We start from the raw sequence: 54092 nt of genomic DNA, 5'->3' as shown, positions 1-54092 counted from the left end.
TCTCGGTGATCCGCACCGGCTGAGCGCCGCGCGGCCGCCAGCAGGTTCCTACAGGCGCGCCGCCAGCCGCGCCGCCTGGTCGATGGCGCGCTTGGCGTCCAGCTCCCCCGCCTCCATTGCCCCGCCGATCAGGTGGGCTTTTTTGCCCAGCGCCTGCAGTTCATCCGCCAGCGTGCGCAGCGGCAGCTGGCCTGCGCACAGCACCACCGTGTCGCACGCAATCCAGCTGGGGTTCTCGCGCTGATCCCCATAGGAGACCAGCAAACCCCAACCTTGAGTTGTCCCTTCGGTGAACGCACCGATGCGCTCGTAGTTCACGCCGCCGATCATCTTCACCTGCTTCATCTTGAGCGCGGCACGGTGGATCCAGCCCGTGGTCTTGCCCAGGCCCTCGCCCAGCTTGCCGGCCTTGCGCTGCAGCAGCGTCACCTGCCGCTCGGGCGGGCTCACCTGCGGGCCCGCAGCGCTCAGGCCGCCGCGCTCCTGCGCCGGGTCCGTCACACCCCACTCGGCCAGCCAGGCCGGCAGGTCCACCGTCGTGGAGTGGCCCTCGCTCACCAGGAACTCGGCCACATCGAAACCGATGCCGCCCGCGCCCACGATGGCCACCTTCCGGCCCACCGGCTTCCTGTGGCGCAGCACGTCGATGTAGCTCAGCACCTTGGCATGGTCCTGCCCTTCGATCTTCGGGTCGCGCGGCGTCACACCCGTGGCCACGATCACCTCATCGAAACCCTGCAGGTCGGTCGCCAGCACGGCACGGTTCAGGTGCAGCTGCACCCCCGTGGTCTCCACGCGCCGCGCCAGGTAACGCAGCATCTCGCGGAATTCCTCCTTGCCCGGCACCACCTTGGCCATATTGAGCTGGCCGCCGATCTCGCTCGCCGCATCGAACAGGTGCACCTCGTGCCCGCGCTCGGCGGCCAGGGTGGCGGCCGTCAGTCCGGCCGGGCCGGCGCCCACCACGGCGACGCGCTTGGCGCTTGCCACGGGGCGGTAGACCAGCTCGGTCTCGTGGCAGGCCCGCGGGTTCACCAGGCAGCTGGTGAGCTTGTTCTTGAAGATGTGGTCCAGGCAGGCCTGGTTGCAGGCAATGCAGGTGTTGATGTCGGCGGCCCGGCCCTGCGCCGCCTTCTTCACGAAATCGGCGTCGGCCAGCAGCGGGCGCGCCATGGACACCATGTCGGCGCTGCCCTCGGCCAGCAGCTGTTCGGCCACCTCGGGTGTGTTGATGCGGTTGGAGGTGACCAGCGGTGTGCCCAGTCCCGCGGCCGCGAACTCGGCCTTCATCTTCTTCGTCACCCAGGCAAAGGCCGCGCGCGGCACGCTGGTGGCAATGGTCGGCACGCGGGCCTCGTGCCAGCCGATGCCGGTGTTGATGATGCTCGCGCCCCCCCTGCGCCACGGCCTTGCCCAGCGTCACCACCTCGTCCCAGCTGCTGCCGCCCGGCACCAGGTCGATCATGGACAGGCGGTAGATGATGATGAAGTCCTGCCCCACGGCCTCGCGCGTGCGCGCCACGATCTCCAGCGGCAGGCGCATGCGCTGGCTGTAGTCGCCGCCCCACTGGTCGTCGCGGTGGTTGGTGTGTCTGGCCAGAAACTGGTTGATGAAATACCCTTCGCTGCCCATGATCTCCACGCCGTCGTAGCCCGCCTCGCGCGCTTTCACGGCGCAGTTCACGAAAGCGCGGATCTGCCGCTCCACCCCGCGCGCCGACAGCTCGAAAGGTTTGAAGGGCGAGATCGGCGACTTGATGGCCGAGGGCGCCACCGCCAACGGGTGGTAGGCGTAGCGCCCGGTGTGCAGGATCTGCAGCGCGATCTTGCCGCCGGCTTCGTGCACCGCACGGGTCACCACCTGGTGGCGCCGCGCCGCGCCCGAAGTGGAGAGCGTGCCGGCAAACGGCTTGGCCCAGCCCGCGATATTCGGCGCAAAACCACCCGTGACCATCAGGCCGACGTCGCCCTCGGCGCGCTCGCGGAAATACGCTGCCAGCTTGCTGAGGTCGCGCCCGTCTTCCAGGCCGGTGTGCATGGAGCCCATGAGCACGCGGTTCTTGAGCTGCGTATGCCCCAGGTCCAGCGGGGCCAGCAGATGGGGATACAGGGTCTGGCCGGGAAGCGTGGCGCTGGCAGGTGTGGGCATGGCGGCTTTTCGTGAGGGTGACGGTGTGGGTTTGATCATAGGCTGCCGGAGCCCGCAGGCCAGATGGGCTAACATTACGGTTTTATCGTTCGTCAGAAGGAGCCCCAGATGGGCAATAAGATCGTTACCGAAGCAGACCGCAAGGCCACTCCCCGTCCGACACCGCTCAATGGCGTGACCCTGCCCACCGGCGGCCGCGGCCAGAAGGTCAGCCTGGAGCGTGGTGTTTCCACCCGCAGCAAGAAGAACCCGGGCAAGCGTCCCTCGAAGGGCGGCTGATCCCGCGCTGGCTTGGGCCGGCGTCAGCCCCGAACAAAGGCCCTCATCGAGGGCCTTTTGTTTTGCCCGGGTGACAATGCACCGGTGTCCCACCCCGCCCGCCGCATGACCCTCCTGCAAGCCCTCACCGCCGGCCTGCTGGGGCTGGCCCTGGTCCTGCCCGCCGGGGGCGCAACCCTCACGGTCGGCTCCAAGCGTTTCACCGAGGCCTACATCCTGGCCGAGATCGTCAGCCAGACGGCCCGGGCGACCGGCGAAGCCGAGGTGACGCACCGGCAGGGCCTGGGCAACACGGCCATCCTGCTCAGCGCCCTGCAGGCCGGCAGCATCGACCTCTACCCTGAATACACCGGCACCATTGCGCGCGAAATCCTGCGGCTGGACCATGTGCCACCCCTGCCCGCGCTCAATGCGCGGCTCGCCAAGCTCGGCCTGCAAGCCTCGGTGCCGCTGGGTTTCAACAACAGCTACGCCCTGGTCATGCGCACCTCACAGGCCAGCGCGCTCAGAATCAGCCGCCTGTCCGACCTGAAAGACCATGCCGCGCTGCGCCTGGGCCTGTCGCAGGAATTCATAGGCCGGGCCGACGGCTGGCCGGGCCTGCAGTCGGCCTATGCGCTGCCGCAGGGCCGCCCGCGTGGCCTGGACCACGGCCTGGCCTATGAAGCCCTGGCCCAGGGCCAGGTCGACGCCATCGACATCTACACCACCGACGCCAAGATCGGCCCCTACCAGCTGCAGGTGCTGGTGGACGATGCGGCCTACTTCCCGCGTTACGACGCCGTGCTGCTGCACCGGGCCGGCCTGCCCGCGCGCCTGCCGCGCAGCTGGGCGGCCCTGGCCCGGCTGGAAGGCCGCATCGACGAAGCGGCCATGCGCCAGATGAACGCCGGCGCGGAGCTGCAGGGCCAGAGCTTCGAGCGCGTGGCGCAGGCCTTTCTGGCGGGCGAGCTGGCCGTGCCGGCCAAGACAGCTGACCAGCGCCCCGCGGCCCCGGGCTGGCTGGCCAAACTCTTCGCCCCCGATCTGCTGCGCCTGACGCTGGAACACCTGGCCCTGGTCTTCCTCTCGCTGGGCGCAAGCATCGTGGTGGGCATCCCGCTGGGCCTGCTGGCGGCGCGTCACGCACTGGCGCGAGCCCTCATCATCAACAGCACCAATGTGCTGCAGACCATCCCCTCGCTGGCCCTGCTCGCCATCCTCATCCCGCTCACGGGCAGCATCGGCCTGCTGCCGGCCTTCATCGCCCTCACCGTGTACGCCCTGCTGCCTATCGTGCGCAACACCCACGCCGGGCTCAGCCAGGTCCCCGTCGGCATGAAACAGGCGGCCTTGGCCCTGGGCCTGAGCCCGGGCGCCACCTTGCGCCTGATCGAACTGCCGCTGGCGCGCACCACCATCCTGGCGGGCATCAAGACCTCGGCCGTCATCAATGTCGGCACCGCCACCATCGCGGCCTTCATCGGCGCCGGCGGTTTCGGCGAACGCATCGTCACCGGCCTGGCCTTGAACGACAACGCCACCCTGCTGGCCGGCGCCATCCCCGTGGCGCTGCTGGCCCTGCTGATTGAAGCGGCCTTCACGCTGGCCGAGCGCGGCTTCTTCCCGGAAACCTGGCGCAGGAACCGCTAAACCAGCGTCGCCCCAACAACAAAGGCCCTCATCGAGGGCCTTGGTTGTTGATCGTGCAGACGTGTCAGCAGCCGGCCGTGCATTTACCGCTGCTGTCGAACTCCATCAGCTTGCCGCTGAGCGGAATGTGCACCGGCACCTTGCTGGCCTTCATGAAACGGTCGGTCTTGCTACCCGGCACCACCTGGCCGCCCTTGGTGGCGACCTCGTTCACGTGCGAGGCGATCACGGCCGCGGGCTGGACCAGGTCGTTGATCACGTAGGCCGCTTCCGCCGGGCCGGTGGAGAAACCATCGCCGATGTTCATCACGGCCAGGCGGGCCTTGTAATACCCGCGCACCACCTTGTCCTGCGCCGCCGTGATGCCCGTATCACCCGAGAGGTAGACCACCAGGCCGTTGCTGAAGGTCAGCACGTAGCCGGTGGCCTCGCCCACATAACCGGCAATGCCCGCGTCCTTCATGTGCTTGCCCAGGTCGCCGCCGATGTAGTCCGGGTCCAGGCCGTTGCTGTGCACGGCCGGCACCGTGGCGATCTTCACGCCGCCGAGGGTCACGCTGCCGCCGAAACGCGCCAGGATGGAATCGGCCGGGTTGCCGCCATTGGCCTTGAGCTTGCCAGCGAAGAAAGGCGGCATCTCGCTGCCCGTCACGATCTTGGCCTTCTTGGCCAGCGCGATGTTCACCGTGCTCGAATTCGGCAGCGCCGAGACCGACACGTCGGGTTTGTCACAGCTGCCCGAGTTGGGCGCCTTGTTGTGCGCATTGCCCACGTGGTCGCCGTGCATGTGGCTGACCAGGATGATGTCGATCCTGCCCAGGCGCGGGTCGGTGGCACCGGCCACCGTGCGGCCCACGTCGTAGAGGATGCGTGTGCCATTGGGGTCTTCGAAGATCATCGCGCGGTCCTGCGGGCACAACTCGCCGTCGTGGCCGCCCAGCGCTGTCACCTTCAGGTTCTGGGCCAGGGCTGGTTGCGCCAGCAGGCTGATGGCGGCCAGGCATCCTGCCGCGGCCATCCGGATCATCGGTTTCTTGCTCATGCGTCTGCTCCTCGTTTTTGGTTTGAAACTCACACCACAAGCCTGCACCCGGACCCGGCGATCGACGCCAATGCCTCCTGAGGCTCGTTGGGGGCCAGCAGGAAAGACCCGCGTCGCCCGCTTGCGTTGTACACCTTATGGCGCCGGCCTGCAGCGCGTCACGCGCAAGCCCCGGCCCGGCGCTTTATGGATGGGCAGACCTTTCCTGGAGCAGTTCGATCTGCAGCCGGACCTGATGCAGCAGTTCATTCACCTCGTGCGCCAGATCGTAGAGCTCGCCATGCGATTTGTTGGCCAGCCGTCGCCCGGTCTCCTGGGCGAGATGGATCAGTTCGGCCAGCTCGATGACAGCCTCTTGCCGGTCCTGTTCGTCCGCGTCGTTCGATCCCATAAGCAGGCCCTCCGCTGATGCGGTCCTCGCGCCGCGCCAGAGATGTCAAACCTGGGGCGCAAGTACGTTCTGCATCCTAGGCGCTTTGTCGTGTGTCTGCCAGCGCACATGCGATGGGGATGCCAACAAAAGGGGCACCTCCCGGGTGCCCCTTTTGTTCAGCGCCACGGGCGCCAGCCGCAAGGCCCGGGCCTCGCAACCCCCAGGCAGGGTTTCAGTACGCGCCGGCCCGCTGCGGCCCCCGGCGCAACACCAGCATGCCGAACAGCGAGGCCGTGAGGTACATGCTGACCGAGTAGATCGCCGCCGGCAGCGCCAGCTGGAAATTGCCCAGCACCGACAGCGCCACGAAGATGGCCAGCGTGGAGTTGTGGATGCCGATCTCGAAACTCACCGCCGTGGCCATGGGCTTGTCCAGCCCGGCCCATCGCGAGAGGTAATAACCCGAGAGCAGGCTCAGCAGGTTGAAGGCCAGCACCACCGGCCCCAGGCTGCTGAAGGATTGCGTCAGCGCCGTCCACTCCTTGGCTATCGCAATGACGGCAAAGGCCGCCAGCACCAGGGCGCTGAAAGCCTTCATGGGCTGCTCCATGCGCGCGGCAAAAGCCGGGCGCCGGCGGCTCACCGCCATGCCGATCAGCACCGGCACCAGGATCACTCCCACCACCTCGAACACCTTGCCGAACTGCAGCGGCACCACCTGGCCCGTCTGCGCAAAGGTGGCGATGGCCCCGTTGGTGATGAGCGGCAGGCTCACGATGGACAGCACCGTGTTGATGGCCGTCAGCGAAATGTTCATCGCCACGTTGCCGCCGAACAGGTGGCTGAACAGATTGGCCGACACCCCGCCGGGTGAAGCCGCCAGCAGCATCAGCCCCACGGCATACACCGGCGCCACGCCCAGGCCCACGATGAGCCCCCAGGCCACGGCCGGCAGCAACAGCATCTGGATGGCCAGGGCCAGCAGCACGGCCTTGGGGTGCTGCCGCAGGCGCAGGAAATCGCCCACGCTGAGCGACAGGCCCAGGCCGAACATCACGAGCGCCAGGGCCCCGAGCAGCAGGGCCGGCAAGGCCGCGGTAAAGCTCATGCCGTGGCCACCCGGCGCGCGCCGTGCGCGCCCTCGCCCAGGCGACGCTCCATCTCGGCCTGCACGTCGGTGCGCAGGCGCAGGGCAAAGGCCACCTCGGCCGTCAGGAACAGCGGCCCCACCAGCAGGCCCACCAGGTCATCCACGAAAGCCGGCTTGCGGCCCTCCCAGTAGTGGCCCAGGAACTGGATGGCCCAGCCCACCACGAACAGGCCGATGCCCCAGCCCAGCCATTGCGCCGTCTCCTGCGCGGCAAACCACTGGCTGGCCCACAGGCTCAAGGCCAGCTGCAGCGCCATGGCCAGGCCAAAACGCAGGTCCAGCCGCAGGTAGAACAGTGAAGACAAGACCGAGACCAGCAGCGCCGGCGTGAGCGGCAGACCGCCCACGTCCCAGCCCGGGCGCGAAAGCAGGATGGTCACGGCCAGCACGATCAGGGGGATACCCAGGAAATGCGTGGCCACGTTGCGCGGGTCCTGGTGGTAGGCCGCGTACTGCGTGAGGTGATCGGTCAGGGTTTTCATCAACGACGTCTCTTTCTAATGATTGACAGGCGTCAATGATCTGCCTACCCTCGCCCTCAGTCTGTCAGGTACCCGACACAAGCCACGCTCCCCGTACAAACCCCATGAACGAGCCGCAACACTACCTGCCCGTGCTGAACGCCGGCCGCTGGTATGCCCGCCTGCCACCCGAATTCGCCCAGGCCCTGCTGCGCCTGGCCAAGGTGCGCCAGCTGCAGGCCGGCGAGGTGCTCTTCCTGCGCGACAGCCCGCCCTGCGGGCTGTATGCCGTGGTGGCGGGGTCGATCCGCATCTCGGGCCAGGTCGGCAAGGAGGACGACACGCGCGAAGCCCTGCTGGTGGTGCTGCCACCGGCGCAGTGGTTCGGCGAAATCACCGTCTTCGACGGCGCCACCCGCACCCACCACGCCCACGCCGCCGAGCCCACCACGCTGCTGCAGGTGCCCCAGGCCGATCTGCTGGCCTGGCTGCACGCCCACCCCCAGCACTGGCGCGACCTGGCCGTGCTCATGGCCGACAAGCTGCGCCTGGCGTTTCAAACGATGGAGGAGCAGACCGTGCTCAGCGCCCCGCTGCGCCTGGCAAGGCGCCTCGTGGCCATGGCCGAGGGTTACGGGGTGCAGAGTGGCCAGGGCGGCACGCGGCGCATGCTGGCCGTGACCCAGCAGGAACTGGCGCTGATGATCGGCATCTCACGGCAGACGACGAACGAGATCCTCAAGGGGATGGAGGCGCGGGGGATATTGCGGGTGCAGCGGGGGGGGATGGAGATACTGGATCTACAGGAACTCAGGGCACTGTCAAGGTAGAACGACGTCCGTTTGCGACCCATACCAGACCCCTGGCCCAGTGAAGCGGGTCGTTCAAACGTCACAATGACATTGATATGAAGATCATTCTCAACAGCGACGAATTCAAAGCGTGGCACGAAGTCGGCCACGCTACTGTTTGCTTGCATCTAAGTGGCGATATAAGAGGAATCGAGTTTCTTGAAAGGGATGCGCGAGGCTTCGCAGTTACTCGCGGTTGCCTCGTTACGCCCGACACAGAGCGAAGTGTTGCGTGCGGCGGCTTCGCTGCTGAGTACTATTTGTTGCAGGCTGGTTTTATCGAGGGGGTCGACTTAAATGACCGTGATGTCGTCGCAGCAGTTAGCACCCAGGTTTTTAGCAACGCCTGGGACGACCATCAGAAATTTATCGGTCGCACAGTAACTGAAGACAATGATTTCACGAAGGAAGAACAAGAAGAATTCATGAACTACGCGATAAGGCATGTAGTCCCGATTCTCGATATGTATTTTTCAGAAATGAAGCTCGTTGTGAGTGAGCTTCTCGCCGCGAGGAAAATCGACGGCGCGAGAGTGAGAGCGCTACTGCGACCGGGCCTTCCCCGTTAGACTGACGCTAGAAATTTCAGCGCATGACCTGAATTAGTCGTGGTCATTTATGCCCAATAGGGCGCTGGCCAGCCGCTGCGAGGAGTCGCGAAACAGGAAAGCAGACGCTTAACTAGGCCCAGGGGAGCGCAGACAGCGCCGTGTCTTTTCCGATCCGCGCCTCGATCTCCGTAAGGGTAGACCGAGCAAGCTGCAGCCCAGTATTTATATCAACATCTCGGAGATAGGTAGCAGTTTGACCTAGGATCCAGGCCGTAAAGTCTTTAGCCTCCGCCAGCATCGCGCGGCGAATAGACTCGCCCAGATTGTCTTTCGTCGGATCAATTACCTCACCCTGCTTGGCGGGGAATCCGAGTAGCTTGAGTTTTCCCGCGTCGCTCGTCGTGAGTAGGCCGTGATTATGAGATAGGGTATGTCGGACTTGGAAGATCGCTTGAAGCGCGCGCACGACCTTTCGCATAGAAGGATCTGGGTTGTTCTTCTTGTACCGCCTCGCTTGTACAAGTGACTCGGTTGCTTGGTCGATGCTGTCTAAATCGTGGTACAGCTTGCTCTCGAAAATTAGATCCGAAGCAGATGAAGCGTTTTGAGCGGTCCAAAGAATCCGTGCGTCAATTGTGCCTTTGACTCTGTCCGCCGGTACGTACGGCCCAATGGCAGCCCCCAAGTGCACGAGCGTGCGCTTGAAAAAGACTTCGAACGAATTAATGGACTCAAGAAGTAGAAGATGCTCCGCATACCATTTGTACTTATGGTAAGTCGCATCCTTGGGGCCCCAACTTTTGCCGGCTTTGACATTTGCCTGCTGAAGTTCCTCGTGACGCGTTTGAATCCATCTGATGTAGTTAGTCTGATGTCGAAGCAATGCGGAGAAAGATTCCAAGGCACTTTGCTCAGAACCCGCGGCTAAGTGTTTGATGTCAGCATTTGGCGAAGACTGAATTGAACTCCGCTGCTCGAATGGAGCGATGTTTTTTGCGCCTTTAGTACGCGACATAGCAACTTCCTTCCGCTCAGAGAATACCCAAATTGATGGAACAGTCTAGCGAGGCAGGCGCTCTGTGCCTTTCCCCCAGATGAGCAATCGTGAGTCTGCTCCTGCCCCTCCGCAGCTAAGACCAGATGAGAGGCGAAAGGGGTGCCTAACGCACCCCTTTCGTCAAATGTCTTAGATCATTCACCTCGGAATCAAATAGCCTTCCCCAACCTCTCCACCCCCTCGCGGATCTTGTCCTCCCCCACCGTCGCAAAACTTAGGCGCAGTGAGGACAGATCGGGGTTGGTGGCAAAAAACGGCGCACCCGGCACAAAGGCCACGCCCTTGTCGATGGCGCGTTTGGCCAGTTCACCCGCGTCCTTGAGCTTGCCGCCCGCCCCCGTGAGCCGGGCCCAGAAAAACAGGCCGCCGCCGGGCTGGGTGAATTCGATGGCGTCGCCCAGTTCCTTCTTCAGGCATACACCCATGGTGCGGGCGCGGCCGGCGTAGACCTCGCGCACGCGCGCCAGGGTGGCAGGCATGCGGCCGGCCTTGAGGTATTGCGCAGCCGTGGCCTGGGCGAAGGTGCTGGTATGCGCGTCGCTGAACTGCTTGCACATCGTTGCTTTCGCCAGCAACTCGGACGGGGCGATCATCCAGCCCACGCGCAGGCCGGGGCTCAGCACCTTGCTCAAGGAGCCGCAGTGCACCAGCCAGTCGCGGCTGCCGGGCACCTGGGCCGTGAGGGCCAGCAGGCTGGGCGGTGGGGCCTCGCCGAAATACAGATCACCATAAGGATCGTCTTCGATCACCACGGTCTGCGTCTTCACGGCCAGCGCCAGGATGCGCTCGCGGCGCTCCAGGCTCAGGGTGGCGCCGCTGGGGTTGCCGAAGGTGGGAATGAGGTAGACGAAGCGCGGCTGGTGCTCGGCGATCAGCTGTTCGAGTTGGTCCACCTGCACACCCTGCGCGTCGATGGGCGCGCCGATGACGTTGGCGCCGTAGAGGCGGAAGCACTGGATGGTGGCGAGGAAGGTGGGCGCCTCGACGATGACCTTGTCACCGGGGTTGATCAGGGTCTTGCCGATCAGGTCCAGCGCCTGTTGGCTGCCGGTGGTGACGATGAGGCCGTCCGCGGCGACCTGCACGCCCTTGCTGCCCATGAAGGCGGCGAGCTGTTCGCGCAGGGGGTTGTAGCCTTCGGTGGCGCCGTACTGCAGGGCGGCGCCGGGTTCTTCGCTGAGCGCTTTCTGCGAGGCTTCGCGGATGCCGTCCACGTCGAACATGGCGCTGTCGGGGAAACCGCCGGCAAAGGAGATGATGCCGGGCTTGCCCAGCAGCTTGAAGAGTTCGCGGATGGCGGAGGTTTCGACGTGGTTGAGGCGGTCGGCAAATTGCATGGAGTTCTCGGGGGAAAGAAACGACTCCCCCGATTCTCCGTCAAACCGCCCCACCCTCGCCGGGTGCCCTACTTCGTCGGCAGCGGCAGCGGCTTGCCTTCGGACGTGGCGGGCGGCGCCACGCCCAGCCAGTTGGCCACGGTCGGGGCGATGTCCACCACCTCCACGCGCTCGTCCACGCGGCCGGGTTTCACCCAGCGCGGGCCCCAGGCCAGGATGGGCACGTTGGTGTCGTACGGGTACGGCGAGCCGTGCGTGGCGATGCTGCTGCTGGACTGGAACATCCAGTAGGGCTTGAGGACGTACTGCACGTCGCCCGACACGTCGACGTGCCAGGCCCGCTGCATGGCGCCGAAGAACGGGCCGTCGATACGGCTGCCGGCGGCCAGTTCGCGCCGGGTGTAGGCGGCGGCGATGCCGGGCTCTTCCAGCAGCAGGGCGCGCGCTTCCTCGGCCACTTCGTCCGGGTCCACGCGCTGCTGCGTGATGAGCTGTTTGTTGAGCAGCAGGGACGAGCCCGAGAAGCTCACCCACTTGCCGACGCCGAACGCCTCTTCCAGGCCGCTGTTGACCCGCGTGAGCAGCTGGCTGCCGACGATGCGGCCCGAGCGCAGGCCCTGCTGAGCGGTGAACTCGGGCGCGGGCATGAAACCGTGGTCGGCAGTGAGCGTGGCGATGTAGTTGTCGCGGCCCACGGTGGCGTCCAGGTGCTTGAAGAAATCCTGCAGCATGAGGTCGAGCTGCAGCAGGTGGTCGTGCGAGAAACGCGACTCGGCGCTGAAGCGGTGGTTGATGTAGTCGTGGCCCGAGAGGCTGATGCTCAGGATGTCGGGCACGTTGTCCTTGCCCAGGCCCTCGCCGGCGATGGCGGCACGCGCGAAGTCCAGGGTGAGCTGGTCGGCGTAGGGGCTGCGCAGCAGCTGGCTGTAATAAGCCGGGCCCGGGGCTTCGTCACTGGGCGCGCCCATCAGCATGGGCAGTGCGGCGGCCTTCTGGCCGTACCAGGCTTGGCGATCGGGCAGCGAACGGGCGTAGGCCTCGTCGGGCAGCAGGGCTTTCCATTCCTTCTTGAACCAGCGGTCGGCCGGCCTGGCGGCGTTGAAGGCCGTGACCCAGGCCGGGTGCTGCGGCATGTAGAAGGTGCTGCTGGCAAACAAGCCGGTCTGCGTCATGTACATGTAGGCGGTGCCGGTCTGGCCCGCGGGCAGGATGGCGCCGCGGTCCTTGCCCGAGATGCCGATGACCTTGGCGCGCGGATCGGCGCGCCGGAGCACGTCGCCCACCGTCTCCACTTTCAGGTTCTTGGGGCTGGTGCCGTCCAGCGGCTGGGTCTTGTGGCCGATATAGGTGGCGGTGGTGTCGCCGGTGCAGTACTCGGGCGCGCCGGTGATGGCGTCGCGCCATTCGTTGGCGATGATGCCGTGGCGGTGCGGGTAGGCGCCGCTGAGCACGGTGGCGTGGCCGGCACCGGTGACGGTGAAGGCGTGGCCGTAGTGGGCGTCGCTGAACCAGGCGCCGCGCTCCAGGAAACGCGCCAGCCCGTCCGGGGCCAGCTGGTCGCGGTAGGCCAGCATCTGGCGCTGCGGCAGGCCGTCCACCACCAGGAAGACCAGCAGACGCGGGCGGTTCGTGGACGCGAGCGGTGGCGCCACAGGCGCGGCGGCCGGCGCGACCGTAGCGGGAACGGGCGCGGGCGCAGACGCCGCGGGTGCCGCGACGACGGGCGGATCAGCGGGGGCAACGGTCTGGCAAGCGGCCAGCACGGCGACCAGCAGGCCGGCGAGGCACAGGCGCAGGACGCGCGAGAGGACACGTGGCTTCATGGTCGGGCGTGAGGGTGGGCAGCAGGGAGAAGGATCATCCCATGAAATTTGCGCCTTGCGCCAGGGGAGGCATGGACCTGATGGACAATGCTGTAACGGGAGATTTCCACCCTTGCCGCGCGCTTGCGTTACCGCCACACTGGCGGGACTGTCACACGAGGATGTTTCATGTCCGATCTTTCTGCTTTTTTCCAGTCCGTCAAGCTACCGGTGATGCCGGAAGTGGCGCACGCCCTGATCCGCACCCTGCACGACGAAGACGTGTCCATCACCCAGGTGCGTGACCTGGTGGCCAAGGACCCGGTGCTCACCGCCAAGCTGCTGCGCACGGCCAACAGCGCGGCCATGGGCATGCGCCGCGAGATCGGCACGCTGGACGCCGCCATCTCCATGGTGGGCCTGTCGCAGGTGCGCACGCTGGCGCTGACGGCCTGCATGAACGTGGCCTTCCCCGTGGTACCCGGCCTGGACCGCACCGAGTTCTGGCGCAACAGCATGGCCTGCGCCGGCTACGCGCAGTGGCTGGCCGGCGGCATCGGGCTGGACGCCCAGCAGGCCTGGCTGACGGGCATGATGCTGCGCCTGGGCGAGCTGCTGATCGTGCAGGCCAAACCCGACAGCCTGGCCGTGCTGGAGCGCCAGCCGCAGATCCCCGGCGACCGCTGGGCGCGCGAACAGCAGCTGCTGGGTTTCACCGAGGCCCAGGTCACGGCCGAACTGGCGCACCGCTGGCATTTCCCGGCCGACATCGTGCGCGGGCTCAACACCGCCTCGGCCCCGCTGGCCTCGCCGCCGCTCTCGCAGCTGGGCGGCGTGGTGCACCTGGCCAGCCGCCTGGCCGACATGGCCTTCAGCGACCCGGAGATCGTGGACGCGCTGCCGCAGGACGTGGTGTCCGCGCTGGACCTTAACCTGGACTGGATGCGCAGCAAGCTGCCGTCGCGCGACGGCTTCTTCGACATCTCCAGCCTCTGACATTGTTTCCCGCTGCATGACGCCCGCCGCCACACGCTCCTTCTTCGCCACGCTCCAGGCCGCCAACCCCCTCCCCGTCACCGAGCTCGAATACACCTCGGTCTTCGAACTGCTGGCCGCCGTGCTGCTGTCGGCCCAGGCCACCGACGTGGGCGTGAACAAGGCCACGCGCAGGCTCTTCCCGGTAGCCAACACCCCGCAAAAGATCCTGGACCTGGGGCTTGAAGGGCTGGAGAGCTACATCAAGACCATCGGCCTGTACCGCAGCAAGGCGAAACACCTGATGGAAACCTGCCGCATCCTGGTGGAACGCCACGGCGGCCAGGTGCCGCGCAGCCGCGAGGCGCTGGAGGCCCTGCCCGGCGTAGGCCGCAAGACCGCCAACGTGGTGCTGAATTCCGCCTTCGGCGAGCCGACCATGGCGGTCGACACGCACATCTTCCGCGTGGGCAACCGCACCGGCCTGGCGCCGGGCAAGAACCCCTACGAGGTGGAGATGCAGCTCCTGAGGCGAGTGCCGCCCGAGTACCTGGTGGACGCGCACCACTGGCTGATCCTGCACGGGCGTTATGTGTGCCAGGCACGCAAGCCGCAGTGCTGGCTGTGCAGCGTGTCGGCTTATTGCGACTTCAAGGACAAGACGCCTGCGCCTTGAGAGGGCTCAGAGTTCGAGCGCCTGCCACTCGCCCCACCCCGCCACGTCCCGCGGCCACTGCGGCGCCTGATCGAGCGTGACGAGCCCCTGATCCAGCAGGGCCATGGCGCGCAGCACGCCGGCGTGCGTGACCCAGGCGGCGTCCTGTCCCTGTGTCTGCACCTCGGCACGCACGGCGGCCACGCGCTGCAGCAATTCGTTGACGCTCTCGCGGCCACCGAAACGCGCGGCACCGAAGTTGGCGGTCCAGTCATCAAAGGCCTTACGCGGAATGTCGTCCCAACGCACCCCCTCCCAGCAACCGAAATCCAGCTCGGCCAGACGCGCGTCGGTGCGCAGTTGCAGGTCCGGGCGCAAAGCCCGCAGCTGTTCGGCCAGTGCGCTGCAACGCTGCAGCGGCGATGTCCAGAGCGTGAGGCCCGGCGGCAGCAAAGGCGCCAGCTGCGCGGCGCAGTCGCGCGTGTGGGCCGCATCGGCCGGCATGTCGCTGACGCCGTAGCAGACCCCTGCCGCGACCAGCGGGCGCGCGTGCCGGACGAGCCAGAGCTTCACAGGGTCAAGGCCACCGCCAGGCCGAGATAGATGGCGATCTCGCAGACCTGCTGCGTCGCCCCCAGGCCGTCGCCCGTGTAGCCCTGCAGGCGGCGCGCCAGCAGGCGCCACATCCAGAGCCAGGCCAGCACGGCCGCGAGGCCGCCGCCGATCCAGAGCCGGGTGTCGGGCAACCACCACCAGGCCAGGGCCACGGCGGCGACCGCCCAGAGCGTGGCCACCAGCAAGCCGGCAACGCTGATCTGGTCGGCCAGGGGCTTGGACTTGGAGCGTGCCGTGTCGCCCACATGCGGCAGCAGGCGGATCAGCCACAGCGGTGTGAAGCGCGAGAGCACATGGGCAAAGAACAGCGCGCCGCAGGCCAGGGCTGGATCGGCCTCGCCCAGCAGGGCCAGCAGCGCGACCTTGAGCAGCAGCGCCAGCACCAGGGCCAGCGCACCGAAGGCGCCGACGCGCGAGTCCTTCATGATGTCCAGCGCGCGTTCGCGGTCGTGAGACCCGCCCAGGCCGTCGGCCAGGTCGCCCAGGCCGTCTTCATGGAAGGCGCCCGTGAGCAGCACCGTGAACACCGTGACCAGCACCGCCAACACCAGCGGCGTGTAGCTGCCGTCGGGCAGCGCACGCGCCAGGGCCGCATAGAGCAGGGCCGACAGCCCGCCCACGAGCCAGCCCACACCGGGGAAATGCGCGGCCGACTTGCGCAGCATCCCGGGGCTGTAGCCCACCCATAGGGCGAGCCGGCCCGTGACGGGCACACGTGTGAAGAACTGCAGGGCCAACAGGTAGTGGCGGATGAAGGTCATGATCAGCGTTGTCATTCAGGCCGACTTTTCCGAGACACCGGCCGATTCGAAACTGGCCATCTCGCGCAGCATGGTGCAGGCCGAGACCAGCAGCGGCCAGGCCAGGGCCGCGCCCGAACCTTCACCCAGGCGCAGGCCCAGGTCCAGCAGGGGCCGGGCTTGCATCTGCGCGAGCATCAGCGCATGGCCGCGCTCGCCCGAGCGGTGGGCAAACACGCAGCGCTGCAAGACGGCGGGCGCCAGGCGGCTGGCCACCAGCACCGCCGAACTGGCGATGAAGCCATCGACCACGATGACCCGGCGCTCGGCCGCGGCCTGCAGCACGGCGCCCACGAGCGTGGCGATCTCGAAACCACCGAAGGCTGCGAGGACATCAAGCGGTGTCTGCACGTCCGCATGCCTGAGCAACACCTCGCGCAGCACCGTGGTCTTGCGGGCCACGGCCTCGGTGTCCAGGCCGGTGCCGGCGCCCGTGCAGTCGGCGATGTCCAGGTTCGCCAGGCGTGCGAGCAGCAGCGAAGCGGCCGAGGTATTGCCTATGCCCATCTCGCCGAGCAGCAGCGCATTGCCCGGCAGGTCCTTGACAATCTGCACGCCATTGGCCAGGGCCTGGTGGCATTGCGCCACCGTCATGGCCGGGCCCGCGGAAGCGTCGGCGGTGCCAGGTGCCACCTTGTAATTCAGCAAGCCGGGACGCGGCGCAAAATCGTGGCGCACACCGCAATCCGCCACGCTCAACGCGATGCCGTGCTGGCGCGCCAGCACGCTGACGCAGGCGCCACCAGCGAGAAAGTTCTCCACCATCTGCCAGGTCACGTCGCTCGGGAAGGCCGAGACACCGCGTGCGGCCAGGCCGTGGTCACCGGCGCAGACCAGCATCTGCGGGGACTTCAACTCGGGCGTTTCGCTGCCCAGGATCAAGCCGAGCTGCAGCGCCAGGGTTTCCAGCTGGCCCAGGGAGCCCGGGGGTTTGGTCTTCTGGTCGATCTTGTGCTGCAGGCGCTGCGCGAGTGCGGTGTCGTGCAGGTCGGGGATGGAAGGCAAGGTGAAGTTCATAAGTTCAGTCAGCAATCAGCGCGTCGAGCACGCCGGGTTCGAAATGTTCGTCGATGAAATCGGCCATACGCTCGAAGACGGCTTCCAGCGTGGACACCTGGGCGCCGAAGAGTGCGTGCAGCGCCGCCGGGTCCTCGAACAGGCCGTGCAGGTAGAGGCCCAGCACATTGCCGGCCCCGTTCTGCCAGGCCAGGCCGGGCACGGGGACACGCGCCACATCACCCGCGGCCGCCATGGCCGGGTGCTGCGCGGTCTGGCCATGGTGGATCTCGTAACCCTGCACGGCCACGCCCGAGAGCGCAGCCCAGGGGCCGGTCACGTCGCCAAAGGTGGCGCGCGTGCGCTGCACGGTCTTGGCCGGCTCGAAGGCCGTCACCAGGGGCAGCAGGCCCAGGCCGGGCGCGTTGCCGTCGATGCCGTGCGTGTCGATCAGCGCCTCGCCCAGCATCTGCAGGCCACCGCAGACGCCCAGCACCGCCCTGCCCTGCGCGGCGTGCGCGGCGATGGCATGGTCCAGGCCCTGGGTGCGCAGCCAGGCCAGGTCACCGCTGGTGTGCTTGGAGCCGGGCAGGATGATCCAGTCCGCGCCCTGCAGCTCGGCCGGGTTGCGCACCCAGCGCAGCTGTACGCCGGGCACGTTCTTGAGCGGCTGGAATTCGTCAAGGTTGCTGATGCGCGGATAGGCCACGACAGCGATGCGCGTGTGGATCTCGCCGCTGCCGGTATGGCGGTCGTCGAAGACACCGTCTTCTTCCGGCAGGCCGTGCTGCCACCACATGGGCAGCGTGGCCACGGTAGGCACACCGGTGAGCTCCTGCAGCTGTTGCGGGCCGGGGGCGAGCAAGCTCGCGTCGCCGCGGAACTTGTTGAGCACGAAACCGTGGATCAGTTTGCGGTCGGCCTCGGGCAAAAGCGCCCAGGTGCCGTAGAGGTGCGCGAAGGCGCCGCCGCGGTCGATGTCGGTGACCAGCAGGCAGCGCGCCCCGGTGTGTCGCGCCACGCGCAGGTTGACGATGTCGCTGCCCATGAGGTTGATCTCGGCCGGCGAGCCCGCACCTTCGATCACCACCACGTCGTTCTCGGCCATCAACGCATCAAGCGCGCGTGCCACGGCGGGCCAGACCTTCTCGCTGCGGCCACGCCAGTCCATGCGGGTCAGCGCCTCGTCCACCTGGCCCAGCAGCACGACCTGGCTGTGGGTGTCGCGCTCGGGCTTGAGCAGCAAGGGGTTCATGCGCACGTCGGGCTCGGCCCTGGCGGCCAGGGCCTGGAAATACTGGGCCGAACCGATCTCGCCGCCGGCGTTGGGCCGCTGGGCCGCCCCAAGGCCCAACACGGCCCCCTCGGGGGGCAGCGAGGACACGCCAGTGCCGAGCGTGGGGGCAACAACCCGCGCGTTGTTGCTCATGTTCTGCGCCTTGAAGGGCGCCACCTTCAGGCCCATGCGCGCGTAGTGACGGCACAGGGCCGTGGTCAGCCAGCTCTTGCCCGCGCCGCTGGTCGTGCCCAGCACCATGACGGCCTTGGCTCTCATGTAGCGACCTTTCCGTGTTCGGTGATCTGGCGCCACGCCTCGCGCAAGGCATCCTGCGCAGCGGGGGGCAAAACGCTCAGCCTGAGCTGGCCGGGCAGACCGAAGGACGTGGCGTCCCTCAGCTTGATGCCCTGCGCGCGCAATTGCTGCAGGGCTTGCGTGAGCGCCTCGCCTTGCAGTTCAGGCCGGGCGCAAAAGTAGTTGGCCAGGCTGGGCGTGCAGGTCCAGCCCAGGGACTCGCACAACGTGATCTGCCGCGCCTTCCAGCTGCGCAAGGTCTCCAGGCTGTCGCGCAACCAGGCTTGTGTCTCGGCTTGAACCCAGACCTGCAGCAGCGCCACACCCTGCGCGCCCAGCGGCCAGGAGGGGCACAGGGCTTCGAGTTGCGCCATGGCCTTGTGCGCGCCCAGCGGGGCGATCACGTAGGCGGCGCGCACACCGGTCAGGCCCAAGGCCTTGTTGGGTGTCCAGAGTTGCCACACACGCATGAGCTGTTCCTGGGTCAGCGTGGGCGTTCCCTCCAGTCGCAGGGGTTCGTAGGCACGGTCGAGCACACAGACCGTTGTGGCCTGCACCAGCGCGGCCAGACCGTCCTGCGCCCTGCCCTGCGGGCTCGAAGGTTCACAGGCCCAGGCCAGGCCGGCCTGATGTGCCTGTTCCACGGTCTGCAGGCCCCAGGCCAAGGCGGCCGCGGCGTAGTCACCGTAGTGCTGCGGCGGCAGCCACACCTGGCGGGTGCCTTGCTGCGCCGCCCAGGCGCTGATGCGATGGATGAACTCGCTGGCGCTGGCCGCCAGCAGCACCCGCTCGGGTGCCACGCCGTGCCAGGCCGCGAGTTGCGTGCGCAGGTCGGCGTAGGTCGGATCGGGGTAACGCGTGACATCGGCCGCGCGCACCGCTGCCAGCGCCGACGGACAGGGGCCGCAACCATGGCTGTTGCTGGAAAAATCGTGCAGCGGCACACCGAACGCGTCGGGGCCGCCATGCAGTCGCGGGGCGGTCATGCGTGGGCCTCCGCCAGCGCATACCCCATGCCCAGCAAGGTGGCCCAGGCCAGCACGAGCAGCAGCCACAGCACCTGTTCGCCCAGCAGGGCCGCACGCGCCGTGTCTTCGGCCTGCACCGCGCGGCCGCTTTCGTGCAGCACATAGACGCCGGGCTTGCGCAGCTGCACACCCAGGGCCAGGGCCATGGCGGCCATGGGCCAGCCGCTGTTGGGCGACGGCGTGCGCCGCGCCTGCTGGCGCAGCGCGCGCAGGGAGGGGCCACCGCTGTGCACCAGCAGCAGCAGCACGGCCGTCAGCCGCGCGGGCAACCAGGACAAGACATCGTCCGCACGCGCGGCCCATTTGCCAGCCCAGGACCAGTCGCGCCCCTGGTAGACACCGCGGTAGCCCCACATGGCATCGGCGGTATTGGCAAACCGGTAGAGCGCCGCACCGGGCAGGCCCAGCAGCAGGAACCAGAAGATGGGGGCCACGACCGAATCGTTGAGGTTCTCGGCCAGGGACTCGATGGCGCTTTCGCGCACTTCCTCGACGCTGAGGTTTGTGACATCGCGGCTGACCAGCCAGGCCAGGCGCTCCCGCCCGGCCTCCAGCGACTTGCCCAGGGCCTGCTCCACGGCGAGCACCTCCCGGCGCAGCAGGGACCAGGCCAGCAGCGGCTTGAGCAGCACACCCAGCAACAGCGCCGTCACCAGCCCATGCCAGTCCAGTGCCCAGGCCTGCAGCAGGGACGCGGCCATGAAGACCACGATGGCGCCCAGGCCCCAGGCCAGGGCCCCGAGCCGGAAACGCGACCAGTCGGCATCGCGACCCACCCATTCGCGTTGCGGCGCGATGCGCGCGCCGATCCAGCCCAGGTAACGCCCCATCCACACCACCGGGTGCCACCATGCCGGGGGCTCGCCCAGATAGCGGTCCACCAGCAGGGCCAGCCACAGGGCGCTGGCCATCAACAGCAGGACGCTGGGTGCGAGGGGTTCGGGCCAGAGCAGCACGTCAGTCCTCGATGCCGCGCTGGGCCGGAATGCCCGCGTTGAAAGCGTGTTTGATCTTGCCCATCTCGGTCACGGTGTCGGCCAGTTCGATGATCTCGGGCGGGCAGCGCCGACCGGTCAGCACCACGTGCACTTCCTTCGGCCTTGCGCGCAGGGTGGCCAGTACATCGTCCAGCGGCAGCCAGCCGTAGATCAGCGGGTAGGTGATCTCGTCGAGGATGACGAGGAACAGCTCACCGCCGAGGATGCTGGCCTTGGCGCGCTCCCAGCCGTCGCGCGCGAGCTGGGCCGAATGTTCCAGGTCCTGGCTCTTCCAGCTGAAACCGTCGCCCAGGCCTTCGATCGGAATGCCGAGCTGCTCGAACATGCGGTGCTCGCCGAAGCGCGCGCTCGGCACCTTCATGAACTGGTAGATCTTGACGGCCTTGCCGCGGCCGTGCGCGCGCAGGGCCAGGCCGAAGGCCGCCGTGCTCTTGCCCTTGCCGTCACCGGTGTTGACGATGACCAGGCCGCGACGTTCGCCTTCGGGTTTTTCGTAGGGTTTCGTGCTGGGTGGAGTTTCGATCTGCATGGTTTTTATGTGCTTAAATTTTAGGCAAGGAAATCCACTGGTCGTCAAGGCGACGGATGTGGATGCGCTGGTCGAACACGGCTTCGAGCGCGCGGTGCGTGCCGGCGTCCTCGCAGGCGCCGTGGTGGGCGATCCGGCCCGCGGCCATCACGACCAGTTCATCGGCCTGCAGGGCCAGCGAGAGCTCGTGCAGCACGCTGACCACGGTGCGGCCCTGGCGCACCAGTTCGCGCACCAGCAGCAGCCAGTCCACCTGGTGCGGCGGGTCCAGGTTGGCCAGGGGTTCGTCCATGAGCAGCACCTGGGCCTGCACGGCCAGAGCGCGCGCCAGCAGCACCCGCTGGCGTTCGCCGCCCGAGAGCTGGCCCAGCGGGCGATGGCGCCAGTCCCAGGCCTGGGTGGCGCGCAGGGCCTGCTCCACGGCCGCGTGGTCGGCCGCGCTGGGCGCGCTGAGCCAGGGCTGGTGCGGCAGGCGGCCGAGCATGGCCACGTCCCAGACGATCAGGTCATCGGCCGAGCTTTCGTTCTGCCCCAGCCAGGCGAGCTGGCGCGCCCGCGCGCGTTGCGGCAAGGCCAGAAGCGGCTGGCCCAGCAGCGCCACGCTGCCCTGATGCCGCAGCAGGCCAGCCAGGCACTTGAGCAGGGTGGATTTGCCCGCGCCGTTGGGGCCGACGATGCTGGTCCAGCGGCCTGCCGCGATGTTGAGCGACACGCCGTGCAGCACCGGTGTGCGGGCCAGGCCATGGCCCAACTGCACCTCGATGGCCTCGGCGTAGAGGGCCGGGGTGTGGATCGTCGCGTTCATGCGGGGCTCCCGCTGCGGGCGATGCCGCGGTGCATCAGCCACAGCAGGTAACCACCGCCCAGCACGGCCGTGAGCACACCCACGGGCAGCTCCTGCGGGGCGATGAGCCAACGGGCCAGGGTGTCGGCCGCCATCAACAACACACCACCCGCCAGGCTGGAGAGCAACATGAGGTGGCCGTGCGTGGTCTTGACGATGGAGCGCACCAGGTGCGGCGCGGCCAGGCCCACAAAAGCGATCAAACCGGTCTGCGCCACGGCCGTGCCTGTGGCCAGCGCCAGCACGGCGACCAGGGCCGCACGCATGGGCGCCACCGGCAGGCCCAGGCTGATGGCCGTGGCGTCCCCCAGGCTCAAGCCGTCGAGCACACGCGCCAGCAGCCGGGCGGCCAGCGCGCACAGGCACCACACGCCGGCCATCAGCACACAGGAGGTCCAGCCCACAAAAGCCGTGGAGCCGAGCATGAAGGCCTGCATGGCCTGCAGGGAGTCGGGCGAGAACAGCAGCACCAGCTGCGTCATGGCGCCCAGCACCACCCCCACCACCACGCCGGCCAGCAGCAGGCGCAGGGTGTGGCCCACGCCGCGCGAGAGCACCAGGGTCAGCAGCACCGCGAACACGGCGCCGATGAAGGCCGCGCCCGTGAGCCCCAGGCGCACCCAGACGCTGCTGGAGAACACGCTGACGGCCACGCCGCTGTTCATCATGTTGCCGCCCCCGAGCATGCCCGCCGCGCCCCCGAGCGCGGCCAGTGCCAGCGCCACGCCCAGCGCGGCACCGGAAGCGCTGCCCAACAGATAGGGATCGGCCAGCGGGTTGCGAAACAGCCCCTGCGCCACGGCGCCGGCCAGGCCCAGCAAGGCACCTGCGGCCCAGGCGCCCAGCGTACGCGGCAAACGGATGTCCCAGACGATCTGTTGCGCCATGGCGGTCTGCCCCGGGTCCACGGTCGGGTGCAACAGAGGTTGCAGCAGGTTTTCGAAACCGGCGCTGCCCACACAGATGCCCAGCGCCGCCAGGCCGAGGGCCAGCAGGATGCTGAGCAGGATCGCCCAGGCCACGCGCGGCTGCTTCACGGTCTGGCTCCTGTGACGGCCTTGGCCTCCAGGCAGCGGGCCATGAGGCGCGCGGCTTCGGCCATGCGGGGCCCGGGGCGCACCAGCACATCGGCCTCTTCGGCGGGGAAGATGCACACGCGCCGCTCACGCAAGGCGCGCATCCCTTGCCAGCCGGGCCGGCTCATCAAGCCATCGGCGCTGCGCTGGCCGATCATGATGAGGTCGGGATCGGCGCGCACGATGTACTCGGGGTTGAGCTTGGGGAAGGGCCCGAGCCTGGCAGGCACGATGTTCTGCACGCCCAGGCGCGCCAGGGTCTCGCCGATGAAGGACGATTCGCTGGCCGCGTAGGGCCCGGGGTTGACCTCGAAATAGACCTTCACGCCGCGCACGCCGGCCGGCAGCGACTGGGCCGCGGCCGACACGCCGGCGTCGATGGCACGCCAGATGCGTGCCGTGTCGGGCACTTCCAGCAGCTGGCCCAGCTTGAACATCACGCGCTGCACGTCCTTGTGGCTCTTGGGCTCCAGCGCCAGCACCTTGAGCCCCAGGGCCTCCAGCCGGTCGCGTGCGCGTGAGGACTTGGCCATGAGTACCACGTCGGGCTTGAGGGCCACGATGAGTTCGATGTTCGGGTCCAGGCCGCCGCCCAGCTGGGGCAGCTTCTGCAAGGAGGCCGGGTAGTTGGAGTACCGGTCCACCCCGACGAGGCGATGGCACTGGCCCAGCTCGCAGACGGTTTCACTCAGCGAAGGCAGCAGGCTGACGATGCGCTGCGGCGGCTGCGCCCATGTGACCAGCACGCCGCGGTCGTCGGTGATCTGCAATGCCGCAGCCGGCAGGCCCAAGGCCAGCAAGAGGCAGCCGAGCAGGCGGTTCATGGCGTTCCTTTCAGCGTGAGCGGCAGGCCGGCGGCCATGAAGGTCACCCGCTCGCAGACGCGGGCAAGGTCCTGGTTGAGACGGCCCAGGGTGTCGACGAAGTCGCGCACCTCGCGCCCCAGGGGGATCACGCCCAGGCCGATCTCGTTGCCGACCAGAACCACCGGACCCGGGGCCGCGCGCAGGGCCTGCAGCATGGCTTCGATGGGCGGCTCGCCGGCCACACCGCTGGCCGGCATGAGGTGGTTGGTGAGCCACAGGGTCAGGCAGTCCACCACGATCAGCGTGTCGGCGCGGCTGTGTGCGGCCAGTACTTCGGCCAGTTGCAGCGGTTCTTCGACGGTCAACAGGCCCGGCACGCGCAGGGCACGTTCGCGCTGGTGGTGGGCGATGCGCTCGCGCATCTCCGTATCACCCGCATGGGCGGTGGCGATCAGCACGGCGCAGTGCTGTGGCGATTGCGCCAGCCAGGTGCGCGCCAGGGTTTCAGCACGGCGCGACTTGCCGCTGCGCTGGCCGCCGAGGATGAGTTCGCTGCGGGCGATTGCCAAGGGCATGGTCATGAGCCATCTCCCGCGCCGCCGGGCCGCCCCAAGGCGCGGACGGCCCCCTCGGGGGGCAGCGAGGACACGTCAGTGCCGAGCGTGGGGGCCTGTGAATCGCTCCACTGTTGAATGATGCGATGCATCCGGGCCACGCCATCGGTCAGCGCGGCCGGGCCGGGCTGCAGGATGTCGGCCGACTTGATCTCGAACAGCTGCTGGTGCTTCACGGCCGGCACGTCCTGCCAGCCGGGCCGCGCCGCCACCTTCTCGGGGCGGAACTTCTTGCCGCACCAGGAGCCGATGATGATGTCGGGCGCGCGGCGCGCGATCTCCAGCGGATCGGCCACGATGCGCTGCTTGCCCATGGACTGCAGGGCCAGTTCGGGAAAGATGTCGTCGCCCCCGGCGATGCCCATGAGCTCGGAGACCCAGCGGATGGCGCTGATGGGCGGCTCGTCCCACTCTTCGAAGTACACACGCGGGCGGCGCGGCAAGGCGGCCGCAGCCGTTCGGATGTCGTCCAGGCCCTGCCGCAGGGCCGCGATGCGCTGTGTGCCCTGCTCCACCTGCCCCACCATGGCGGCCACCTGGTACATCATGGAAAAGACCTCGTCCACGCTGCGCTGGTTGAACACCGTGACCTGGATGCCCTTGCGGATGAGCTCGGTGGCGATGTCGGCCTGCAGGTCGGAAAAGCCGAACACGCAGTCGGGCTGCAGCGCGACGATCTGCTCGATCCTGGCGCTCAGGAAGGCACTGATCCTGGGTTTCTCTTCGCGTGCGCGGCGCGGCCGCACGGTGTAGCCCGAGATGCCGACGATGCGCCGTTCCTCGCCCAGCAGGTAGAGCCACTCGGTGGTCTCCTCGGTCAGGCAGACGATGCGCTGCGGGCCGGGTGAAGACATTCCGCTCATGCGACCAGCTCCTCGGGCAACGGCAGGCCCACACTGAACAGCCGTCCCACCAGGGCCGGATCGGAGGGGAACCAGGCGTGGAAGTAGCTGGCCCCGATGGAGCCGTGCTGGTACACCGCCTCGCCCGCCCCGGCCGCAACCGCCTGGGCGGGCCGCGTGGTGCGCAGCCGGGGCTGCAGCGCTGTCTCGCAGGTCGAATAGTGGAAGGTGTGGCCGCGCAACTGCCCCGCCCCGGTCTCCAGGGCCTGCGGGCCCAATGCCGCCAGGCGTTTTTGCAGGGTGACCGAGCCGGGCAGCAGGCCCCAGAGTTCATGCGTGACGCCCGCACCATCGGTGAGCCGATCGAACAGGGCCATCATGCCGCCGCATTCGGCCCACAAGGGCTTGTGCGCCGCCACGTGGGCGCGCAGGCTGTCGCGCAGACCCTGGTTGGCGCCCAGGCGCGCGGCGTGCAACTCCGGATAACCGCCAGGCAGCCAGACGGCGTCGCAATCAGGCAAGGCGTGGTCGGCCAGCGGCGAGAAGAAGACCACGCGTGCCCCCAGCTGCTGCAGGCAGTCGACGTTGGCGGCATAGATGAAGCAGAAGGCGGCGTCGCTGGCCACCGCCACCGTCTGGCCTTCCAGCAGCGCAGGCTGGGGGGCTCGTACCTCGGGCACCGGAAAGTCCACGCCCCAGCGCTGGCGCAGTTCGTCCAGCGTCAGGCGACCCAGCGGGGTGTCAGCCAGGGCATCGGCTGCGGCGTCCAGCCGCTGCTGCGCGTCGCTCAGCTCGGTGGCTGCGACCAGACCCAGATGGCGTTCGGGCAGCACCAGGGCTGCGCTGCGTTGCATGGCACCGAGCCAGTGCTGCGGCTCGCGCAGGCCCTGCTGCAGCATCTCGGCGTGGCGCGCGCTGCCCACGCGGTTGGCGAGCACGCCGGCCCAGCGCAGGCCCGGCTGGTAGTGCTGCAGGCCGTAGGCCAGCGCGCCGAAGGTGCCGGCCATGGCCGAGGCGTCGATCACCGCGAGCACCGGCAGGCCGAAGTGCCGGGCCAGGTCGGCCGCGCTGGGCTGGCCGTCGTACAGGCCCATGACGCCCTCGACGAGGATGAGGTCGGCCTCCCGCGCCGCCTGGGCCAGGCGCGCGCGGCAGTCGGCCTCGCCGGTCATCCACAGGTCCAGCTGGTGCACGGGGGCACCGGTGGCCAGGGTGTGCCAGAACGGGTCCAGAAAATCCGGCCCGCACTTGAAGACCCGCACCCGCCGCCCCTGGCGGGCATGCAGGCGCGCCAGCGCGGCCGTGACGGTGGTCTTGCCCTGGCCCGAGGCCGGGGCGGCGACCAGGACGGCCGGGCAACGCAGGACTTCGGACATGGTGGTCATTGTGCCGCCGCAGGGGCGGCAAGCGGAGTTGCAGCCGCCGGGCCCGGTGCCCAGGTCAGTGAGACGAAAAGCGAGCGGCCCGGCGTGGCGTAGGTGCTGGCCAGCTGGTACGGCGCGTCCGTGGCGTTGTCCAGCCGCATCAGGACCGACCAGTCGCGGGCCAGCTGGGCCCGGGCGTGCAGGTTGAACAGCACGTAACCGGGCAGCACGGTGGTGTTGGCGGCCGTGTCATAGCGCATGCCCGAGAGCTGGGACTCGGCGCCATAGGTCCAGCGGCCCTGGCGCGTGTCCGCGCCCAGCGTGGCGTGCTGGTTCGAGCGGCGCGCCAGCATGAGGCCGGTGTTGCCGTCGCGCGGGTCCTGAATATCGAGGGAGGCGCGCAGATTCACGTCCTCGACGCGTTGACGGCCCGAGAAGGTCACGCCCTTGTATTCCGCCCGAGCCACATTGCCATAACAGCCGTTGGGGCTGTTGGGGCAGCCCGGGTTGCTGTTGGCGTAGACGATCAGGTTGTCGACCATGTTGCGATAGGCCACCACGCCCCAGCTGGTCGTGCCCGCGCTGTAACGCGCACCCATTTCCAGGTTGCGGCTGCTCTCGGGCTGCAGGGTGGACACACCGTAGATGCTGAACCGCTGGTACAGCGTGGGCGCGCGAAAGGCCGTGCCGCCCGAGGCGGTCAGGCGCCACTGCGGCGTCAGGGCATAGCCATACGCGACGCTGCCCGTGTTCTGGAGGCCGAACTCGCTGTCCTGGTCCTGGCGCGCCTGCAACTGCAGGGTGTGCTGCCTGCCGCTGAAGCCATACCCCAGGGCGAGGCCGTTGAGCGCACGGGCGGTCGTCGCGGGGGTGGTGCTGCTGTTGTCCAGCTGGTCCTCGCGCCGCTCCAGGGCAGCCGTGAAGAGCTGGGGGCCGACGCGGTATTCGTTCTGGAACAGGTAGCCCCGCTGCTGGGTGATGGACTTGGAGACCGACGGCTCCGTCTCGTAGCGGTTGCGCGCATCGGTGGCGCTCAGGCGCGTGCTGTAGGCCCCGGTCCATTGCGCCAGCCAGTTCAGGCCCATGGTCTGCAACTGGTGCAGGCTCTTGTCGTCCCTGGCCGAGGTGTCGTACGAAGAGTTCATGTTGCTCGACAGCCCGGTGGCTTCGACCCGCTGGGTCGGCGTGATCTGCCAGCCCAGACGGGCGTTGGCGGACTGGCGGTTGTAGCCATCATCGTCACCGTTCTGGGCTGCGACGGGCCGGGCATTGAAACCCTTGCTGCTCTCGTCACCCAGGCCCAGGGCGTAGTCGAAGGCCTCGTGGCTGCCGCTGAAGCCGGCCTCGGTCTTGCGTGTGCTGTAGGTTCCCACACCGGTGCTGACAAAGGGCGAGAAGCCGCCCTCCCCCTTGCGCGTGAAGATCTGGATCACGCCGCTCATGGCGTCCGCGCCGTAGACCGCGCCGGCCGGGCCGCGCAGGACCTCGATGCGGTCGATCAGTGCCAGGGGAATGTTTTCCCAGGGCGCGCCGCCGCTGCCCGATTGCGTGTCCACGCGCACGCCGTCGATGAAAACCGCCGTGTAGCGCGTTTCGCCGCCGCGGATGAACAGGCTGGTCGTGGTGCCGGGGCCGCCGTTGCGCGCCAGCTCGATGCCGGGCACGCGCGCCAGGATGTCCGGCAAGGTGCCGGCACCGCTGCGCTCGATGTCTTCGCGGTCGAGCACGCTGACGTCGGCCACCAGGTCGCTCAAGGGTTGTGCCGTGCGGTTGGCCGTGACCACGGTTTCGCCCAGCAGCGCCACGGTCTGGGCCTGTGCAGAGAAGGAAAGGAATGCAGCGGCCAGCACCAGCCAGGCCGGGCGCGCGTACGAAGAACAGTTGTTCATGATGAAGAAAGGAACCGGAGCCCTCACCGTCTTCCCCGACAGTGCATGGGCGGCACGGCGTCACGCAGGCGCGACACCACTTGATTGGCCGGTATCCGGGCTGATGGAAACAACCTCCATCGCCTTCCCGGATGCTTGTTCAGGGCATCCAGTGGCTGATTGATGAAAGCGGAGCCTTGCGGCTCGTCCACTTACCGTTGCGGGGGCAGCGCAGGTTGGGCTCACCATGACGGCTCACCTTCCTGCTTCCCGTTGAACTGCGGCATGTGAACCACACCGCGAGCACCAACGTTGTAGATTTTACGTTCGAAATCTTGCGTAAACCCTACAATGGCTTGATCTATGTCGAACCCGTCCCAAATCGAGCAACTGGTCGAGCGTGTCGAGCGTCTGCTCGTGCGCCATGAGGAACTGCAGCGCACCAACGAGCTGCTGACCGACCAGATCGACGAATTGACAGCCGAACGCGACCAGCTCAAGTCCCGCCTGGGTGCTGCGCGTTCCCGCGTGGATGCGCTGCTCGAGCGCCTGTCCGAGCCGGCTGAAAACGACGGCCACAAGGACGCCGCATGAAACAGCTCGAAGTGCAGATCATGGGGCAGAGCTACCTGCTGGGCTGCCCCGAAGGCGGCGAGACCAGCTTGCTGGATGCCGTGGAACGTGTGGACACCGCCATGTGCAAGATCCGCGACGCCGGCAAGGTCAAGGCGCGCGACCGCATCGCCGTGCTGGCGGCGCTGAACCTGGCCTTCGAGCTGAGCGACCGCGGCGCTGCCGCCCCTGCTCCCGCCCCCGCGCCGCGTACGACGCCGCTCATCGCCAGCGGCAATGGCGCCGACGGCGACGCCGTGCTGGGTGCGCTGATCGGGCGGCTCGATGCGGCGCTGGGCCAGGACGGCCAGCTGATCTAAGCCCCCCGTGGCTGGCCCACTGCGTGTGGCCAGGCCTCCCACCCTCAAGGGGGCGACACCGGCGGCCCGGCCTAGCCGGTTCCACGGTGTCCTGCGTCAAAGCCCCGCACACGTCGCTTCACGCAAGAATCGCCAACGTCTTTTGGGCATCCAACTACAATCAACAGGTCTGCAATGCCATCGGGCTTTAAATTCCTTGAACCAATGCTCATTGAGCCCGGGCTTGGAAATTGCCTGGCTAGCGTGATCGTCTCGCGTCAGATGAACCCAAAGCCAACGCTGACCTCGCCCACCTGAACCCCGGTTCAGGATGCGGCCTGGTGGCACTTGCAGACACCTACATTCCGCGGCGCGCCCTTCTCAGAAATTCCCCGATGATCCTTGAACCCCAGTTGATTGTTGAACTGGCCCTGATGGGCGTGTGTGCAGGTTTCCTCGCAGGCCTGCTGGGCATCGGCGGGGGCATGATCATGGTGCCCTTCATGACCATCATCCTGGAGTCCAAGGACTTCCCGGCCGAGTACGTGGTCAAGATGGCAGTCGCGACCTCGCTGGCCACGATCTGCTTCACCTCGCTCTCCTCGGTGCGCGCGCACCACAAGCACGGCGCCGTGCTCTGGCCGGTGGCGCGCCTGCTGGCGCCGGGCATCGTGCTCGGCGGCCTGATCGGCGCGCAGATCGCCGCGGCCCTGCCCACGCGGGTGCTGGGCATGGTGTTCTCGCTCTTCATCGCCTACTCGGCCACGCAGATGTTCATCGACCGCAAGCCCAAGCCCTCGCGCACGCTGCCCGGCGGCCTGGGCATGTTCGGCATGGGCAATGTGATCGGCCTGCTGTCCTCGGTGGTGGGCGCCGGCGGCGCCTTCGTCTCGGTACCCTTCATGACCTGGTGCAACGTCAAGATCCACCAGGCCGTGGCCACCTCGGCGGCGCTGGGCTTTCCGATCGCGCTGGCCGGCACGCTGGGCTACATCTGGGCCGGGCGCGACCTGCCGGACATGCCGCCGGGCGCCTTCGGTTACCTCTACCTGCCCGGTCTGCTGGTGATCGCCACGGCCAGCATCCTGACGGCCCCGCTGGGCGCGCGCACCGCACACCGCATGGATATCCGGCCGCTCAAGCGCGCCTTCGCCGTGGTGCTCTACCTGCTGGCGGCCTATTTCCTGATGCGTTGAAGTCGCCCGGCTGATAGGTCGGCCCTGTAAGCCACGGATAATCCGGCTTCCATAAGCTCGCACTGAATTTCCGAGGAGACAAGAAAACCATGCGTATCGCCATCATCGGCCAACAGGATTTCGGCAAGGCCGTGCTCGAAGCCTTCCTGGCGCGCGGCGACACCGTTGCCGGCGTGTTCTGCAAACCCGAGAAGCCGGGTGAGAAGCCTGATGCCCTGCGTGCCGCCGCCGAAGCGGCCGGCCTGAAGGTCTTCCAGCTCCCCAGCCTCAAGAGCCCCGAGGCTGAAGCCGCCCTGCGCGACCTGAACGTCGACCTGGGCATCATGGCCTATGTGCTGCAGTTCGCACCGCAGTCCTTCGTGCGCATCCCCAGGCACGGCACCATCCAGTACCACCCCTCGCTGTTGCCGAAGTACCGCGGTCCGTCATCCATCAACTGGCCGATCGCCCGCGGCGACAGCGAGACCGGCCTCACCATCTTCCGCCCGACCGACGGCCTGGACGAGGGCCCGGTGATACTGCAGAAGCGCTGCCCCATCGGCCCCGACGACACGCTGGGTGACGTCTACTTCAAGCACCTCTTCCCGCAGGGCGTGGCCGCCATGCTGGAGGCCGCCGATCTGGTGGTGGCCGGCAAGCACGCCGAAGTGGCGCAGGACGAAAGCCTGGCCAGCTATGAAGGCTGGTTCAAGGCCGAGGAGTCGAAGATCAACTGGGCCAACCATGTGGACCAGGTCTACAACCTGATCCGTGCCTGCAACCCGGCGCCGGGCGCCTGGTGCGAACTCGGCGGCGTGAAGGTCTCGATCTACGACTGCCGCAAGCATCCCGTGCGCACCTTCGGCGCGGTGCGCGGCAAGCCCGGCGAGATCGTGCAGGTCACCGAGCAGTCCCTCTTCATCTACGCCCAGGGCGGCACGATCGAGGTGCTGCGCCTCAAGCCCGAAGGCGGGAAGAAGATGGAAGCCGGCGAATTCGCGCGCAGCCACGGCCTGCAGCCGGCCGGCGAAAAAAAGAGCGCCGGCTGAACGCGGCCTCGCACCCTGCTTCACCTCACACGGGCAGCCAGCGGCTGCCCGTTTTGTTTCGGTGTGCGTCAACAGACATAAGAGGCCGTTGATGCGTATCCGAGTGAAAGTTTATGTTCAAGGCCTCGCGACCGGAGTAGCATGCAGGGCTGCGTACACGCGAGGAATGCATCAAAAAAAATGCGGGCGCAGGCTCGCAACAGCGCTGCGAGCGTACGCAATATCCCCACTCGTAGAAACCCTAGGGCCCGCGAAAAATTCTGAAAAGTTGACCGCAATCAAGAGCAAATTCGCGAGAAAATTTCACAGTAGAAGCACGTCGATTGCTGCAAGGTAATCGAGAGGCTAACGCAGAGTGGTCTTAATCGGCAAACGTTCCATCAACAGGAGACAAGAGATGAAGAGCTTTCAAGCCAAACTGAAAACCAGGGTCGTGGCCGCAGCCACGGCCGTCATCGCCGCGGCCGGGCTGAGCGCCTCGCTGCCGGTCATGGCATGGGAACCGACCAAGCCGGTTGAGTTCGTGGTGCCCGCCGGTACGGGCGGTGGTGCCGACCAGATGGCCCGCCTGATGCAGGGCATCATCGTCAAGCACAAGCTGATGAACCAGTCCCTGATCGTCGTGAACAAGTCCGGCGGCGCTGGCGCCGAAGGCTTCCTCTCGGTCAAGGAAGCCAAGGGCGACCCGCACAAGATCATCATCACCCTGTCCAACCTGTTCACCACGCCCCTGGCCACCGGTGTTCCCTTCAACTGGAAGGAAATGACGCCCGTCTCCATGATGGCGCTGGACCAGTTCGTGCTGTGGACCAATGCCGAGAAGCCGTACAAGACGGCCAAGGAGTACCTGGACGCCGTGAAGGCCGCCGGCCCGAACAAGTTCAAGATGGGCGGCACCGGATCCAAGCAGGAAGACCAGATCCTGACCGTGGGCATGGAAAAGGCCACCGGCACCAAGTTCATCTACATCCCCTTCAAGGGGGGTGGTGAGGTGGCTGTGCAGCTCGTCGGCGGCCACGTCGATTCGAGCGTGAACAACCCGGCCGAAGCCGTTGCCCAGTGGCGCGCCGGCAAGCTGCGTGCCCTGTGCGTGTTCGACGACGTCCGCATGCCCTACAAGGCCAAGGTGACCGACACCCAGTCCTGGAACGACATCCCGACCTGCAAGGAAGCTGGCGTGCCGGCTGACTACGTCATGCTGCGCGGCATCTTCGCCGCCCCCGGCATCACGGCTGACCAGCTCAAGTACTACGTCGACCTGCTCAAGAAGGTCCGCGAGACTCCGGACTGGAAGGAATACATGGAAAAGGGTGCCTTCAACCAGACCACCATGAGTGGCGCGGACTTCAACAAGTGGCTCACCGCTGCTGAGAATACCCACCGCGACCTCATGAAGGAAGCTGGCTTCCTGGCCAAGTAAGCCCAAAACCATCCGCGGGTCCGGCCTCATGCCGGGACCGGACCCGCCCTCTCCCACCCCCACGCAAAGTACAGCGGGACGGTGGCCAGTCTGGACTGGCGCTGACCCTAGTTTTCTGCCGCCCGAAATTACCTCATCAGCACTTCTTTCGTCATGGAATCGAATATGGAATCACACGAAGGCGAACGCACCGGCGTAGCCACCAACATCATTGATGCGATCGTCGCGATCCTGGTAATCATCATGGGCGGCACCATCATTTATGGCAGCCGCAAACTGGGTTCCGAGTGGACCAGTGACGGCCCCGGCGCCGGTTATTTCCCCTTCTACATCGGCCTGATCCTCTGCATCTCGGGTGTCGGCGTGCTGTACCAGGCGCTGACCAGCAAGGACAAGAACACCGAGGTGTTCGTTGACCGCGAATCCTTCAAGCGCGTGCTGTCGGTGCTGCTGCCCGCCGCCGTCTACGTCGGCTTCATCCAGGTGATCGGCATCTACGTCGCCTCGGCCGTCTACATCGCGCTCTTCATGATCATTCTGGGCAAGTACAGCTGGCTCAAGAGCGTCATCATCGCCCTGGTGGTCAACGCCGTGTTCTTCATGATGTTCGAAGTCTGGTTCAAGGTGCCGCTGCACAAGGGCGCCTTCGACCCGCTCAGCTTCCTGGGCTATTGAGCACCCAGCAGGAAATTACGGAGACTTAAGAAAATGGAAGAACTCAACGCACTGTTCCAGGGCTTCGCCGTCGTGATGACGCCCATGAACTTTCTGCTCATGGTGGTGGGCATCGTCCTCGGCGTGCTGATCGGCGTGCTGCCCGGTCTGGGCGGCGCCAACGGCGTGGCCATCCTGCTGCCACTGACCTTCAGCATGAACCCGACCTCGGCCATCATCATGCTGTCCTGCATCTACTGGGGGGCCCTCTTCGGTGGCGCCATCACCTCGGTGCTGTTCAACATCCCCGGTGAACCCTGGTCGGTGGCCACGACCTTCGACGGCTATCCCATGGCCCAGAAGGGCCACGCCGGCGAAGCGCTGACCGGCGCCTTCACCTCGTCCTTCGTGGGTGCCTTCGTCGCCGTGGTGATGATCACCTTCCTGGCGCCGCTGGTGGCCAAGTTCGCCCTGAAGTTCGGCCCGCCCGAATTCTTCTCGGTCTACCTGCTGACCTTCTGCAGCTTCGTGGGCATGGGCAAGGGCTCGCCCTTCAAGATCCTCGCTTCCATGACGATCGGCTTCGGCCTGGCCGCGGTGGGCATGGACACCGTGACCGGCCAGCTGCGCCTGACCTTCGGCTTCACCGAGCTGATGCGCGGCTTCGACTTCCTGATCGCTGTGATCGGCCTGTTCGGCATCGGCGAGATCCTGCTCTCGATGGAAGAAGGCCTGGCCTTCTCCGGCAAGAGCGCCAAGATCGACCCCAAGGTCGTCTGGCAGACCTGGAAGAAGCTGCCCGCCTACTGGGCGACTTCGATCCGCGCCTCGCTGATCGGCATCTGGATGGGCATCACCCCCGGTGGTGCCACCCCGGCCTCGTTCATGAGCTACGGTATCGCCAAGAAGATGTCCAAGAACGGCGCCAAATTCGGCACCGGTGAACTCGAAGGCGTCGTGGCGCCGGAAACCGCAGCCCACGCTGCCGGTACCGCCGCCCTGCTGCCCATGCTGGCCCTGGGTATCCCGGGTTCGCCGACCGCCGCCGTGCTGCTGGGTGGCCTGCTGATCTGGGGTCTGCAACCCGGCCCGCTGCTCTTCGTCGAGCAGAAGGACTTCGTGTGGGGCCTGATCGCCTCCATGTACCTGGGTAACCTGGTCGGCCTGATCGTGGTGCTGACCACCGTGCCGCTGTTCGCCTCGATCCTGCGCATCCCCTTCTCGATCATCGCCCCGGTGATCATCGTGATCTGCGCGATCGGTGCCTACACCGTGCACAACGCCATGCTCGACATCTGGTTCATGCTGCTGTTCGGCGTGGTGGGCTACGTGTTCAAGAAGCTCGACTACCCGCTTGCGCCACTGGTGCTGGCCCTGGTGCTGGGCGACAAGGCCGAAGACTCGTTCCGCCAGGCCATGCTGGTCTCGCAGGGTGAGCTCTCGGTCATGTACTCCAACGCACTGGTCGGCTCCATCACCACCCTGGCCCTGCTCCTGCTGTTCTGGCCGCTGATCTCCAAGCTGATCGCCCTGGTCAAGCCGCCCAAGCAGGATGAGTTCGCCGCCGAGCGTCCCGTGGACTGAGCCCCCTTTTCGAGTACCGACGAAGGAGTAAGAACATGCCCGTGATTGCAATGACCCAGGAAATGGGTTCCCTGGCCAAGGATGTGGCCCTGGAACTGACGGCCGCCATGAACCTGGCCGTGATGCGCCACGAGGTGGTGGATCATGTGGCCGGCAAGATGCACGTCTCGACCAGCCTGATCAACCGCCTGCGTGAAGGCAAGGCCGGGCTGATCGAGCGCGCCAAGACCGACACCGAGCGTCTTGCCCTCTACACTGCCGAAGAAGTGTTTGAGTTGGCCAACAAGGGCAATGTGGTGCTGCGCGGCTGGGGCGCCACCTGCCTGTTGCGCCCCGTGCCGCACGTGCTCACGGTGCGCATCACCCGCTCCTTCCACAAGCGCGTCGAATGGCTCATGAACCATCTGGAGACCGACGACCGCGATTTCGCGGAAAGCGAGATCCGTCGCAGCGACCACGCGCATGCCACCCGCATGCACCAGCTCTTCGGCGTCACCTGGGGCGACCCGGTGCTCTACGATCTGGTGCTCAACACCGACCGCCTGAGCGTGCACAGCTGCGTGGAGCAGATCCGCCAGCTGAGCCAGCGCCCGGAGTTCCAGGAGTCCGAGGCCTCGCGCCAGCTGCTGGCCAACATGACCCTGGCGTCCCGCGTGCGTTCCGCCCTCAAGGACAACGAGACCACGCAAGAGGTGAACATCACCATCGAAGCCCAGAAGGGCCGCGTGATCCTCAAGGGCATCGTGGTCAACGCCCACGAGCAGGGCGAGGTGGAAAAGGTCGCCTCGATGGTGTCCGGTGTCGTCGGCGTCGAGAACCGCCTGCGCCTGATGACGTCCTCGCGCCTGTTCACGCACTCGAAGACCTGATCATCTGCGCTCCTGCCCCCTTGCGGGGCCGGAACCAGGGCCTGCTTCCTCACGGAACAGGCCCTTTTTCTTTGGGCTGCGCGGAATAAGTCCTGGCGATGGGCTGCGCGCCCCGCAGAGGGATGGGATGCAAGGCGCAAACCACAGCCATAGTTCCTGCTATGGCGAGGATTTGCAACGCCGCAGACCGCCCGCTGCGGGGATGCAGCACGCGGCGGGGGGCTTGTTCAGCGCAGCCTTAGATCTTGCCGCGCTGCTTGAGGCGGCTCAGCGTCTCAGCCGAGAGGTTCATGTAGGCCGCGAGTTCCTTTTTCGGGATGCGGTCGAACAGCTCGGGGTGCTTGCGCAGGAAGCGGTGCACACGGCCCGGCGCGTCCAGCAGGTGCAGCGTGATGGTGTGCGCCATGATTTCGCTCATGAGGTTCATCACGCAGTACTCGAACAGGCGCTTTTCCTCCGGATGACGATCGATGAAGGCGATCCACTCCGGCAGGGGCAGCTTGACCACGCGCGCCTTGGTCACTGAAACGATGCTGTAGGGCGTAGGCGTCTTGAGAGACCATGCTGCGTAGCTGGTTTCCATCTCGCGCTCGGCGGCGAAGCGCAGGATCATTTCCTTGCCCTGGGCATTGGCAACGACCCGCTTGAGCACCCCGTCGAGGATGAAATACTGCTCCATCTCATGCACGCCCTGGTGCAGCAGGAAATCGCCCTTGTTGCAATCCACCACCGTGAGGTGCTGTTCCAGCTCCTCGTGCGACGCCGCACTCATGCCCTTGAGCACGTTGTTCTGGCGGAGTTGAACCCGAATGATGTTCTTTTCCGGATGGTTCTCGATGGATGTCATGGGCCAGGGATCGCGCATTCGCGCCGGTAGCGGGCCGGCTCCCCGTGGAAAGCCGGTTATTTGTCCCGAAAATTGACCGTGGTCAATGGCGGATACTGAATCGGTTTCTATCATAACCCGTCGATGCAAATGGGCCCTGTTGACACCTCGTCGAACAAGGGCCCCAGCACCGCCTGACACCCCGATTGCGCGCTCCCGGGGTCCCCCAGATTCGAGGAGCCGCAGATATTTGCCCGCCGGGTCGCCCGACTTTCACAGACGTCAAAAACCGAGAGAGACTACAACCATGTCCAACGACGCTCAATCCAGAGAACTGACCGATGGTTTCCACCTGGTCATCGATGCTCTGAAACTCAACGGCATCACCAACATCTACGGCCTGCCGGGCATTCCGGTCACGGACCTGACCCGCATGATGCAGGAAGAAGGCCTGCGCGTGATCTCCTTCCGCCACGAGCAGAACGCCGGCAACGCCGCCGCCATCGCCGGCTTCATGACCGGCAAGCCCGGCATCTGCCTGACGGTGTCCGCCCCCGGCTTCCTCAATGGCCTGACCGCCCTGGCCAACGCCACCACCAACTGCTTCCCCATGATCCTGATCTCCGGCTCCTCCGAGCGCGAGATCGTCGACCTGCAGCAGGGTGACTACGAAGAGATGGACCAGCTGGCCATCGCCAAGCCCCTGTGCAAGGCCGCCTTCCGCGTGCTCAACGCCGAAGACATCGGCGTGGGCATCGCCCGCGCCATCCGTGCCGCCGTCTCCGGCCGCCCGGGCGGTGTCTACCTGGACCTGCCGGCCAAGCTGTTCGGCCAGGCCATGGACGCTGCTGCCGGCAAGGCTTCGCTGATCAAGGTGGTCGATCCCGCTCCGCGCCAGATCCCCGCCCCGGACGCCGTCAAGCGCGCCCTGGACCTGCTCAAGGGCGCCAAGAAGCCCCTGATCCTGCTGGGCAAGGGTGCCGCCTACGCCCAGGCCGACGCCGACATCAAGACCCTGGTCGAGAAGTCCGGCATTCCCTACCTGCCCATGTCCATGGCCAAGGGTATCCTGCCCGACACCCATGAGCAGTGCGCCTCGGCCGCCCGTTCCTTCGTGCTGCCGGAGGCCGACGTGGTGCTGCTGGTCGGCGCGCGCCTGAACTGGCTGCTCTCGCACGGCAAGGGCAAGACCTGGGGTGGCAAGGACCACAAGAACGCCGGTGGCCAGAAGTTCATCCAGATCGACATCTCGCCCACCGAGGCTGACAGCAACGTGGCCATCGACGCCCCGCTGGTCGGCGACATCGGCTCCTGCGTGTCCGCCCTGCTCGCCGGCATGGGCTCCAGCTGGGCCAAGCCCCCGGCCGAGTGGACCGGCGCCGTGGTCGAGCGCAAGAACAAGAACGTCGCGAAGATGGCCGAGACCCTGGCCAAGAACCCGCCGGTGATGAACTACCACAGCTCGCTGAACGTGGTGCGCGACATCATCAAGGCCAACCCCGACGCCATCCTGGTCAACGAAGGCGCCAACGCGCTGGACTTCACCCGCTCCATCGTCGACATGTACAAGCCGCGCAAGCGCCTGGACGTGGGCACCTGGGGCGTGATGGGCATCGGCATGGGTTTTGCCGTGGCCGCCGCCGTCGAAAGCAACCAGCCGGTGATCGCCATCGAGGGCGACAGCGCCTTCGGTTTCAGCGGCATGGAAGTCGAGACCATCTGCCGCTACAACCTGCCGGTCTGCATCGTCATCATGAACAACAACGGCGTCTACCGCGGCGACGAACTGGCCCGCGGCGGCTCCAGCGATCCTTCGCCCCTGGTGTTCGTCAAGGGCGCGCGCTACGACAAGCTGATGGAAGCCTTCGGCGGCGTCGGCGTGCAGGCCACCACCCCGGCCGAGCTGCGCAAGGCGATGGAAGAAGCCATCAAGTCGCGCAAACCCACCCTGATCAATGCCGTCATCGACGAAGGTGCCGGCACCGAAAGCGGTCGTATCACCAGCCTCAACCCCACGAGCGCTGCGACCAAGAAGCACTGATTTCACTAGCGCAACAACCCACAAGGAGATATGCACATGTCTGGAAACAAACCCCTCAAGGGCATCAAGATCATCGACTTCACGCACGTGCAAGCCGGTCCTGCCTGCACCCAGCTGCTGGCCTGGTTCGGCGCGGACGTGATCAAGGTCGAGCGCCCGGGCGCCGGCGACGTCACCCGCAGCCAGCTGCGCGACATGCCCGATGCCGACGCGCTCTACTTCACGATGCTCAACAGCAACAAGCGTTCGCTGACCCTGGACACCAAGACGGCCGAGGGCAAGGAAGTGCTCGAGAAACTGATCAAGAAGTCCGACGTCATGGTCGAGAACTTCGGCCCCGGCGCGCTGGACCGCATGGGCTTCACCTGGGAGCACATCCAGAAGCTCAACCCCGGCATGGTCCTGGCTTCGGTCAAGGGCTTCAGCGACGGCCACCACTACGAAGACCTGAAGGTCTACGAAAACGTGGCCCAGTGTGCCGGCGGCTCCGCTTCGACCACCGGCTGGTGGAAGGGCGAGAACTCGCAGCCCACGATCTCCGCGGCTGCCCTCGGTGACTCCAACACCGGCATGCACCTGGCCATCGGTATCCTGACCGCCATCATCGGCCGCCAGCAGACCGGCAAGGGCCAGAAGGTCGCCGTGTCCATGCAGGACGCCGTGCTGAACCTGTGCCGCGTGAAGATGCGCGACCAGCAGCGTCTGGAGCGTCTGGGCTACCTGGAAGAGTATCCCCAGTACCCGCACGAGATGGACGCCTTCAAGGACCGCGTGACCCCGCGCGGCGGCAATGCCGGCGGCGGCGGCCAGCCGGGCTGGATCCTGAAGTGCAAGGGCTGGGAAACCGACCCCAACGCCTACATCTATTTCACGGTGCAGGGCCACGCCTGGGAGCCGATCTGCGACGCGCTGGGCAAACCCGAGTGGAAGACCGATCCGGCCTACACCACCCCGAAGGCCCGCCAGCCGCACATCATGGAAATCTTCGCCACCATCGAAGACTTCATCAAGGACAAGACCAAGTTCGAAGCGGTGGACATCTTCCGCAAGTTCGACATTCCTTGCGCCCCGGTGCTGTCCATGAAGGAACTGCTGGTCGATGAATCGCTGCGCAAGAGCGGCTCCATCGTCGAAGTGCCGCACCCCGTGCGCGGCAGCTACTTCACCATCGGCAGCCCGATCAAGTTCTCGGACCTCAAGCCCGAAGTCACCGCCTCCCCGCTGCTGGGCCAACACACCGACGAGGTGCTGGCCGAGCTGGGTTACAGCAAGGACCAGATCACGGCCATGCACGGCAAGAAAGCCGTCTGAGAACTTCCCCTCGGACATGAAAACGGCGCCTTCGGGCGCCGTTTTTTTTGCCTCGTTGGTTTCCTCGCTTCGGTCTGGAAATACCTGCATTTCTCCTCTGTACGCATGTATCAGCAGGGCCCTGCGCCCACATAAAAAACGACAATATTTCAATGCGTTGAAACCCCTATAATGATCAAGTCATATAGAAGACTAGTCGCTTCTATTCATAAGAATTTTTTATCATTAGAACCAGGAGTTTTTTCATGACCAAGGCCCTCGAAGGAGTGCGCATCCTCGACTTCACGCACGTGCAGTCGGGACCCACCTGCACACAGCTGCTGGCGTGGTTCGGCGCCGACGTGATCAAGGTGGAGAAGGCCGGTGAAGGTGATGCCACGCGCGGACAGCTGCGCGACATCCCGAACGCCGACAGCCTGTACTTCACCATGCTCAACCACAACAAGCGCTCCATCACCCTGGACACCAAGAACCCCAAGGGCAAGGAAGTGCTGATCAAGCTGATCAAGGAATGCGACGTGATGGTCGAGAACTTCGCCCCCGGCGCGCTCGACCGCATGGGCTTTCCCTGGGAGAAGATCCAGGAGATCAACCCCCGCATCATCCTGGCCTCGGTCAAGGGTTTCGGCCCCGGTCCCTATGTCGACTGCAAGGTCTACGAGAACGTGGCCCAGTGCACCGGCGGCGCTGCTTCCACCACCGGTGACCCCGACGGCCTGCCCATGGTGACGGGCGCGCAGATCGGTGACAGCGGCACCGGCCTGCACCTGGCCCTGGGCATCGTCACCGCCCTGTTCCAGCGCGAGAAGACCGGCCGCGGCCAGAAGGTGCTGGCCGCCATGCAGGACGCCGTGCTCAACCTGTGCCGCGTCAAGCTGCGCGACCAGCAGCGCCTGGAGCGCACCGGCGAGCTGCGCGAGTACCCGCAGTACCCCGACATCGAGTTCGGCGAAGCCGTGCCGCGCGCGGGCAACGCCTCGGGCGGTGGCCAGCCAGGCTCCATCCTCAAGTGCAAGGGCTGGCAGAAGGACCCCAACGCCTACATCTACTTCATCACCCAGGCCGCCGTCTGGCCTGCCATCTGCAAGATCATCGGCGAGGAGGACTGGATCACTAACCCGCACTTCGCCACGCCGCAGGCCCGCCTGCCGCACCTGAAGATGATCTTCGACCGCATCGAGGAATGGACCAAGACCAAGACCAAGTTCGAGGCCATGGACATCCTCAACGAGTTCGACATCCCCTGCGGCCCCATCCTCTCCATGAAGGAAATCGCCGAGGACCAGTCGCTCCGCGAAACCGGCACCATCGTGGAAGTCGACCACCCGGTGCGCGGCAAGTACCTGAGCGTGGGCAACCCCATCAAGCTCTCGGACAGCCCGACCGACGTGACCCGCTCCCCCCTGCTGGGCGAGCACACCGAAGAGGTGCTGATGCAGATGGGTTACAACAAGGCGCAGCTCGACGAGTTGCGCGCCGCCAAGGCGATCTGATCGAACGCGGCACCGACCGCGGTGCGCATCAAAAAAGCCAGGGCATGCCCTGGCTTTTTAATGGGGACCCGCAAACGCTCAGGCGTCGGCCAGCGGGGCCGGGCCTGAGTTCTCGAAGTAGTAGGCAATGCGCTGGCGCGGGCCCAGGTACTCCAGCGCATCAGGCGGCAGGCTGGCCGGCTTGAGGCTGCGGCGGATGCCGATGCCGGGCTGGCTTTCCAGGTCGAGGATCAGGGCCTCGCGCTTGGGCACCGAAGGCTCGTGCACGATCACCCGGGGCTTGAGCGGCCGCACGGAATTGACCGAGACGACCAGCGCGTAGCGCCCGTCGATGAGCTGCACCACCGAGCCGGGCGGGTAGACCCCCATCATGCGGATAAAAGCGCTCAGCACGATGTTGTCGAAACGCGCCTTGTGCTGTGCGAACAGCAGGGACAGCGCTTCGTGCGGGGTGAGCGCCGTCACCAGGCGCACCGGGTTGCAGAGGTTGTCGTAACGGTTCACCAGGGCCAGGATGCGCGCCGGCATCGTCAGGTCGCCACCGGGCGGCCGCATGGGGAAGCCGGTGCCGTCGATCAGCTCGTGGTGCTGGGCAATGGCCATCAGCGCGCCTTCGCTGAGCTGCATGCGGTTGGCAATGGCCACGCCCTTGTTGACGTGTTCCTGGTAGAGCTTGAAGTCCTCGATGGAGAAGCCGTCCTCGAACCAGCGCACGCGCTGGGGCAGCTGCAGCTTGCCCACATCGTGCAGGAAGGCGCCCACGCCCAGGTCGACCAGGGCCGGGCCCGCCAGGCCCATGGCCTTGCCCAGCAGCAGGCTCATCACGGTGACGTTGACCGGGTGCATGGCGGCACGCTCACCCACGCCCTCGGACAGCAGGCGGATGGCCGCCTCGCCGTCGCACGCCATTTCCTGCACGAAAGCTTGAATCATGGCCACGCACTCGTCGCGCACGATTTGGGGTTGATCCAGCACCCGCTCCTGCACACGGCGGTATTGCTGCTGGGCTTGGCCGAATTTCTGCTCGCAGGCTTTCAGGCTCTGCTGCTGCGACTCGATCAGCGCCGCACGGCGCCGGCGGAACTCGCGCTCCTGCGCCAGGGCGCGCGCGGCCGAAGCCTCGTCCGTGGCTGGCTGGCTCGCCAGGCCATCCGACGGCGGATCGCTCTTGGCCGGCACATAACGCACCTGCTTGAGCCCCAGGCCACGGATGGTTTCTATCTGGCGAGGCGAGGTGATCTTGAAGCTGCCCGTCGGAAAGGGATGCGACATCCAGCCCAGTTCGAGCTCGACGTAGAGCCCGATGCGCAGGTCTGAGATATTGATCAGTTCGGAATCGGAAGACTTCATGTGAATTTCACGTCTGCCACCACCCTTGACGCCGGCAGACGCGCCGATTCTAGTCCAAGGATACGTCCTGCGCAGAGCCAGAACCATGAGGAATCAACAACTTTGCGATAAATCCTGCAGCAGAACCTGAACTTTTAACCAATCCACGCCGTCCGAAGGAACGGACGGGACATATTGGTGCATCCATGCCCCCTGCGCAAGCGATCTGCTGTGCCACGCCGGGAGGGACCCACGCCCGGGATTCATGACCGGGGTCAAGATGCCCAGATGCAGCGCGCCTATCATGGGCCCCACCCGCCATGGACCCGCCACAGGATATGAAGCCGAGCGCCGAAGCCAGCCCCACCGTTTTCACCGCCCACAAGCTGAGCAAGACCTACCAGATGGGCGAGGTCGAGGTGAAAGCCCTGCAGGACGTGGACCTGGACATCCGTCGAGGCGAGTTCATCGTGCTGCTTGGCCCCTCGGGCAGCGGCAAGTCCACCCTGCTCAACATCCTGGGTGGCCTGGACCGTCCCAGCAGCGGCAACGCGCGTTTTTCCGAGCACGAGCTCAGCGGCGCCAGCGACGCCGAGCTCACGCGTTACCGGCGCGAGCACGTGGGCTTCGTGTTCCAGTTCTACAACCTCATCCCCAGCCTGACGGTGCGGGAGAACGTCGAACTCGTCACCGACATCGCGCACAACCCCATGCCCGCGGCCGAGGCGCTGCGCATGGTGGGCCTGGAAGAGCGCCTGGACCACTTCCCCTCGCAGCTCTCGGGCGGCGAGCAGCAGCGCGTGGCGATCGCGCGCGCCATCGTCAAGCGGCCGGAGGTGCTGCTGTGCGATGAGCCCACCGGCGCGCTGGACTACGTCACCGGCAAACTGGTGCTCGAAGTCATCGAACGCATCAACCGCGAGCTGGGTACCACGGCCATCGTGATCACGCACAACGCGGCCATCGCCGGCATGGCCGACCGCGTGCTGCACCTGGGCGGCGGGCGCGTGCAGCGCGTGGACGTCAACCCGCACAAGATCAGCCCCTCGGAGCTGTCCTGGTGAAAGCCCTGGACCGCAAGCTGCTGCGCGACCTGCGGCTCATGTGGAGCCAGGCCGTCACCATCGCCCTGGTGGTGGCCAGCGGCGTGGCCGGCTTCATCGCCACCTTCAGCGCCTACGACGCGCTGTCCTGGTCGCGCGAGGTCTATTACACCGAATCACGTTTTGCCGACGTCTTCGCCAGCCTCAAGCGCGCGCCCCTGGCGCTGGAACGCCAGCTGGCCACCCTGCCCGGCGCTGCACACGTGGAGACCTCACTCACGCAGATCGTGCAGGTGGACATTCCCCATGTGTCCGACCCCATCATCGGCCGCCTGATCGGCATCGACCTGCAGGCGCTGCCGCGTCTCAACCGCCTGCACCTGCGCGAGGGGCGCATGCCGGTCACGCAGCGCAGCAGCGCGCTGGAGGTGCTGGTGTCGGAAGGTTTCGCCATGGCCCGCAAGCTGCAGCCCGGCGACCGCATCCACGCCCTGGTCAACGGCAAGCGCGAGGAACTGCTGATCACCGGCATCGCGCTCTCGCCCGAGTACATCTTCGCTGGCATGGGCGGCTCGCCCGACCTGCGCGGCTTCGGCGTCTTCTGGCTCGACCGCCAGGCGCTGGCCGCCGCCTACAACATGGAAGGCGCCTTCAACCAGGTGGCGGTGCGCCTGGCCCCGGGCGCCAGCGAGGGCCGCGTGATCGACGGCCTGAACCGCCTGCTCGCGCCTTACGGCGGCATCAGCGCGCAGGGCCGCGACGAGCAGATGTCGCACATGATCCTGAATTCCGAGATCAAGGAACAACGTGTCATGGGCACCGTGCTGCCCAGCATCTTCCTGGCCGTGGCCGCCTTCCTGCTCAATGTGGTGCTGAGCCGCCAGATCGCCACCCAGCGCGAGCAGATCGCCGCGCTCAAGGCCCTGGGCTACGGCAATGCGGCCATCGGCGCGCACTACGTCAAGCTGGTGCTGCTCATCGTCATCCTGGGCGTGCTGATCGGCCTGGGGGTGGGCGCCTGGCTGGGCAACTGGTTCTCCGGCATCTATGCCGAGGTGTTCCGCTTTCCCGAACTGCGCCACCGCGTGCGGCCCGAACTGATCCTGGCCGCCACCGTCATCACCCTGGTCGCCGCCCTGGGCGCCACCTGGCGCGCCATCTCGGCCACCGTGCGGCTGGCCCCGGCCGAGGCCATGCGCCCGCCCGCGCCAGGGCGTTTTCGGCCCAGCTTCGTCGAGACCTGGGGCCTGCGCGAGTTCTTCAGCCCGGCCGTGCGCATGGTCCTGCGCACCATGCAGCGCCGCCCCCTGCGCACCCTGCTCACCATCTTCGGCATCGCCGCCTCCATGGCCATCGTCATCAGCGGCACCTTCTGGCGCGACACGATCGACCTGTTGCTGCACACCCAGTTCCGCCTGGTGCTGCGCGGCGACGTCATCGTCAGTCTGGTCGAGGCGGCGCCCGCACCCGTCACCTACGAGATGGCGCGGCTGCCGCACGTCACGGCCGTCGAAGGCGTGCGCAGCGTCCCGGCCCGCCTGGTGCACGGCCAGCACCACTGGCGCGGCAGCGTGCAAGGGCGTAGCGCCGACCCGCAGCTGCAACGCATCGTGGACGTGGCCCACCAGAGTTTCGCCCCACCGCAAGACGGTCTGCTGCTGACCGACCGCCTGGCCGAACGCCTGCACATCAAGCCGGGCCAGACCGTGCGCGTGGAGCTGCTCGAAGGCCGGCGCCAGGTGCTGGATCTGCCGGTCATGGGCACCGTGCAGGAAATGATGGGCATGGGTGCCTACATCGAACGGCGCAGCCTGAACCGCCTGCTGCAGGAAGGCGACCACGTCAATGTGGTCGCCCTCTCGGTGGAACGCGGCCATGAGCCCGAACTGCTGGATCGGCTCAAGAACCTGCCGCGGGTGGCGGCGGCCTTCAGCAAGTCCGTGATGCTGCGCAACATCGAGGAGATCACCGCGCGCAATGTGCTGGTCTTCAGCGCCATCCTCACCGTCTTCGCCAGCATCATCGCCGTGGGCGTGGTCTACAACCACGCACGCATCGCGCTGGCCGAACGCGCCTGGGAGCTGGCCAGCCTGCGCGTGCTGGGTTTCACGCGCGGTGAGGTCTCCACCTTCCTGCTGGGCGAGCTGGCGCTGGAAATCCTGATCGCCATCCCGCTGGGCCTGGTGGCCGGCTACTGGCTGGCCGCCGGCATCGTGCAGCTGATCAAGACCGACGAGTTCTTCTTTCCGCTCATCATCCAGCCGCCCACCTATGCCTATGCCGCCATCGTCGTCGTGGCCGCCGGCGTGGCCAGCGCCCTCATCGTACGCCGGCGCATCGACACGCTGGACCTGGTGGGCGTGCTCAAGACACGAGAATAGAAACCAGCCGACAGGGAACCAAGCATGAACATCTCCAGGAAACAACTTTGGACCGGCGCCGGCGTGCTGCTGGCCGTCTTGCTGCTGGTCTGGGCCTTCTGGCCGCAGGCCACCGAGGTCGAACTGGGCGCGGTGAGCCGCGGCCCCTTCGAGCGCGCCGTGCAGGAAGACGGCAAGACCCGCCTGCGCGAACGCTACGTGGTGTCCACCCCGCTCACCGGCCGCGTGCAGCGCCTGAGCCTGAAGCAGGGTGACAGCGTGGCACGCGACGCCGTGCTGGCCACGCTGTGGCCCGTCATGCCCGGCCTGCTGGACGAACGTGCGCGCCAGGAGCAGAACGAGCGCATCGGCGCGATGGAGGCCGCCGTGCGCCGCGCCAGCGCCAATGTGGAACGCGCCCGCGCCGCGCTCGACCAGGCCGTGGCCGACCTCAAGCGCAGCGAGACGCTGGCCCAGCAGGGTTTCGTCTCGCCCACGCAGAACGAAACCGGACGCCTGACCGTGCGCCTGCGCCAGAAGGAACTCGACAGCGCGCGCCAGGAAGAAGACGCCACCGGCCACGAGCTGGCGCAGGCCCGCATCGCCATCCGCACCTTCAGCCAGGGCGGGCCCGCCACGCAACGCAGCTGGGCCATCAAGTCGCCGGTTGCCGGCAAGGTGCTCAAGGTCAACCAGCAGAGCGAAGGCCTGGTGCAGGCTGGCACGCCTTTGCTGGAACTGGGTGAACCCGGCGACCTGGAGGTGGTGGTGGACCTGCTGACCGAGGACGCCGCCCAGGTCAAACCGGGCACGCCGGCCACGCTGGCCAACTGGGGCAGCCCGCAAAGCCTGCTGACGCGCGTGCGCCTGGTGGAGCCGGCCGCCTTCACCAAGATCTCCGCCCTGGGGGTGGAGGAGCAGCGCGTCAACGTGGTGCTCGACATCCTCTCCCCGCGCGAGCAGTGGAGCGCGCTGGGCGACGGCTACAAGGCCGACGTGCGCATCGTGGTGCAGACCGAGAAGGACGCACTCAAGGTGCCGGTCAGCGCCCTCTTCCCCTCCGGCGCCCGCGCCGCGCTCTATGCCGTGGAAGGCGGCCGCGCCCGCCTGCACGAGGTCGAGGTGCTGGCGCGCAACGGCAGCGAGGCCTGGGTCAAGACCGAACTGGCGCCGGGCACGGAGGTCATCCTCTTCCCGCCAAGTTCGCTCAAGGACGGCGAACGGGTCCAGAAGCTCAAGGGCGGATGAATCGGCCAGCACATCTTCACGCGTCCGTCAGCGCAAGGGCCAGCCGGCGCGACAGCGCTGCGCTCCAGCTGCCGGACGACCACGTCCGACCCAGCAAGCGCCCGCAAGACGCCGTGCGCTGTCGAAGCCATGCCGCCTCGTCCCGCCGCCCAAGTGCGTCGCACAACAAACCCCAGTCCGGCTCGGCGACCAGCGTGCCGGCGACCAGCAGCACCCCCGAGGCACGCCGCCGCTGCGCCAGGCCCACGAGCTTGCGCCCCTGGGCGTCGACCACCTCCCACGGACCGAGGCTGCCGAAGCAGGCCCAGTCCAGCGCGGGCAAGCCCCGCGCTGCGAGTGAGGCCTGCGTGCCGACGATCTGTGGCGGTGGCAGGGCCTTGACGGCCAGCCCCTCGTCCGCCAAGGCGTCGGCGTGCAGCCGGCCCAGGAGGCGGTAACTTTCCGGCAGGCCCTGCCCCAGCCAGGGGTGATGTGGGGGCAGCACAAGCGACAGGCTCACCAGCCAGGGGCCGGTGAGCACGGCGCCCCCCCCGGATTCGCGCAGCAGCACCTCGATGGGCGGGCCGCCCGGTCCCGCCATCAGCCGCTCGTAAAGCAGACGCTGAGAACAGCCCAGCACCAGCGCGGGCTGTTCGTAGGTCCAGACCCGCCACAGGGGCGCCACCACTGGCTGCTCCAGCTGCTGGTGGTTCCAGGCCTGCTCTAGTGCGGCAACGCTGGCAATTTGCCTTACTCCAGCATGGCGATGACCGTGCCGCGTGCAAAGGTGGCGCCGGCCGGCACCAGGATCTTTGCGATACGGCCGTTGGCCGGGGCGGTGATTTCCTGGTTGGACTTCACCAGCACCACATTGGCCAGCGGCTGGCCGGCACGCACGGTGTCGCCCGGCTGCACCAGCCACTTGTCCACCAGCGCCTGCACCGAGTCGTCCACACCTTCCCACGCCTCGGCACCCAGGGTGATGTCCCTCATGCAGGCTGCCCTTCGGCGACGTGGGCTTTCATCAGCGCCCGCGCGGCGCTCACGATGTTGTCCACCTGCGGGATCACGAACCTCTCCAGCGGGCTGCTATAGGGGATGGGCACGTCGGGCACGGCCAGGCGCTTGACAGGCGCCTTCAATGCCACGGTGTCCAGGTTCTCCGCCACGAGGGCGGCGATCTCGCCGGTGAGGCCGAAGCTCAAATAGTCCTCGTCCACCACCAGCAGGCGGCCGGTCTTGGCCACGGACTTGAGCACGGCCTGGCGGTCCAGCGGCACCAGGGTGCGCAGGTCCAGCACCTCGGCGCTGATGCCCTGCTTCTTCAGCTCCTCTGCGGCCAGCAGGGATTTCTGCACCATCTGGCTGAGCGTGACGATGGTCAGGTCGCTGCCCTCGCGCACCGCCTTGGCCACGCCGAAGGGGATGGTGTATTGCTCTTCGGGCACTTCGTTGCTGCTGCCTTCGAAGTAGGCCATCCATGGCAGGCCCATGATGCCCTTGTGGTACATGAAGAGCACGGGGTTGTCGTCACGGATGGCCTGGGTCATCAGCCCTTTGGCATCGTAGGCGTTGGACGGCACCACCACCTTGAGGCCCGGCATGTGAGCAAAGGTGGCGTACAGGCACTGCGAGTGCTGCGCCGCATCACCGTAGCCGCCGCCGATGGCCGTGGTCAGCACCACGGGCAGCTTGATGTTGCCGCCGGCCATATAGGTGTTCTTGGCCAGGTGGTTGTAGATCTGGTCCATGCAGACGCCGAAGAAGTCCACGAACATCAGCTCGGCGATCGGGCGCAGGCCGGCCGCGGCGGCGCCGGTGGCGGTGCCGATGAAGGCCGTTTCGGAAATCGGCGTGTCCATGATGCGCTCGGGGCCGAACTTGTCGAGCAGACCGCCGGTGGCACCGAAGATGCCGCCGTACTTGCCGATGTCCTCGCCCATGACGAAGACCTTGTTGTCATGCTCCATCTCCTGGCCGATGGCCTCGGCGATGGCCTGGGCCATGGTGAGTTTGCGGGTGTTAGCCATTTGGTGTTCCTCCGGTTCAGGCAAAGACGTCCTGCAGGGCTTCCTGCGGGGCCGGGTAGTCACTCTTGCGGGCGTAGGCAAAGGCATCTGCCACACGCTGCTTGGCGCGCGCCACGATGGCGACCTCTTCCGCGTCCGTCATCTGGCCGGCGCTCTTGAGCTGCGCGGCCAGCCTGGGAATCGGATCGTTTTTGCGCAGGTTGGCCACCTCGTCCTTGGGGCGGTAGGTCTCGGGGTCACCCTGGAAGTGGCCCAGGTAACGGTCGGTCTTGACCTCGACGAGGCTGGGGCCTTCGCCGCGGCGCGCGCGCGCGATGGCCGGGGCCACGGCCTCGTACACGGCCAGCGCATCGTTTTGCGCCACCTTGATGCCGGGCATGCCATAGGCCGGGGCGCGGTCGGCCACCCATTCAATGGACGTGGCGCTGGTCTTGGGCACGGAGATGGCCCATTTGTTGTCTTCACAGACGAAGATCACCGGCAGCTTCCAAAGCGCCGCCAGGTTGAGCGATTCGTGCACCGCCCCCTGGTTGGCCGCACCCTCACCAAAGAAAGCTACCGCCACCCAGTCCTTGCCCAGCTTCTTGGCGGCCAGACCCGCGCCGCAGGCCGGCGGCAGGCTGGCCCCGATCAAGCCGCTGCAGCTGAACTTGTGCGCCGGATCGAACAGGTGCATATGGCCGCCCTTGCCCTTACCGAGGCCCGTCACCTTACCGAACATCTCGGCCGTCATGGAATTGAGCGGTACGCCCTTGGCAATGGCGAAATGGTGCGGGCGGTGCGTGCCGACCACCGTATCCTCCTGCTTCAAGTGGGCGCAGATGCCCACCGCCACTGGCTCCTGCCCGGCCGCGAGGTGCATCTCACCCGGCACCGGGCCCGAGCCGATGTCGAAGGCCAGGCCCTGCTGGATATTGGGGGGCAACTTGCCTTCCAGGTAGACCATGGCCATGGTCTCCTCGTAGTTCCGGATCTCGACCATCTTCTCGTACATCCAGAGCAATGTCTCCTTGTTGGCTTGCATGACTGCTTCCTCCTTGGAAAGGATCGGTTGGTCCGGTGCGCCAGTCGGCGACCCGCAGGCACCGGACAACTCAGAATAGGAAGCAATCGCGGTTTTTCGTTGACGCAGGTCAACTCCGGGACGGTTAGCCGGCGTCAAGGTGACTGCGACCCAGCCCTTGTAAACTCACCCCATGCATCACCGTACCCTCCTCCTGTCCGCCCTTTTGGCGAGTCTGTTGCTGGCCGGCTGCAGCACGCGGGCCTGGTACGAAGGCGCCCGCGCCAGTGCCGAAAGCGAATGCCGCCGCCAGCCGCCCGGCGCCTACGACGACTGCATGCGCCGCGTGAACCGGCAGACCTACGAAGACTACGAGAAGGAACGCACGCGCAAATAGGCCGGCGACGATGCCGGCGATTTGCTTGATCTTCCTTAAGGTTGGATGCCGTGCCTGACACGCGCCGTTCACACGCGCGTGAGAAAATTGTCGCTTATGAGCGAACGTCCCCAGACCCTCGGCGAGGAAATCGCCAACAGCGTGAGCCACGGCCTGGCCCTGCTGGCGGCACTGATCGCCGCGCCCATCCTGCTCGTGGCCGTGAGCCCGCTGAACGCGGCCAATATCGTGGGCGCGGCCGTGTTCGCGACCACCATGGTGCTGCTCTACTTCACCTCCACCCTCTACCACGCCCTGCCGCAGGGCCGCGCCAAGCAGGTGTTCATGAAGCTGGACCATGGCGCCATCTACCTCTTCATCGCGGGCAGCTACACGCCCTTCGCGCTCGGTGCGCTGGGCGGCGCCTGGGGCTGGACGCTGTTCGGCCTGGTGTGGGCCATGGCCGCCATGGGCATCACTCTCAAGGCCTTCGACCGGCTCTCGCACCCCTGGCTGTCCACCGGCCTGTACCTGGCCATGGGCTGGCTGGTGCTGATCGCGGCGGTGCCGCTGGTGGAGCGCGTGCCCTCGGCCGGCCTGGCCCTGCTGGTGGCCGGCGGGGTGGCCTATACCGTGGGCGTCGTGTTCTTCATGCTCGACACGAAGCTGCGTTACGCCCACGCGGTGTGGCACGGCTTCGTCGCCGCCGGCACGGGCCTGCACTACTTCGCAGTGCTCGGCTACGCCGCCTGAGCGGCTGCACCTATTCGAGGAAAAGCCGTGCCTCCTGGCTGGAGGCCCAGTCCACCGGCGCATGGGCCAGCACCACGCCCACATCCAGGCCCAGGGCCAGGGCGGTCTTGTCGGGAAAACTCACGGCAAGCTTGTTTTCCGAGTAGCCCATCTCGTGCGCGCGGCAGCGCCAGGACGCCACATGCAGGATGCCGGCCATGGGCTCGTAGCCCTCGCGCTCGAAGGGCGCGTCCTGATGCTCCAGCGTTTCCACCAGGGCCTCGGGCAGGTGCCAGGCCCGCGCAAACCCGGCGCCGACCTGGGCGTAGGAATAGCCCAGCAGTTCGTGCTCGGCACGCGCGCGCTGGGGCGCGAAAACGTCGATGCGCTGGTTGAGCTGCGCCATCTCCCTGGGCATGCCGCGATGCATGACAAGTTCGCCCAGGGCGTGGACCAGGCCCACCGTATAAGGCGAGACATCCATCTTCCTGGACCGGGACAGGAGTTGCGTCAGACTCGCGGTGTCCAGGCTGTAGCGCCAGAACTGCTTCATGTCCACGCCGCCCACCTTGCGGAAGGCGCTGCTCATGGCAGCCTCGATGGTCATGTCCCGCACCGGTCGCAGGCCCAGGATGGTCAGGGCCTCGCCCACGGTGCCGACGCGGCTGCGGTGCTGGAAGCGCGCGGAATTGGCCACCCTGAGCAGGCGCGCGGTCATCACCGGCTCCATGCTCAGCAAGCTGCTCACGCGCCGTGCGTCGGGCTCCGGTGCGTTGAGCTCGGTCAGCGCCAGCGCGATCACGCGGGGAATGCTGGGCAGAGCCACAGGGGAAGCTAGCAGGGACTTGATATCCATCGGCGGTGAAACCTGGCTGGGTCTGCGTATCGCCTTGCCTGACCTTGTGCTGTTCAGGCACAGGCCGCACAGGGCATGCCCAAAGCTTAGCGCCTATCGTCCCGGGGCTCAACCACTGAGGCCGACTATGATCGCCGGGATCACGTGAAAGCGTGACAATGTGCTTCATTCCACGACACCCCGGTCGACCGACCGAGAGGTTTTCATGACCACCAGTTTCCTGCGCGCGGCCCTCGTCCTGGGCCTGCTCTCGGCCATCGGCCCCTTCGCCATCGACATGTACCTGCCGGCCCTGCCCTCCATCGGGCAGAGCCTGGGCGCATCCATCGGCGCCGTGCAGGGCAGCCTCATGGCCTTTTTCATCGCCCTGGGTCTGGGCCAGCTGATCTACGGGCCGGTCTCCGACATGGTGGGCCGCAAACCGCCGCTGTACTTCGGCCTGGCGCTGTTTGCCCTGGGCAGCGTGGGCTGCGCACTCGCGCCCGACATCCACACCCTGGTGGCCATGCGTTTCGTGCAGGGCCTGGGCGCCTGCGCCTGCAGCGTGGTGCCGCGCGCCGTGGTGCGTGACCTGTACACGGGGCACGAGGCGCTGCGCCTGATGTCCACACTCATGCTGGTCTTCAGCGTCTCGCCCATCCTGGCGCCGCTGGCCGGCAGCCTGCTGATCGAATGGCAGGGCTGGCGCAGCACCTTCTGGTTCATGCTGGCGGCCGGCCTGCTGGGCCTGCTCCTGATCGCCACGCAGGTGAACGAGACACGCCCGCCCGAGCAGCGCGTGGGCAGCAGCTGGCACCAGGCCCTGCGCGGCTACCTCACCCTGCTGCGCGACCGCCGCTTCCTGGGCCTGGTGCTGATCGGCGCCTTCGGCATCGCCAGCTTCTTCGCCTACCTGGCCAACTCGTCCTTCGTGCTGATCGACCACTACGGCCTCACGCCGCGCCAGTACAGCATCGTCTTTGCGGCCAACGCGGCCTCGTTCATCGGCATGTCACAGCTGACTGCCCGCCTGGGCCGGCGCTTTGGCATGAAACCCATGATCGGCATGGCCGCCCACGGCTACGCGGGTGTCATGGTCCTGCTGCTGGCGCTCTTTCTGCTGGGCGTGGACGCCCTGCCCGTGCTGCTGGCCCTGCTCTTCGTGGGGTACGGCTTCCTGGGCTTGATCATCCCCACCTCGGCCATCCTCGCGCTGGAAGACCACGGGCCCATCGCCGGCACCGCCTCGGCCCTGATGGGCACGCTGCAGTTCGCCACCGGTGCGGTGGTGATGGGCATCGTCGGCCTTTTCGTGGATGGCACGGGCCTGCCCATGGTGGCCGGCATTGCCGGCTCTGCGGGCATGACCTGGCTGTTTGTGCGCGGGACGCTGCGGTCTTAAGCCACCAGATCTGGCGACACAGACTTTATCTGTGCCGCTCGGGTAACGCAGTCCACCTGCGTTGTTCCTCTTCAGAGGTGTATAGACCGGAGACATGGGAAACGGGTGTTCGGGGACATAGGAAACACTTTTCCTGCGCCGCAGGCGCCAGGAGA

At 66.8% G+C, this 54092-nt stretch carries 52 protein-coding genes, 1 pseudogene and 1 riboswitch (1 of these 54 running past the window's edge); of the genes and pseudogenes, 24 read left to right on the top strand and 29 right to left on the bottom strand.

The annotated features are described in order from the left end of the window. Nucleotides 1-23: the 3' end of a Vgb family protein gene (locus AC1RRP_RS17410; protein WP_493038400.1), read on the top strand. 1009 nt of this gene lie to the left of the window's left edge; the window shows 23 of its 1032 coding nt (coding positions 1010-1032); the start codon falls outside the window, past its left edge; its stop codon occupies nucleotides 21-23. A gap of 25 nt (nucleotides 24-48) precedes the next feature. Here the strand turns inward: AC1RRP_RS17410 and AC1RRP_RS17405 are convergent. Beyond that, nucleotides 49-2149, bottom strand: a pseudogene (locus tag AC1RRP_RS17405) (2,4-dienoyl-CoA reductase FMN-binding domain-containing protein). 108 nt (nucleotides 2150-2257) lie between these two features. Between AC1RRP_RS17405 and AC1RRP_RS17400 the strand changes: the two are divergent. Beyond that, nucleotides 2258-2428, top strand: a complete 171-nt coding sequence (locus AC1RRP_RS17400) for a hypothetical protein (protein ID WP_493038398.1) — start codon at nucleotides 2258-2260, stop codon at nucleotides 2426-2428. Nucleotides 2429-2533: 105 nt separating this feature from the next. Further along, nucleotides 2534-4060 carry an ABC transporter permease/substrate-binding protein gene (locus AC1RRP_RS17395; RefSeq protein ID WP_493038586.1) on the top strand — a complete coding sequence of 509 codons (1527 nt, stop codon included), beginning with the start codon at nucleotides 2534-2536 and terminating at the stop codon, nucleotides 4058-4060. A 64-nt stretch (nucleotides 4061-4124) separates the two neighbouring features. On the opposite strand, the gene AC1RRP_RS17390 is transcribed toward AC1RRP_RS17395, so the two are convergent. The 4 genes from AC1RRP_RS17390 to AC1RRP_RS17375 form a co-directional block, all read right to left on the bottom strand. After that, nucleotides 4125-5102, bottom strand: coding sequence for an MBL fold metallo-hydrolase (locus AC1RRP_RS17390; protein WP_493038397.1), 978 nt, complete (start codon nucleotides 5100-5102; stop codon nucleotides 4125-4127). A gap of 184 nt (nucleotides 5103-5286) precedes the next feature. After that, nucleotides 5287-5493 carry a hypothetical protein gene (locus tag AC1RRP_RS17385; RefSeq protein ID WP_493038395.1) on the bottom strand — a complete coding sequence of 69 codons (207 nt, stop codon included), beginning with the start codon at nucleotides 5491-5493 and terminating at the stop codon, nucleotides 5287-5289. A 214-nt stretch (nucleotides 5494-5707) separates the two neighbouring features. Then, entirely contained in the window at nucleotides 5708-6583 is an 876-nt protein-coding gene (locus AC1RRP_RS17380; RefSeq protein WP_493038393.1) for a bile acid:sodium symporter family protein, read from the bottom strand. Then, a complete protein-coding gene (locus AC1RRP_RS17375; RefSeq protein WP_493038391.1) occupies nucleotides 6580-7107 on the bottom strand; it encodes an Mpo1 family 2-hydroxy fatty acid dioxygenase in 528 nt (175 codons plus the stop codon). The genes AC1RRP_RS17380 and AC1RRP_RS17375 overlap by 4 nt, the downstream gene beginning before the upstream one ends. Nucleotides 7108-7211: 104 nt before the next feature. Here AC1RRP_RS17375 and AC1RRP_RS17370 point away from each other — a divergent pair, with 104 nt between their 5' ends. Together AC1RRP_RS17370 and AC1RRP_RS17365 are read left to right on the top strand one after the other, a co-directional pair. Continuing rightward, nucleotides 7212-7916: a Crp/Fnr family transcriptional regulator gene (locus AC1RRP_RS17370; RefSeq protein ID WP_493038389.1), complete on the top strand. Its 705-nt coding sequence runs from the start codon at nucleotides 7212-7214 to the stop codon at nucleotides 7914-7916. A 77-nt stretch (nucleotides 7917-7993) separates the two neighbouring features. Beyond that, the gene (locus tag AC1RRP_RS17365) at nucleotides 7994-8506 is read left to right on the top strand and encodes a hypothetical protein (protein ID WP_493038387.1); all 513 of its coding nucleotides are present in this window, start codon (nucleotides 7994-7996) and stop codon (nucleotides 8504-8506) included. Between the two features lie 112 nt (nucleotides 8507-8618). Here AC1RRP_RS17365 and AC1RRP_RS17360 read toward each other — a convergent pair whose 3' ends face one another. From AC1RRP_RS17360 to AC1RRP_RS17350, 3 genes are all read right to left on the bottom strand, one after another. Then, nucleotides 8619-9503, bottom strand: coding sequence for a hypothetical protein (locus AC1RRP_RS17360; RefSeq protein ID WP_493038385.1), 885 nt, complete (start codon nucleotides 9501-9503; stop codon nucleotides 8619-8621). 191 nt (nucleotides 9504-9694) lie between these two features. Continuing rightward, a complete protein-coding gene (locus AC1RRP_RS17355) occupies nucleotides 9695-10882 on the bottom strand; it encodes an aminotransferase-like domain-containing protein (RefSeq protein WP_493038383.1) in 1188 nt (395 codons plus the stop codon). A 68-nt stretch (nucleotides 10883-10950) separates the two neighbouring features. Next, nucleotides 10951-12705, bottom strand: a complete 1755-nt coding sequence (locus AC1RRP_RS17350; RefSeq protein WP_493038381.1) for an alkaline phosphatase family protein — start codon at nucleotides 12703-12705, stop codon at nucleotides 10951-10953. 168 nt (nucleotides 12706-12873) lie between these two features. Here AC1RRP_RS17350 and AC1RRP_RS17345 point away from each other — a divergent pair, with 168 nt between their 5' ends. After that, nucleotides 12874-13680, top strand: a complete 807-nt coding sequence (locus AC1RRP_RS17345) for an HDOD domain-containing protein (RefSeq protein ID WP_493038379.1) — start codon at nucleotides 12874-12876, stop codon at nucleotides 13678-13680. A gap of 16 nt (nucleotides 13681-13696) precedes the next feature. Further along, nucleotides 13697-14335, top strand: coding sequence for an endonuclease III (nth, locus tag AC1RRP_RS17340; protein WP_493038377.1), 639 nt, complete (start codon nucleotides 13697-13699; stop codon nucleotides 14333-14335). 6 nt (nucleotides 14336-14341) lie between these two features. Here the strand turns inward: nth and AC1RRP_RS17335 are convergent, their stop codons facing one another. The 14 genes from AC1RRP_RS17335 to AC1RRP_RS17270 are packed head-to-tail and all read right to left on the bottom strand — an operon-like array spanning nucleotide 14342 to nucleotide 28288. Beyond that, nucleotides 14342-14887, bottom strand: coding sequence for a histidine phosphatase family protein (locus tag AC1RRP_RS17335; protein WP_493038375.1), 546 nt, complete (start codon nucleotides 14885-14887; stop codon nucleotides 14342-14344). Next, entirely contained in the window at nucleotides 14884-15690 is an 807-nt protein-coding gene (locus tag AC1RRP_RS17330) for an adenosylcobinamide-GDP ribazoletransferase (protein WP_493038584.1), read from the bottom strand. Before AC1RRP_RS17330 ends, AC1RRP_RS17335 begins: the two co-directional genes overlap by 4 nt. A 15-nt stretch (nucleotides 15691-15705) precedes the next feature. Beyond that, the gene (cobT, locus tag AC1RRP_RS17325) at nucleotides 15706-16746 is read right to left on the bottom strand and encodes a nicotinate-nucleotide--dimethylbenzimidazole phosphoribosyltransferase (protein ID WP_493038374.1); all 1041 of its coding nucleotides are present in this window, start codon (nucleotides 16744-16746) and stop codon (nucleotides 15706-15708) included. A gap of 4 nt (nucleotides 16747-16750) precedes the next feature. Then, nucleotides 16751-18280 carry a cobyric acid synthase gene (locus tag AC1RRP_RS17320; RefSeq protein ID WP_493038372.1) on the bottom strand — a complete coding sequence of 510 codons (1530 nt, stop codon included), beginning with the start codon at nucleotides 18278-18280 and terminating at the stop codon, nucleotides 16751-16753. After that, entirely contained in the window at nucleotides 18277-19284 is a 1008-nt protein-coding gene (locus tag AC1RRP_RS17315; protein ID WP_493038370.1) for an aminotransferase class I/II-fold pyridoxal phosphate-dependent enzyme, read from the bottom strand. Before AC1RRP_RS17315 ends, AC1RRP_RS17320 begins: the two co-directional genes overlap by 4 nt. After that, nucleotides 19281-20237 carry an adenosylcobinamide-phosphate synthase CbiB gene (gene cbiB, locus AC1RRP_RS17310; protein WP_493038582.1) on the bottom strand — a complete coding sequence of 319 codons (957 nt, stop codon included), beginning with the start codon at nucleotides 20235-20237 and terminating at the stop codon, nucleotides 19281-19283. The genes AC1RRP_RS17315 and cbiB overlap by 4 nt, the downstream gene beginning before the upstream one ends. Before the next feature lie 46 nt (nucleotides 20238-20283). Further along, nucleotides 20284-20853: a cob(I)yrinic acid a,c-diamide adenosyltransferase gene (gene cobO / locus AC1RRP_RS17305; RefSeq protein WP_493038368.1), complete on the bottom strand. Its 570-nt coding sequence runs from the start codon at nucleotides 20851-20853 to the stop codon at nucleotides 20284-20286. A gap of 13 nt (nucleotides 20854-20866) precedes the next feature. Further along, nucleotides 20867-21658 (bottom strand): ABC transporter ATP-binding protein, encoded by a 792-nt coding sequence (locus AC1RRP_RS17300; RefSeq protein ID WP_493038366.1) that lies wholly within the window; start codon nucleotides 21656-21658, stop codon nucleotides 20867-20869. Further along, nucleotides 21655-22734 (bottom strand): FecCD family ABC transporter permease, encoded by a 1080-nt coding sequence (locus tag AC1RRP_RS17295; RefSeq protein WP_493038364.1) that lies wholly within the window; start codon nucleotides 22732-22734, stop codon nucleotides 21655-21657. Before AC1RRP_RS17295 ends, AC1RRP_RS17300 begins: the two co-directional genes overlap by 4 nt. Then, nucleotides 22731-23597: an ABC transporter substrate-binding protein gene (locus tag AC1RRP_RS17290; RefSeq protein ID WP_493038362.1), complete on the bottom strand. Its 867-nt coding sequence runs from the start codon at nucleotides 23595-23597 to the stop codon at nucleotides 22731-22733. The genes AC1RRP_RS17295 and AC1RRP_RS17290 overlap by 4 nt, the downstream gene beginning before the upstream one ends. Continuing rightward, the gene (locus AC1RRP_RS17285; protein ID WP_493038360.1) at nucleotides 23594-24160 is read right to left on the bottom strand and encodes a bifunctional adenosylcobinamide kinase/adenosylcobinamide-phosphate guanylyltransferase; all 567 of its coding nucleotides are present in this window, start codon (nucleotides 24158-24160) and stop codon (nucleotides 23594-23596) included. The genes AC1RRP_RS17290 and AC1RRP_RS17285 overlap by 4 nt, the downstream gene beginning before the upstream one ends. After that, nucleotides 24157-25047 carry an ABC transporter substrate-binding protein gene (locus tag AC1RRP_RS17280; RefSeq protein WP_493038580.1) on the bottom strand — a complete coding sequence of 297 codons (891 nt, stop codon included), beginning with the start codon at nucleotides 25045-25047 and terminating at the stop codon, nucleotides 24157-24159. The genes AC1RRP_RS17285 and AC1RRP_RS17280 overlap by 4 nt, the downstream gene beginning before the upstream one ends. A gap of 5 nt (nucleotides 25048-25052) precedes the next feature. Beyond that, nucleotides 25053-26411 carry a cobyrinic acid a,c-diamide synthase CobB gene (locus AC1RRP_RS17275; protein WP_493038358.1) on the bottom strand — a complete coding sequence of 453 codons (1359 nt, stop codon included), beginning with the start codon at nucleotides 26409-26411 and terminating at the stop codon, nucleotides 25053-25055. Nucleotides 26412-26416: 5 nt separating this feature from the next. Continuing rightward, nucleotides 26417-28288 (bottom strand): TonB-dependent receptor domain-containing protein, encoded by a 1872-nt coding sequence (locus AC1RRP_RS17270; protein WP_493038356.1) that lies wholly within the window; start codon nucleotides 28286-28288, stop codon nucleotides 26417-26419. A gap of 69 nt (nucleotides 28289-28357) precedes the next feature. Beyond that, a riboswitch (cobalamin riboswitch) is annotated at nucleotides 28358-28593 on the bottom strand. A gap of 37 nt (nucleotides 28594-28630) precedes the next feature. Here AC1RRP_RS17270 and AC1RRP_RS17265 point away from each other — a divergent pair. From AC1RRP_RS17265 to AC1RRP_RS17230, 8 genes are all read left to right on the top strand, one after another. Further along, a complete protein-coding gene (locus AC1RRP_RS17265; protein ID WP_493038354.1) occupies nucleotides 28631-28861 on the top strand; it encodes a DUF904 domain-containing protein in 231 nt (76 codons plus the stop codon). Next, nucleotides 28858-29199 carry a cell division protein ZapA gene (locus AC1RRP_RS17260; RefSeq protein ID WP_493038353.1) on the top strand — a complete coding sequence of 114 codons (342 nt, stop codon included), beginning with the start codon at nucleotides 28858-28860 and terminating at the stop codon, nucleotides 29197-29199. The genes AC1RRP_RS17265 and AC1RRP_RS17260 overlap by 4 nt, the downstream gene beginning before the upstream one ends. A gap of 374 nt (nucleotides 29200-29573) precedes the next feature. After that, entirely contained in the window at nucleotides 29574-30374 is an 801-nt protein-coding gene (locus AC1RRP_RS17255) for a sulfite exporter TauE/SafE family protein (RefSeq protein WP_493038351.1), read from the top strand. 89 nt (nucleotides 30375-30463) lie between these two features. Beyond that, nucleotides 30464-31402 (top strand): methionyl-tRNA formyltransferase, encoded by a 939-nt coding sequence (locus AC1RRP_RS17250; protein ID WP_493038349.1) that lies wholly within the window; start codon nucleotides 30464-30466, stop codon nucleotides 31400-31402. A gap of 397 nt (nucleotides 31403-31799) precedes the next feature. Beyond that, a complete protein-coding gene (locus AC1RRP_RS17245; protein WP_493038347.1) occupies nucleotides 31800-32822 on the top strand; it encodes a Bug family tripartite tricarboxylate transporter substrate binding protein in 1023 nt (340 codons plus the stop codon). Nucleotides 32823-32975: 153 nt separating this feature from the next. Further along, nucleotides 32976-33497: a tripartite tricarboxylate transporter TctB family protein gene (locus AC1RRP_RS17240; protein ID WP_493038345.1), complete on the top strand. Its 522-nt coding sequence runs from the start codon at nucleotides 32976-32978 to the stop codon at nucleotides 33495-33497. 33 nt (nucleotides 33498-33530) lie between these two features. Then, complete coding sequence (locus AC1RRP_RS17235; RefSeq protein WP_493038343.1) at nucleotides 33531-35060, top strand: tripartite tricarboxylate transporter permease; 1530 nt, start codon at nucleotides 33531-33533, stop codon at nucleotides 35058-35060. Between the two features lie 35 nt (nucleotides 35061-35095). Continuing rightward, nucleotides 35096-35929, top strand: a complete 834-nt coding sequence (locus AC1RRP_RS17230) for a cytidylate kinase family protein (protein ID WP_493038341.1) — start codon at nucleotides 35096-35098, stop codon at nucleotides 35927-35929. A 238-nt stretch (nucleotides 35930-36167) separates the two neighbouring features. Here AC1RRP_RS17230 and AC1RRP_RS17225 read toward each other — a convergent pair whose 3' ends face one another. Further along, nucleotides 36168-36776 carry a Crp/Fnr family transcriptional regulator gene (locus tag AC1RRP_RS17225; RefSeq protein WP_493038339.1) on the bottom strand — a complete coding sequence of 203 codons (609 nt, stop codon included), beginning with the start codon at nucleotides 36774-36776 and terminating at the stop codon, nucleotides 36168-36170. Nucleotides 36777-37062: 286 nt separating this feature from the next. On the opposite strand from AC1RRP_RS17225, the gene oxc reads away from it, so the two are divergent. The 3 genes from oxc to frc (AC1RRP_RS17210) all read left to right on the top strand — a co-directional run bounded on the left by oxc (nucleotide 37063) and on the right by frc (AC1RRP_RS17210) (nucleotide 41600). Further along, the gene (gene oxc, locus AC1RRP_RS17220; protein ID WP_493038337.1) at nucleotides 37063-38796 is read left to right on the top strand and encodes an oxalyl-CoA decarboxylase; all 1734 of its coding nucleotides are present in this window, start codon (nucleotides 37063-37065) and stop codon (nucleotides 38794-38796) included. Between the two features lie 36 nt (nucleotides 38797-38832). Continuing rightward, a complete protein-coding gene (gene frc / locus AC1RRP_RS17215; RefSeq protein ID WP_493038335.1) occupies nucleotides 38833-40107 on the top strand; it encodes a formyl-CoA transferase in 1275 nt (424 codons plus the stop codon). A 245-nt stretch (nucleotides 40108-40352) separates the two neighbouring features. After that, nucleotides 40353-41600, top strand: a complete 1248-nt coding sequence (gene frc, locus AC1RRP_RS17210) for a formyl-CoA transferase (protein WP_493038333.1) — start codon at nucleotides 40353-40355, stop codon at nucleotides 41598-41600. Nucleotides 41601-41678: 78 nt separating this feature from the next. Here the strand turns inward: frc (AC1RRP_RS17210) and AC1RRP_RS17205 are convergent, their stop codons facing one another. Further along, the gene (locus AC1RRP_RS17205; RefSeq protein ID WP_493038331.1) at nucleotides 41679-42950 is read right to left on the bottom strand and encodes a cyclic di-GMP phosphodiesterase; all 1272 of its coding nucleotides are present in this window, start codon (nucleotides 42948-42950) and stop codon (nucleotides 41679-41681) included. Nucleotides 42951-43267: 317 nt separating this feature from the next. On the opposite strand from AC1RRP_RS17205, the gene AC1RRP_RS17200 reads away from it, so the two are divergent. Genes AC1RRP_RS17200 through AC1RRP_RS17190 form a run of 3 tightly spaced genes read left to right on the top strand, consistent with a single transcriptional unit; the run spans nucleotide 43268 to nucleotide 47580 of the window. Next, on the top strand, nucleotides 43268-43993 hold the full coding sequence (locus AC1RRP_RS17200; protein WP_493038328.1) for an ABC transporter ATP-binding protein: 726 nt from the start codon (nucleotides 43268-43270) through the stop codon (nucleotides 43991-43993). Next, complete coding sequence (locus AC1RRP_RS17195; protein WP_493038326.1) at nucleotides 43990-46353, top strand: ABC transporter permease; 2364 nt, start codon at nucleotides 43990-43992, stop codon at nucleotides 46351-46353. The genes AC1RRP_RS17200 and AC1RRP_RS17195 overlap by 4 nt, the downstream gene beginning before the upstream one ends. A gap of 24 nt (nucleotides 46354-46377) precedes the next feature. Further along, nucleotides 46378-47580, top strand: coding sequence for an efflux RND transporter periplasmic adaptor subunit (locus AC1RRP_RS17190; protein WP_493038324.1), 1203 nt, complete (start codon nucleotides 46378-46380; stop codon nucleotides 47578-47580). A gap of 16 nt (nucleotides 47581-47596) precedes the next feature. Here the strand turns inward: AC1RRP_RS17190 and AC1RRP_RS17185 are convergent, their stop codons facing one another. From AC1RRP_RS17185 to AC1RRP_RS17170, 4 genes are read right to left on the bottom strand one after another with little or no spacing between them, the layout of a single operon-like run. Then, on the bottom strand, nucleotides 47597-48304 hold the full coding sequence (locus AC1RRP_RS17185) for a lipoyl protein ligase domain-containing protein (protein ID WP_493038578.1): 708 nt from the start codon (nucleotides 48302-48304) through the stop codon (nucleotides 47597-47599). A gap of 5 nt (nucleotides 48305-48309) precedes the next feature. Continuing rightward, nucleotides 48310-48552 carry a lipoyl domain-containing protein gene (locus AC1RRP_RS17180; protein ID WP_493038322.1) on the bottom strand — a complete coding sequence of 81 codons (243 nt, stop codon included), beginning with the start codon at nucleotides 48550-48552 and terminating at the stop codon, nucleotides 48310-48312. Beyond that, entirely contained in the window at nucleotides 48549-49589 is a 1041-nt protein-coding gene (locus AC1RRP_RS17175) for an alpha-ketoacid dehydrogenase subunit beta (protein WP_493038320.1), read from the bottom strand. Before AC1RRP_RS17175 ends, AC1RRP_RS17180 begins: the two co-directional genes overlap by 4 nt. A gap of 16 nt (nucleotides 49590-49605) precedes the next feature. Continuing rightward, the gene (locus AC1RRP_RS17170; RefSeq protein ID WP_493038318.1) at nucleotides 49606-50613 is read right to left on the bottom strand and encodes a thiamine pyrophosphate-dependent dehydrogenase E1 component subunit alpha; all 1008 of its coding nucleotides are present in this window, start codon (nucleotides 50611-50613) and stop codon (nucleotides 49606-49608) included. Between the two features lie 172 nt (nucleotides 50614-50785). Between AC1RRP_RS17170 and AC1RRP_RS17165 the strand changes: the two genes are divergently transcribed. Both AC1RRP_RS17165 and trhA read left to right on the top strand, forming a co-directional pair. Continuing rightward, complete coding sequence (locus AC1RRP_RS17165) at nucleotides 50786-50989, top strand: hypothetical protein (protein ID WP_493038316.1); 204 nt, start codon at nucleotides 50786-50788, stop codon at nucleotides 50987-50989. Nucleotides 50990-51085: 96 nt separating this feature from the next. Further along, nucleotides 51086-51721 carry a PAQR family membrane homeostasis protein TrhA gene (gene trhA, locus AC1RRP_RS17160; protein ID WP_493038314.1) on the top strand — a complete coding sequence of 212 codons (636 nt, stop codon included), beginning with the start codon at nucleotides 51086-51088 and terminating at the stop codon, nucleotides 51719-51721. 10 nt (nucleotides 51722-51731) lie between these two features. On the opposite strand, the gene AC1RRP_RS17155 is transcribed toward trhA, so the two are convergent. Further along, nucleotides 51732-52556, bottom strand: a complete 825-nt coding sequence (locus AC1RRP_RS17155) for an HDOD domain-containing protein (RefSeq protein ID WP_493038312.1) — start codon at nucleotides 52554-52556, stop codon at nucleotides 51732-51734. A gap of 205 nt (nucleotides 52557-52761) precedes the next feature. On the opposite strand from AC1RRP_RS17155, the gene AC1RRP_RS17150 reads away from it, so the two are divergent. Beyond that, entirely contained in the window at nucleotides 52762-53937 is a 1176-nt protein-coding gene (locus AC1RRP_RS17150) for a multidrug effflux MFS transporter (RefSeq protein WP_493038310.1), read from the top strand. The last annotated feature ends 155 nt before the right edge of the window (nucleotides 53938-54092 follow it).

Source organism: Hylemonella sp. GW821-FHT12C09 (assembly GCF_058807395.1).
Note: the sequence above shows the minus strand (reverse complement) of the source record. Positions and strands in the feature narration are given on the sequence as shown.

Excerpts from the sequence above, each read along its gene's own strand:
- AC1RRP_RS17400 (WP_493038398.1), top strand. The coding sequence starts at position 2,258 with ATGGGCAATAAGATCGTTACCGAAGCAGACCGCAAGGCCACTCCCCGT.
- AC1RRP_RS17395 (WP_493038586.1), top strand. The coding sequence starts at position 2,534 with ATGACCCTCCTGCAAGCCCTCACCGCCGGCCTGCTGGGGCTGGCCCTG.
- AC1RRP_RS17390 (WP_493038397.1), bottom strand. The coding sequence starts at position 5,102 with ATGAGCAAGAAACCGATGATCCGGATGGCCGCGGCAGGATGCCTGGCC.
- AC1RRP_RS17385 (WP_493038395.1), bottom strand. The coding sequence starts at position 5,493 with ATGGGATCGAACGACGCGGACGAACAGGACCGGCAAGAGGCTGTCATC.
- AC1RRP_RS17380 (WP_493038393.1), bottom strand. The coding sequence starts at position 6,583 with ATGAGCTTTACCGCGGCCTTGCCGGCCCTGCTGCTCGGGGCCCTGGCG.
- AC1RRP_RS17375 (WP_493038391.1), bottom strand. The coding sequence starts at position 7,107 with ATGAAAACCCTGACCGATCACCTCACGCAGTACGCGGCCTACCACCAG.
- AC1RRP_RS17370 (WP_493038389.1), top strand. The coding sequence starts at position 7,212 with ATGAACGAGCCGCAACACTACCTGCCCGTGCTGAACGCCGGCCGCTGG.
- AC1RRP_RS17365 (WP_493038387.1), top strand. The coding sequence starts at position 7,994 with ATGAAGATCATTCTCAACAGCGACGAATTCAAAGCGTGGCACGAAGTC.
- AC1RRP_RS17360 (WP_493038385.1), bottom strand. The coding sequence starts at position 9,503 with ATGTCGCGTACTAAAGGCGCAAAAAACATCGCTCCATTCGAGCAGCGG.
- AC1RRP_RS17355 (WP_493038383.1), bottom strand. The coding sequence starts at position 10,882 with ATGCAATTTGCCGACCGCCTCAACCACGTCGAAACCTCCGCCATCCGC.
- AC1RRP_RS17350 (WP_493038381.1), bottom strand. The coding sequence starts at position 12,705 with ATGAAGCCACGTGTCCTCTCGCGCGTCCTGCGCCTGTGCCTCGCCGGC.
- AC1RRP_RS17345 (WP_493038379.1), top strand. The coding sequence starts at position 12,874 with ATGTCCGATCTTTCTGCTTTTTTCCAGTCCGTCAAGCTACCGGTGATG.
- nth (WP_493038377.1), top strand. The coding sequence starts at position 13,697 with ATGACGCCCGCCGCCACACGCTCCTTCTTCGCCACGCTCCAGGCCGCC.
- AC1RRP_RS17330 (WP_493038584.1), bottom strand. The coding sequence starts at position 15,690 with ATGACCTTCATCCGCCACTACCTGTTGGCCCTGCAGTTCTTCACACGT.
- cobT (WP_493038374.1), bottom strand. The coding sequence starts at position 16,746 with ATGAACTTCACCTTGCCTTCCATCCCCGACCTGCACGACACCGCACTC.
- AC1RRP_RS17320 (WP_493038372.1), bottom strand. The coding sequence starts at position 18,280 with ATGAGAGCCAAGGCCGTCATGGTGCTGGGCACGACCAGCGGCGCGGGC.
- AC1RRP_RS17315 (WP_493038370.1), bottom strand. The coding sequence starts at position 19,284 with ATGACCGCCCCGCGACTGCATGGCGGCCCCGACGCGTTCGGTGTGCCG.
- cbiB (WP_493038582.1), bottom strand. The coding sequence starts at position 20,237 with ATGGCCAGCGCCCTGTGGCTGGCCCTGCTGGTGGACCGCTATCTGGGC.
- cobO (WP_493038368.1), bottom strand. The coding sequence starts at position 20,853 with ATGCAGATCGAAACTCCACCCAGCACGAAACCCTACGAAAAACCCGAA.
- AC1RRP_RS17300 (WP_493038366.1), bottom strand. The coding sequence starts at position 21,658 with ATGAACGCGACGATCCACACCCCGGCCCTCTACGCCGAGGCCATCGAG.
- AC1RRP_RS17290 (WP_493038362.1), bottom strand. The coding sequence starts at position 23,597 with ATGAACCGCCTGCTCGGCTGCCTCTTGCTGGCCTTGGGCCTGCCGGCT.
- AC1RRP_RS17285 (WP_493038360.1), bottom strand. The coding sequence starts at position 24,160 with ATGACCATGCCCTTGGCAATCGCCCGCAGCGAACTCATCCTCGGCGGC.
- AC1RRP_RS17280 (WP_493038580.1), bottom strand. The coding sequence starts at position 25,047 with ATGTCTTCACCCGGCCCGCAGCGCATCGTCTGCCTGACCGAGGAGACC.
- AC1RRP_RS17275 (WP_493038358.1), bottom strand. The coding sequence starts at position 26,411 with ATGTCCGAAGTCCTGCGTTGCCCGGCCGTCCTGGTCGCCGCCCCGGCC.
- AC1RRP_RS17270 (WP_493038356.1), bottom strand. The coding sequence starts at position 28,288 with ATGAACAACTGTTCTTCGTACGCGCGCCCGGCCTGGCTGGTGCTGGCC.
- AC1RRP_RS17265 (WP_493038354.1), top strand. The coding sequence starts at position 28,631 with ATGTCGAACCCGTCCCAAATCGAGCAACTGGTCGAGCGTGTCGAGCGT.
- AC1RRP_RS17260 (WP_493038353.1), top strand. The coding sequence starts at position 28,858 with ATGAAACAGCTCGAAGTGCAGATCATGGGGCAGAGCTACCTGCTGGGC.
- AC1RRP_RS17255 (WP_493038351.1), top strand. The coding sequence starts at position 29,574 with ATGATCCTTGAACCCCAGTTGATTGTTGAACTGGCCCTGATGGGCGTG.
- AC1RRP_RS17250 (WP_493038349.1), top strand. The coding sequence starts at position 30,464 with ATGCGTATCGCCATCATCGGCCAACAGGATTTCGGCAAGGCCGTGCTC.
- AC1RRP_RS17245 (WP_493038347.1), top strand. The coding sequence starts at position 31,800 with ATGAAGAGCTTTCAAGCCAAACTGAAAACCAGGGTCGTGGCCGCAGCC.
- AC1RRP_RS17240 (WP_493038345.1), top strand. The coding sequence starts at position 32,976 with ATGGAATCGAATATGGAATCACACGAAGGCGAACGCACCGGCGTAGCC.
- AC1RRP_RS17235 (WP_493038343.1), top strand. The coding sequence starts at position 33,531 with ATGGAAGAACTCAACGCACTGTTCCAGGGCTTCGCCGTCGTGATGACG.
- AC1RRP_RS17230 (WP_493038341.1), top strand. The coding sequence starts at position 35,096 with ATGCCCGTGATTGCAATGACCCAGGAAATGGGTTCCCTGGCCAAGGAT.
- AC1RRP_RS17225 (WP_493038339.1), bottom strand. The coding sequence starts at position 36,776 with ATGACATCCATCGAGAACCATCCGGAAAAGAACATCATTCGGGTTCAA.
- oxc (WP_493038337.1), top strand. The coding sequence starts at position 37,063 with ATGTCCAACGACGCTCAATCCAGAGAACTGACCGATGGTTTCCACCTG.
- frc (WP_493038335.1), top strand. The coding sequence starts at position 38,833 with ATGTCTGGAAACAAACCCCTCAAGGGCATCAAGATCATCGACTTCACG.
- frc (WP_493038333.1), top strand. The coding sequence starts at position 40,353 with ATGACCAAGGCCCTCGAAGGAGTGCGCATCCTCGACTTCACGCACGTG.
- AC1RRP_RS17205 (WP_493038331.1), bottom strand. The coding sequence starts at position 42,950 with ATGAAGTCTTCCGATTCCGAACTGATCAATATCTCAGACCTGCGCATC.
- AC1RRP_RS17200 (WP_493038328.1), top strand. The coding sequence starts at position 43,268 with ATGAAGCCGAGCGCCGAAGCCAGCCCCACCGTTTTCACCGCCCACAAG.
- AC1RRP_RS17190 (WP_493038324.1), top strand. The coding sequence starts at position 46,378 with ATGAACATCTCCAGGAAACAACTTTGGACCGGCGCCGGCGTGCTGCTG.
- AC1RRP_RS17180 (WP_493038322.1), bottom strand. The coding sequence starts at position 48,552 with ATGAGGGACATCACCCTGGGTGCCGAGGCGTGGGAAGGTGTGGACGAC.
- AC1RRP_RS17175 (WP_493038320.1), bottom strand. The coding sequence starts at position 49,589 with ATGGCTAACACCCGCAAACTCACCATGGCCCAGGCCATCGCCGAGGCC.
- AC1RRP_RS17170 (WP_493038318.1), bottom strand. The coding sequence starts at position 50,613 with ATGCAAGCCAACAAGGAGACATTGCTCTGGATGTACGAGAAGATGGTC.
- AC1RRP_RS17165 (WP_493038316.1), top strand. The coding sequence starts at position 50,786 with ATGCATCACCGTACCCTCCTCCTGTCCGCCCTTTTGGCGAGTCTGTTG.
- trhA (WP_493038314.1), top strand. The coding sequence starts at position 51,086 with ATGAGCGAACGTCCCCAGACCCTCGGCGAGGAAATCGCCAACAGCGTG.
- AC1RRP_RS17155 (WP_493038312.1), bottom strand. The coding sequence starts at position 52,556 with ATGGATATCAAGTCCCTGCTAGCTTCCCCTGTGGCTCTGCCCAGCATT.
- AC1RRP_RS17150 (WP_493038310.1), top strand. The coding sequence starts at position 52,762 with ATGACCACCAGTTTCCTGCGCGCGGCCCTCGTCCTGGGCCTGCTCTCG.